At 74.4% G+C, this 56,848-nt stretch carries 50 protein-coding genes and 1 pseudogene; 25 read left to right on the top strand and 26 right to left on the bottom strand.

Annotated elements, in window-relative coordinates; translation table 11 throughout:
• Window positions 1-659 precede the first annotated feature (659 nt).
• The 4 genes from HNP84_RS15115 (at window position 660) to HNP84_RS15100 (ending at window position 4,786) form a co-directional block, all read left to right on the top strand.
• Window positions 660-1,448 carry an IclR family transcriptional regulator gene (locus HNP84_RS15115; protein WP_312924877.1) on the top strand — a complete coding sequence of 263 codons (789 nt, stop codon included), beginning with the start codon at window positions 660-662 and terminating at the stop codon, window positions 1,446-1,448.
• A 96-nt stretch (window positions 1,449-1,544) separates the two neighbouring features.
• Entirely contained in the window at window positions 1,545-2,105 is a 561-nt protein-coding gene (locus HNP84_RS15110; protein WP_185050346.1) for a quercetin 2,3-dioxygenase, read from the top strand.
• The gene (locus tag HNP84_RS15105; RefSeq protein WP_221336303.1) at window positions 2,102-3,022 is read left to right on the top strand and encodes an alpha/beta hydrolase; all 921 of its coding nucleotides are present in this window, start codon (window positions 2,102-2,104) and stop codon (window positions 3,020-3,022) included. Before HNP84_RS15110 ends, HNP84_RS15105 begins: the two co-directional genes overlap by 4 nt.
• A 114-nt stretch (window positions 3,023-3,136) precedes the next feature.
• The gene (locus tag HNP84_RS15100; RefSeq protein ID WP_185050345.1) at window positions 3,137-4,786 is read left to right on the top strand and encodes an FAD-dependent monooxygenase; all 1,650 of its coding nucleotides are present in this window, start codon (window positions 3,137-3,139) and stop codon (window positions 4,784-4,786) included.
• Here the strand turns inward: HNP84_RS15100 and HNP84_RS15095 are convergent.
• Window positions 4,783-6,630, bottom strand: a complete 1,848-nt coding sequence (locus tag HNP84_RS15095) for a glycoside hydrolase family 3 protein (RefSeq protein WP_221336302.1) — start codon at window positions 6,628-6,630, stop codon at window positions 4,783-4,785. The two genes, HNP84_RS15100 and HNP84_RS15095, sit on opposite strands and share 4 nt — an antisense overlap.
• 223 nt (window positions 6,631-6,853) lie before the next feature.
• On the opposite strand from HNP84_RS15095, the gene HNP84_RS15090 reads away from it, so the two are divergent.
• Complete coding sequence (locus tag HNP84_RS15090) at window positions 6,854-8,167, top strand: MFS transporter (protein ID WP_185050344.1); 1,314 nt, start codon at window positions 6,854-6,856, stop codon at window positions 8,165-8,167.
• Between the two features lie 44 nt (window positions 8,168-8,211).
• On the opposite strand, the gene HNP84_RS15085 is transcribed toward HNP84_RS15090, so the two are convergent.
• Complete coding sequence (locus tag HNP84_RS15085) at window positions 8,212-8,940, bottom strand: class I SAM-dependent methyltransferase (RefSeq protein WP_185050343.1); 729 nt, start codon at window positions 8,938-8,940, stop codon at window positions 8,212-8,214.
• Window positions 8,941-9,087: 147 nt separating this feature from the next.
• Between HNP84_RS15085 and HNP84_RS15080 the strand changes: the two genes are divergently transcribed.
• The gene (locus tag HNP84_RS15080) at window positions 9,088-9,609 is read left to right on the top strand and encodes an ATP-binding protein (protein WP_185050342.1); all 522 of its coding nucleotides are present in this window, start codon (window positions 9,088-9,090) and stop codon (window positions 9,607-9,609) included.
• Window positions 9,610-9,661: 52 nt separating this feature from the next.
• On the opposite strand, the gene HNP84_RS15075 is transcribed toward HNP84_RS15080, so the two are convergent.
• From HNP84_RS15075 to HNP84_RS15050, 6 genes are all read right to left on the bottom strand, one after another.
• Window positions 9,662-9,910: a hypothetical protein gene (locus tag HNP84_RS15075; RefSeq protein ID WP_221336301.1), complete on the bottom strand. Its 249-nt coding sequence runs from the start codon at window positions 9,908-9,910 to the stop codon at window positions 9,662-9,664.
• Window positions 9,911-10,254: 344 nt separating this feature from the next.
• Window positions 10,255-10,755, bottom strand: coding sequence for a hypothetical protein (locus HNP84_RS15070; protein ID WP_185050341.1), 501 nt, complete (start codon window positions 10,753-10,755; stop codon window positions 10,255-10,257).
• Between the two features lie 301 nt (window positions 10,756-11,056).
• Window positions 11,057-11,965, bottom strand: a complete 909-nt coding sequence (locus tag HNP84_RS54985; protein ID WP_185050340.1) for a LysR family transcriptional regulator — start codon at window positions 11,963-11,965, stop codon at window positions 11,057-11,059.
• Between the two features lie 88 nt (window positions 11,966-12,053).
• Window positions 12,054-12,638, bottom strand: coding sequence for a hypothetical protein (locus tag HNP84_RS15060; RefSeq protein WP_185050339.1), 585 nt, complete (start codon window positions 12,636-12,638; stop codon window positions 12,054-12,056).
• A 12-nt stretch (window positions 12,639-12,650) separates the two neighbouring features.
• On the bottom strand, window positions 12,651-14,699 hold the full coding sequence (locus HNP84_RS15055; RefSeq protein ID WP_185050338.1) for a sensor histidine kinase: 2,049 nt from the start codon (window positions 14,697-14,699) through the stop codon (window positions 12,651-12,653).
• Window positions 14,700-14,832: 133 nt separating this feature from the next.
• Window positions 14,833-15,792 carry an AraC family transcriptional regulator gene (locus tag HNP84_RS15050; RefSeq protein ID WP_185050337.1) on the bottom strand — a complete coding sequence of 320 codons (960 nt, stop codon included), beginning with the start codon at window positions 15,790-15,792 and terminating at the stop codon, window positions 14,833-14,835.
• Between the two features lie 133 nt (window positions 15,793-15,925).
• Here HNP84_RS15050 and HNP84_RS15045 point away from each other — a divergent pair, with 133 nt between their 5' ends.
• Window positions 15,926-16,486 carry an NADPH-dependent FMN reductase gene (locus HNP84_RS15045; RefSeq protein ID WP_185050336.1) on the top strand — a complete coding sequence of 187 codons (561 nt, stop codon included), beginning with the start codon at window positions 15,926-15,928 and terminating at the stop codon, window positions 16,484-16,486.
• Window positions 16,487-16,496: 10 nt separating this feature from the next.
• On the opposite strand, the gene HNP84_RS15040 is transcribed toward HNP84_RS15045, so the two are convergent.
• From HNP84_RS15040 to HNP84_RS15025, 4 genes are all read right to left on the bottom strand, one after another.
• Entirely contained in the window at window positions 16,497-17,756 is a 1,260-nt protein-coding gene (locus HNP84_RS15040) for an NAD(P)/FAD-dependent oxidoreductase (RefSeq protein ID WP_221336300.1), read from the bottom strand.
• 154 nt (window positions 17,757-17,910) lie between these two features.
• A complete protein-coding gene (locus tag HNP84_RS15035; RefSeq protein ID WP_312924867.1) occupies window positions 17,911-19,572 on the bottom strand; it encodes a PucR family transcriptional regulator in 1,662 nt (553 codons plus the stop codon).
• 63 nt (window positions 19,573-19,635) lie between these two features.
• Window positions 19,636-19,977 carry a TraR/DksA family transcriptional regulator gene (locus HNP84_RS15030; RefSeq protein ID WP_185050334.1) on the bottom strand — a complete coding sequence of 114 codons (342 nt, stop codon included), beginning with the start codon at window positions 19,975-19,977 and terminating at the stop codon, window positions 19,636-19,638.
• A gap of 457 nt (window positions 19,978-20,434) precedes the next feature.
• Window positions 20,435-20,812, bottom strand: a complete 378-nt coding sequence (locus HNP84_RS15025; protein WP_185050333.1) for a hypothetical protein — start codon at window positions 20,810-20,812, stop codon at window positions 20,435-20,437.
• Between the two features lie 130 nt (window positions 20,813-20,942).
• Between HNP84_RS15025 and HNP84_RS15020 the strand changes: the two genes are divergently transcribed.
• From HNP84_RS15020 to HNP84_RS15010, 3 genes are read left to right on the top strand one after another with little or no spacing between them, the layout of a single operon-like run.
• Window positions 20,943-21,275, top strand: a complete 333-nt coding sequence (locus tag HNP84_RS15020) for a hypothetical protein (protein ID WP_185050332.1) — start codon at window positions 20,943-20,945, stop codon at window positions 21,273-21,275.
• A 36-nt stretch (window positions 21,276-21,311) separates the two neighbouring features.
• Window positions 21,312-23,594: a protein translocase subunit SecD gene (gene secD / locus HNP84_RS15015; protein ID WP_185050331.1), complete on the top strand. Its 2,283-nt coding sequence runs from the start codon at window positions 21,312-21,314 to the stop codon at window positions 23,592-23,594.
• Between the two features lie 46 nt (window positions 23,595-23,640).
• Window positions 23,641-24,498, top strand: a complete 858-nt coding sequence (locus HNP84_RS15010) for an AraC family transcriptional regulator (protein WP_221336299.1) — start codon at window positions 23,641-23,643, stop codon at window positions 24,496-24,498.
• Here the strand turns inward: HNP84_RS15010 and HNP84_RS15005 are convergent.
• From HNP84_RS15005 to HNP84_RS14995, 3 genes are all read right to left on the bottom strand, one after another.
• A complete protein-coding gene (locus HNP84_RS15005; RefSeq protein WP_312925040.1) occupies window positions 24,482-25,210 on the bottom strand; it encodes an SDR family NAD(P)-dependent oxidoreductase in 729 nt (242 codons plus the stop codon). The two genes, HNP84_RS15010 and HNP84_RS15005, sit on opposite strands and share 17 nt — an antisense overlap.
• 35 nt (window positions 25,211-25,245) lie before the next feature.
• Window positions 25,246-26,148 (bottom strand): NAD(P)-dependent oxidoreductase, encoded by a 903-nt coding sequence (locus HNP84_RS56040; protein WP_185050330.1) that lies wholly within the window; start codon window positions 26,146-26,148, stop codon window positions 25,246-25,248.
• A 103-nt stretch (window positions 26,149-26,251) separates the two neighbouring features.
• The gene (locus tag HNP84_RS14995; RefSeq protein WP_185050329.1) at window positions 26,252-28,543 is read right to left on the bottom strand and encodes a beta-glucosidase; all 2,292 of its coding nucleotides are present in this window, start codon (window positions 28,541-28,543) and stop codon (window positions 26,252-26,254) included.
• A gap of 299 nt (window positions 28,544-28,842) precedes the next feature.
• Between HNP84_RS14995 and HNP84_RS14990 the strand changes: the two genes are divergently transcribed.
• Window positions 28,843-29,772 carry an AraC family transcriptional regulator gene (locus HNP84_RS14990; RefSeq protein WP_185050328.1) on the top strand — a complete coding sequence of 310 codons (930 nt, stop codon included), beginning with the start codon at window positions 28,843-28,845 and terminating at the stop codon, window positions 29,770-29,772.
• A gap of 13 nt (window positions 29,773-29,785) precedes the next feature.
• Here HNP84_RS14990 and HNP84_RS14985 read toward each other — a convergent pair whose 3' ends face one another.
• Window positions 29,786-30,829 carry a LacI family DNA-binding transcriptional regulator gene (locus tag HNP84_RS14985; protein ID WP_185050327.1) on the bottom strand — a complete coding sequence of 348 codons (1,044 nt, stop codon included), beginning with the start codon at window positions 30,827-30,829 and terminating at the stop codon, window positions 29,786-29,788.
• Between the two features lie 226 nt (window positions 30,830-31,055).
• Here HNP84_RS14985 and HNP84_RS14980 point away from each other — a divergent pair, with 226 nt between their 5' ends.
• The 5 genes from HNP84_RS14980 to HNP84_RS14960 are packed head-to-tail and all read left to right on the top strand — an operon-like array spanning window position 31,056 to window position 37,295.
• Window positions 31,056-32,360, top strand: coding sequence for an ABC transporter substrate-binding protein (locus HNP84_RS14980; RefSeq protein WP_185050326.1), 1,305 nt, complete (start codon window positions 31,056-31,058; stop codon window positions 32,358-32,360).
• The gene (locus tag HNP84_RS14975) at window positions 32,357-33,295 is read left to right on the top strand and encodes a carbohydrate ABC transporter permease (protein ID WP_221336298.1); all 939 of its coding nucleotides are present in this window, start codon (window positions 32,357-32,359) and stop codon (window positions 33,293-33,295) included. The genes HNP84_RS14980 and HNP84_RS14975 overlap by 4 nt, the downstream gene beginning before the upstream one ends.
• Window positions 33,292-34,119 (top strand): carbohydrate ABC transporter permease, encoded by an 828-nt coding sequence (locus HNP84_RS14970; RefSeq protein ID WP_185050325.1) that lies wholly within the window; start codon window positions 33,292-33,294, stop codon window positions 34,117-34,119. The genes HNP84_RS14975 and HNP84_RS14970 overlap by 4 nt, the downstream gene beginning before the upstream one ends.
• A 19-nt stretch (window positions 34,120-34,138) precedes the next feature.
• A complete protein-coding gene (locus tag HNP84_RS14965) occupies window positions 34,139-36,709 on the top strand; it encodes a family 78 glycoside hydrolase catalytic domain (protein ID WP_312924858.1) in 2,571 nt (856 codons plus the stop codon).
• A 43-nt stretch (window positions 36,710-36,752) separates the two neighbouring features.
• Entirely contained in the window at window positions 36,753-37,295 is a 543-nt protein-coding gene (locus tag HNP84_RS14960) for a DinB family protein (protein WP_185050324.1), read from the top strand.
• Between the two features lie 75 nt (window positions 37,296-37,370).
• Here HNP84_RS14960 and HNP84_RS14955 read toward each other — a convergent pair whose 3' ends face one another.
• Together HNP84_RS14955 and HNP84_RS14950 are read right to left on the bottom strand one after the other, a co-directional pair.
• Window positions 37,371-39,152 (bottom strand): acetyl/propionyl/methylcrotonyl-CoA carboxylase subunit alpha, encoded by a 1,782-nt coding sequence (locus HNP84_RS14955; RefSeq protein WP_185050323.1) that lies wholly within the window; start codon window positions 39,150-39,152, stop codon window positions 37,371-37,373.
• 17 nt (window positions 39,153-39,169) lie between these two features.
• A complete protein-coding gene (locus HNP84_RS14950; RefSeq protein ID WP_221336297.1) occupies window positions 39,170-40,720 on the bottom strand; it encodes an acyl-CoA carboxylase subunit beta in 1,551 nt (516 codons plus the stop codon).
• Between the two features lie 92 nt (window positions 40,721-40,812).
• On the opposite strand from HNP84_RS14950, the gene HNP84_RS14945 reads away from it, so the two are divergent.
• Window positions 40,813-41,493 (top strand): TetR family transcriptional regulator, encoded by a 681-nt coding sequence (locus HNP84_RS14945; protein ID WP_312924854.1) that lies wholly within the window; start codon window positions 40,813-40,815, stop codon window positions 41,491-41,493.
• A gap of 27 nt (window positions 41,494-41,520) precedes the next feature.
• Here the strand turns inward: HNP84_RS14945 and HNP84_RS14940 are convergent, their stop codons facing one another.
• Window positions 41,521-42,777 carry a CoA transferase gene (locus HNP84_RS14940; protein WP_185050320.1) on the bottom strand — a complete coding sequence of 419 codons (1,257 nt, stop codon included), beginning with the start codon at window positions 42,775-42,777 and terminating at the stop codon, window positions 41,521-41,523.
• A gap of 126 nt (window positions 42,778-42,903) precedes the next feature.
• Between HNP84_RS14940 and HNP84_RS14935 the strand changes: the two genes are divergently transcribed.
• Complete coding sequence (locus HNP84_RS14935) at window positions 42,904-43,944, top strand: MaoC family dehydratase (protein WP_185050319.1); 1,041 nt, start codon at window positions 42,904-42,906, stop codon at window positions 43,942-43,944.
• Between the two features lie 13 nt (window positions 43,945-43,957).
• On the top strand, window positions 43,958-44,710 hold the full coding sequence (locus HNP84_RS14930; protein ID WP_185050318.1) for a GntR family transcriptional regulator: 753 nt from the start codon (window positions 43,958-43,960) through the stop codon (window positions 44,708-44,710).
• A gap of 378 nt (window positions 44,711-45,088) precedes the next feature.
• Here HNP84_RS14930 and HNP84_RS14925 read toward each other — a convergent pair whose 3' ends face one another.
• Window positions 45,089-45,733, bottom strand: a complete 645-nt coding sequence (locus HNP84_RS14925; RefSeq protein ID WP_185050317.1) for a hypothetical protein — start codon at window positions 45,731-45,733, stop codon at window positions 45,089-45,091.
• 138 nt (window positions 45,734-45,871) lie between these two features.
• Between HNP84_RS14925 and HNP84_RS14920 the strand changes: the two genes are divergently transcribed.
• Entirely contained in the window at window positions 45,872-46,363 is a 492-nt protein-coding gene (locus tag HNP84_RS14920) for a hypothetical protein (protein ID WP_185050316.1), read from the top strand.
• Here the strand turns inward: HNP84_RS14920 and HNP84_RS56695 are convergent.
• A pseudogene (locus HNP84_RS56695) lies at window positions 46,348-47,498 on the bottom strand (iron chelate uptake ABC transporter family permease subunit). The gene HNP84_RS14920 and the pseudogene HNP84_RS56695 overlap by 16 nt on opposite strands.
• A 201-nt stretch (window positions 47,499-47,699) precedes the next feature.
• Between HNP84_RS56695 and HNP84_RS14910 the strand changes: the two are divergent.
• The gene (locus tag HNP84_RS14910) at window positions 47,700-48,215 is read left to right on the top strand and encodes a helix-turn-helix transcriptional regulator (protein WP_221336296.1); all 516 of its coding nucleotides are present in this window, start codon (window positions 47,700-47,702) and stop codon (window positions 48,213-48,215) included.
• A gap of 26 nt (window positions 48,216-48,241) precedes the next feature.
• Window positions 48,242-49,057, top strand: a complete 816-nt coding sequence (locus tag HNP84_RS14905) for a DUF1206 domain-containing protein (RefSeq protein ID WP_185050315.1) — start codon at window positions 48,242-48,244, stop codon at window positions 49,055-49,057.
• Here the strand turns inward: HNP84_RS14905 and HNP84_RS14900 are convergent.
• Complete coding sequence (locus tag HNP84_RS14900) at window positions 49,054-50,424, bottom strand: sensor histidine kinase (RefSeq protein WP_221336295.1); 1,371 nt, start codon at window positions 50,422-50,424, stop codon at window positions 49,054-49,056. The two genes, HNP84_RS14905 and HNP84_RS14900, sit on opposite strands and share 4 nt — an antisense overlap.
• Before the next feature lie 182 nt (window positions 50,425-50,606).
• Between HNP84_RS14900 and HNP84_RS14895 the strand changes: the two genes are divergently transcribed.
• Entirely contained in the window at window positions 50,607-51,482 is an 876-nt protein-coding gene (locus HNP84_RS14895) for a helix-turn-helix domain-containing protein (protein WP_185050314.1), read from the top strand.
• Window positions 51,483-51,537: 55 nt separating this feature from the next.
• Here HNP84_RS14895 and HNP84_RS14890 read toward each other — a convergent pair whose 3' ends face one another.
• The 4 genes from HNP84_RS14890 to HNP84_RS14875 form a co-directional block, all read right to left on the bottom strand.
• A complete protein-coding gene (locus tag HNP84_RS14890; protein WP_185050313.1) occupies window positions 51,538-52,710 on the bottom strand; it encodes an MFS transporter in 1,173 nt (390 codons plus the stop codon).
• Between the two features lie 181 nt (window positions 52,711-52,891).
• Entirely contained in the window at window positions 52,892-53,248 is a 357-nt protein-coding gene (locus HNP84_RS14885; protein WP_185050312.1) for a hypothetical protein, read from the bottom strand.
• An 84-nt stretch (window positions 53,249-53,332) separates the two neighbouring features.
• Entirely contained in the window at window positions 53,333-53,944 is a 612-nt protein-coding gene (locus HNP84_RS14880; protein ID WP_185050311.1) for a TetR/AcrR family transcriptional regulator, read from the bottom strand.
• Between the two features lie 141 nt (window positions 53,945-54,085).
• Window positions 54,086-54,433, bottom strand: a complete 348-nt coding sequence (locus HNP84_RS14875) for a Rieske (2Fe-2S) protein (RefSeq protein ID WP_185050310.1) — start codon at window positions 54,431-54,433, stop codon at window positions 54,086-54,088.
• A gap of 357 nt (window positions 54,434-54,790) precedes the next feature.
• On the opposite strand from HNP84_RS14875, the gene HNP84_RS14870 reads away from it, so the two are divergent.
• Together HNP84_RS14870 and HNP84_RS14865 are read left to right on the top strand one after the other, a co-directional pair.
• Window positions 54,791-56,179, top strand: coding sequence for a glycoside hydrolase family protein (locus HNP84_RS14870; protein ID WP_246518195.1), 1,389 nt, complete (start codon window positions 54,791-54,793; stop codon window positions 56,177-56,179).
• 229 nt (window positions 56,180-56,408) lie between these two features.
• Window positions 56,409-56,848, top strand: a 440-nt coding sequence (locus tag HNP84_RS14865; RefSeq protein WP_185050308.1) for a sigma-70 family RNA polymerase sigma factor, incomplete at its 3' end; no start/stop codon positions are given.

Genomic DNA, 56,848 nt, shown 5'->3' with positions numbered 1-56,848 from the left:
GCGCGGGGAGCCGGGTACGCGGGCGGATGCTCGCGGGGGGTGGCGGTCAAGGAGAGGCCGCCGGGAAGGGCGTCCACGGCGCGGCGGATGCGGATGGCGAGGTCCTGCCGAGTGCCTGTCAGGGCCTCGGGAGCGGGGGCGCGGGCAAGCGGTCGCGGGCGAGAGGTCACAGGCAACAGGTCACAGGCTCCAGCCACGAGCCCCCCGACCAGCTCGCCCCAGGCCACAGGCACGGGATCACAGGCAAGAGACCGCGGGCAAGAGACCGCGGGCAAGAGGCCGCGAGCAAGAGGCCGCGAGCAAGAGGCCGCGAGCAAGAGGCCGCGAGCAAGAGGCCGCGAGCAAGCGGTCGCGAGCAAGCGGTCGCGAGCAAGCGGTCGCGAGCAAGCGGTCGCGAGCAAGCGGTCGCGGGCGAGGGGGCGGCACGGCCGGGAACGGCGGGAAGCGGGCGCGCCACCATGGGCGGGGAACGGCGGCGCCACGAAGGGCGGGGAGCTCCGCGCCGTGATCTTGTGAGGCCGGCAGGGGGGCGGGGCGCCGGAAGCGAGGTCTGCCGTGTCGGACGCGTGTCAGGTACATTGCCGTTCGATGACGAAAGTGTTGTGCGGCCGGTCCCGGCCGGTGGGGGCGTTCCCCCGGGTGCCGAGGGCGGGCGGGTCGTGAGCGGGGCGAGCGCGCCGGCGCACCGGGTGCGGGGGCGGCGTCCGCCGCAGGGGGAGCCGGTGGTGGACCGGGCGCTGTCGTTGCTGGCGGCGTTCGACGCCGGGCACCGGTCGCTGACGCTGGGCGAGCTGAGCCGGCGCAGCGGCATCCCGCCGAGCTCGGCGCTTCGGCTGGCGAACAGGCTGACGGCCTGGGGCGCGCTGGAGCGGGGGGACGACGGCCGGTTCTCGGTCGGGCTGCGGCTGTGGGAGGTGGCCTCGCTGGCCCCGCGGGGGCAGGGGCTGCGGCAGGTCGCGATGCCGTTCATGGGGGACCTGGCCGAGGTCACCCGCCAGCACGTGCTGCTGGCCGTGCGTGAGGGCGACGAGGCGGTGCTGGTCGAGCGGCTGTCCTCCCATCACGCGATGCCGGTGCTGTACCGCGTGGGCGGGCGGCTGCCCCTGCACTCCACCGGTGTCGGGCTGGTGCTGCTCGCCTTCGCCGATCCCGCCTTCCAGGACGAGGTGCTCGCCCGGCCACTGGTGCACGAGCCGGAGAAGGTCCCGGTCGCTCCCGACGCGCTGCGCCGCACGCTGGCGGAGGTGCGCCGGCAGGGCATGGCGACGGTACGCCGTGCCTCCCCCGCACCGCTGGTGACCGTGGCCGCGCCCATCTTCGGCGCCGAGCACCGCGTGGTGGCGGCGCTGTCGGTCGTGGTGCCGCGCGGCGGCGCCGAGCCCCGGCAGCTCGGCCCGGCCGTGCGCACCGCCGCCCGCTCGATCTCCCGGATGCTCGGCGCCCACTGATCCGCCAAGACCGCGTGCCGTTCAATGGCAGGCCCCTGGCCCCGCGTGATGCTGGTCGCGAATCATGTCCGGGTCGGCGACGAAGCGGGAGGCGCGATGAGCCTGGAGTACCTGATCGACCCCGAAGGCGGCCCCCAGTGGCGGGGCATCCTGCCGGGCGCACCGGAGGCGTACTTCCTCAAGCGCGGTGAGGGCGAGCACGCGATGCTGTTCACCGACCTGTTCACCGTGCTGCTCAGCGGCGACGAGACCGAGGGTCAGTTCGGCGTGTTCACCAGTGAGGCGCCCGCGGGCAAGCTCATCCCGGCGCACGTCCACCGCGACACGCACGAGACCTTCTACGTCATGGAGGGCAAGGTGCGGGTGCACGTCCGCGACCGCGACGGGACGAAGCGGTCGCGGCTGCTGGAGCCGGGCGACTTCGGGTTCGTCCCGGCCGGGCTGGCGCACGCCTACCAGGTGGAGGAGCGGGCCCGGATGCTCGGCGTCGCCACCGGGGGCTTCGAGCGGTTCTTCCAGCACATGGGCCGGCCCACCGACCACGCGACCGCCGACCAGCCGCCGTTCGTCCCGGACCTCCCCCGCATGCAGGCCGCGGCGCGCGAGCACAACATGGAGTTCCTGCCGGACCTGGCCTGGCCGGACGCGGAGGCGTGACGGTGCCCGGCGCGCCGCTGCCCCTGCCGCCGCCCGCGCACGAGGCGCCGCCGCCGCCCGCCCGTCCCGGAGCGGGCGGCACCCGGGTCCTGGCCGGCGTCCCCTACGCCGCGATCCCCGGCGTCCGGCCCCTCGAACTCGACCTGGTGCTGCCGCCCGAGGGCGGCGGGCCGGCGCCCGTCGTCGTGTTCCTGCACGGCGGCGGGTGGCGCACGGGCAGCCGCCACTCCCCCGGCCCGGCGTACGCCGGCGCCGACCCCACGCCGTTCGAGCGGGTGGCGCAGGCCGGGATCGCCGTGGCCAGCGCGGACTACCGGCTCTCCGGCGAGGCGGTGTGGCCGGCGCAGGCGCACGACGTCAAGGCGGCCGTGCGCTGGCTGCGCGCCCGCGCCCCGGAGCTGGGCCTGGACCCGGAGCGGATCGCCGCGTGGGGGGAGTCGGCCGGCGGGCACCTCGCCGCCGTTCTGGGCCTCACGCCGGACGATCCCGCCCTGGAGGGCGCCGTCGGCGTGACGGGGCCCTCCAGCGCCGTACGCGCCGTCGCCGCCTGGTACGCCCCCTGCGACCTGCGTACCGTCGCGGCCGAGACCGGCGCCGGCCCGATGGACCCGGGCAGCCGCGAGGCCGGGCTGCTCGGCACCCCGGTGCCCGCCGCGCCCGAGGCGGCGGCCCAGGCCAGCCCGATCACCCACGTGTCCCCCGCCGCCCCGCCCTTCCTGCTGCTGCACGGCCGGGACGACCGCGCCATCGCCTGCGCGCAGAGCGAGCGGCTGCGCGACGCCCTGCGGGACGCCGGCGCCGACGTCCGGCTGCACGTCTACGACGGCGCGGACCACATGTGGCACGGCGCGCCGGACGCGGCGTACGACGCGCTGGAGCGCACGATCGCCTTCCTGCGGGAACGGCTCGGCGCCTGACCATCCGACCACGACTGGAGAACCGATGACCGCAGTGGACCCCGTCCACCACGAAGACGACCCTCTGGACGACCTGCCGGCCGGGAGCGACCTCGCCGGGCCCGGGGAGCGGCCGTGACCGAGGAGGTTCCGGTCCTGATCGCGGGGGGCGGGCCGAGCGGCCTGGCCGCCGCGATCGAGCTGGGCCGGCGCGGCGTGGACGTGCTGGTGGTGGAGCCGCGGGTCACGCTGGACCAGTTGCGCCCGCGGGCCAAGACGACCAGCGTCCGCACCATGGAGCACCTGCGCCGCTGGGGCCTGGCCGAGCGGCTGCGCGCCGCCGCGCCGCTGCCGGTGGCGCACGCCCAGGACGTGGTCTTCTGCACCGGCCTGTTCGGGCACGAGATCACCCGCTTCCGGGAGGCGTTCGGGCTGACGGTCACCCGCCGCGAGGAGTACGCCGAGGCGGGCCAGCAGGCGCCGCAGCCGCTGGTGGAGCGGGTCCTGCGCGAGGCCGCCGCCGAGCTGCCCGCGGTGCGGCTGCTGCTCGGCGGGCGGGTCACCGCCGTCGCCGACGGCGAGGACGGGGTGCGCGCGACGGTCGCGGAGCCCGGCGGGGGCACCCGCGAGGTGACGGCGCGCTACCTGCTGGGCTGCGACGGCGGCGGCGGGGTCAGCCGCCAGGCGATCGGCGCCCGCTACGAGGGCTCCTCGGGAGCGATGCCCAACCTGAGCGTCACCTTCCGCAGCCGGGCGCTGGAGGAGCGCCCGCTGTGCGCGGACGGCGTGCACTACTGGGTGATCGGCGCCGAGCGCGGCGGGCTGATGGGGCGGCTGGACCTGGGCGGGACCTGGTGGGCGATCATCCAGGGCGTCGGCCCGGACGCCGCGGGCGACGACCCGGCCGATCTGGTGCGGGCCCTGGCGGGCGCGGACATCGACGTGGAGGTGCTGGCCACCGACCCCTGGTCGGCCCGCATGCTGCTCGCCGACCGGTACCGGGGCAGGCGGGTGTTCCTGGTCGGCGACGCCGCCCACCTCAACCCGCCGTGGGGCGGGCACGGCTTCAACACCTGCGTCGGCGACGCGGTCAACATCGGCTGGAAGCTCGCCGCCGTCTTGCAGGGCTGGGCGCCGGAGTCGCTGCTGGACAGCTACGAGCCGGAACGCCGCCCGGTGGCCGCCCGCACCATCGCCGCCGCGGGCGCGCAGGAGGCGTTCCTGGCTCCGTCCTTCGCCGCGGGGGAGCTCGGCGACGAGACCGCGGGCAGGGCGCTGCGCGAGGAGCTCGCCCGCCGCCTGCTCGTCAAGGACACCGAGTTCCACAGCCTCGGGCTGGTGCTCGGCTACGACTACCGCGACTCCCCCGTGGTGGTCCCCGACGGCCTGCCCGCGCCCGAGCCGGAGCTGGCGACCTTCACCCCCTCGGCCCACCCGGGCGCCCGGCTGCCGCACGCCTGGCTGCCGGACGGCCGTTCGCTCTACGACGCCCTCGGCGAGGGGTTCACCCTGCTCCGCCTGGCCGCCGGGGCCGACCCGGCCCCGCTGCTGGACGCCGCCGCCCGGCTGTCGGTCCCAATGCGGCTGCTCGACCTGAGCGGGGTCGCGCACCTGCGCGGGCGCTACGGCGAGGACCTGGTGCTGGTCCGCCCCGACCAGCACATCGCCTGGCGCGGCGGGCATCCCGCCGCCCCGGACGCCCTGCTGGCCCGGGTCCTCGGCGGCGCGCCGCGGCCCGCCGCCGGGGTGCGGGCGACGGGCCGGGAGCTAGCGGGCGGGGGCTAGCGGGCGGGGCGCGGGCGCCAGTCCCGCGCCTCGGCGGCGTGGCCGAGCGGGAACACCGGGTCGGGGGTGCCGCCCGGCAGATCCTCCGGGTGGGCCTCGACGGCGGCCATGGAGCGCGGCAGCTCGACGGGCAGGCGGCCTTCCGGCCGGGCGTGCCCGAACACCACGTCCAGCACGGCCGCGTCGTCCGCGCCGAAGTCGGCCAACAGGGCCGCGCCGCTCTCGGCGAGCTCCGGGATCACGGGCGGGCGCTCCACGAAGACGTCGATCACGGTCGGCAGGGCGGCGGCCAGGGCGCACAGGTGCTCGCGCTCCGGCTCGGGCAGGTCCAGCCGCCCCTGGTGGAACAGCGCCTCCGGCAGCCGCTCCCTCGGCTCGTACGGCGCGGCGATGCGCACCAGCGCGGCATCGGCGTCCTGCGGGCGGGCGGCCACGGTCGCGTACCGGGCCGCCACCTGGGGATCGACGCCCTCGACGTAGAGGCGGATCCCGGAGGCGAGCGGCAGGATGCCGGCGTCGTCGCGCAGCAGCGTCATCGAGCGCCGCTGCGCCGCCGCCCCGGCCGCGGCGAAGTCCGCGCGGCCCACGGTCGCCACCGCGCGCTCCTCGTCCACGTACGGGTTCTCGAACAGGCCGAGCCGGAACAGCACGCTCAGCACGCGTCCCGCCGACTCGTCGATGCGGGCCTCGCTCACCCGGCCGGCGGCGACCAGCCCGGTGATCACCTCGGGGCACCACTCGCCGCCGAGCTGGTCCACCCCGGCGTCGAGGAGCAGCAGCGCCCGCTCGGCCCGGCCCAGGTGCTCCACCCCCCACGCCCGCGCCGGCCACACGCTCCCGTCGGCGAGCACGGCGTCGGTGAGCAGGCCGAAGTCGGTGCACACGATGCCGTCGTAGCCCTCGTCGCGGCGCAGCAGCCCGGCCACCACCTCGCGGTCGAAGGCGAAGCCCACCCCGGCGAGGCCGGGCACGCCCACCGGCCGCCCGTAGTACGGCATCACCGCGGCGGCCCCGGCGCGCAGCGACGGGCGGAACTGGTCGCGGTGCAGCTCGAACAGCCCGGCCGGGTAGACCTGGTCGCTGCCGTGGGCGAAGTGGGCGTCCTCGCCGCCGGCCTGCGGGCCCGCCCCCGGCCAGTGCTTGACCATGCTCGCCACCGAGCCGGGGCCGAGCCGCGGGCCCTGCAGCTCCTCGACGTACGCCCCGGCCAGGCGGCCCACCACCTCCGGGTCGGCGCCGAACGTGCCCGCGGTGCGGCACCAGCGCGGCTCGCTGGCCAGGTCGGCCATGGGGTGGATCGCCATGCGGATGCCCACCGCCGTGTACTCCGCGCGGATCGCGCGGGCGAACTCGCGCACCGCGTCCTCATCGCGGAGGGCGCCGAAGCCGAGCGGTTCCGGCCAGCGCGAGCAGCCGCCCGAGGGCACCGACGTCAGCGGGTTGTCGTTGGCCGAGTGCCGCGGGTCGGACGAGACCAGCACCGGGATGCCCAGCCGGCTGCGCGCGGCCAGGTCCTGCAGCCGGTTGTGCCAGCGGGCCAGCGGCCCGGCGGCGACCGGTGCCATCAGGGCCAGGCAGCGCAGGTGCAGGTCGCGCACGGCGCGGGTGGTCGGCGCGGCGGGCAGGAGCCCGGACGGCTCCTCCACCAGGCCGCCGTCGGGCGCCACCGCGACCGGGGCGTGGCACATCAGTCCGGCCTTCTCGGCCAGGGTCATCCGGGCGAGCAGGTCGCCGACCCGTTCCGGGACCGGGCGGCGGGGGTCCTCATACGGGGCCATCACGCCGTCGCCGTCCAGATCGCGGAAGGCGACGCCGTCGTGAGACAAGAGATCAGGGCGTGACATGGGCACGAGCATGGCCCCGGGCCGCCCCGGTCACCCAGCGCCGTGCCAACCAATGGCACGCCGATCCGGCCGGCCGCACCCCGCCCACCGGCGGATCGGCGTTCCATTGATTGGCATCGCCCCTTAACCTGCCGGCGGCCCGCTGTCATTCTCCCCGGCAAGTCCGCCGGCGCGGCGTCCAGCGCCCGCCGGTGACTGACCGCGAGGCGAAAGGTGCCCCCCGATGACCACGTCCTTCCACCACGGCGAGAGCCGGCCGGACCCCGCAGTGTCCACCCTGGACGACACCGCCCCTCCCGGCGGCGGGCCGGGCCCGCGCAGCGGGTTCCTGTTCGGCCTGGGCTTCGCCGCCATCGGCACCGCGATGGCGAACCTCGTCCCGCTCGTGCTGACGCTGTCGATCAAGGCGACGGAGATCGATCCGCGCGGCGCCACCACCGTGGTCTCCATCGTGGCCAGCGTCGGGGCCCTGTGCTCGCTGATCGCCTTCCCGGTGTTCGGCAGGCTCAGCGACCGCGCCACCGGGCGGCTCGGCCGGCGCCGCCCCTTCCTCCTGCTGGGCGCCGTGCTGTTCGCGGCCGGCGCGGCGGGCATGCTCACGGCCACCGGCACGGCGACGCTGACGGCCGCGGGCGTGGTCACCGCGATCGGGTTCAGCTCGGCCACGGTCGCGCTCACGGCGGTCATCCCGGACCAGCTCGCGCCCGACCGGCGCGGGCCCGCCTCGGCGATCGTCGGGCTGAGCCTCCCGCTCGGCGCGGTCGCCGGGCTGTTCGTCGCGCAACTGGTCTCGCCGAACCTGCCGGCGATGATCCTGCTCCCCGCGGGCATCGGCGTGGCGGGGTGCCTGCTGTTCTCGCTCACGCTGCGCGACCCGCGGCTGCCCGCGGACAGGCGTCCCCCCTTCGGCTGGACGGACCTCCTCGGCACCTTCTGGGTGAACCCGCGCCGCAGCCCGGCCTTCGCCTGGGCCTGGCTGAGCCGCCTGCTGCTGTTCTCCGGGGTGGCGGCGATCCAGGCGTACCAGGCGTTCTACCTGATGATCGTGCTGCGCTTCCCGCCCGAGCGGGTCGCCGAGGCCGTCTTCCTCTCGACGCTGGTGCTCACGGCCGCCGCGCTCGTCTTCGCGCCCATCGCGGGCCGGGTCTCCGACCGGGTCGGACGGCGCAAGCCCTTCGTCATCGCCGCCGCGCTGATCTTCGCGGTGGGGCTGCTGCTCGCCGCCTTCGCGACCTCCTTCCCGTTCTTCCTGTTCGCGATCGGCGTCGTCGGGCTCGGCCAGGGCGTCTACTTCGCGGTGGACATCGCGCTCGTGACCCAGATCCTGCCCGACCCGGCGAACCCGGCCAAGGACCTCGGCCTGATGAACATCGCCAGCACCCTGCCCAGCTCGATCGTGCCGGCCGTGGCCCCGGCGATCCTCGCGATCGGCGCCACGGCGGCGGCCCCGCAGAACTTCGCCGCCCTGTTCACCTTCGGCGCGATCACCGGCCTCCTCGGGGCCGTCCTGATCGCGCCGATCCGCGGGGTCAGGTAGCGGGGCCGGACGTCCGGGAAGCCCCGGCGGGCCGAGGGCGACGCTCAGAGGCGGGAGCGGGTGACGACGTACACGCCGAGCTCGGCCGGGCCGGCCGGGGACGCGGTGAGATCGCGCAGGGCCAGTTCCTCCTTCAGCCGCTCCTCGCCGAGCACCCACCAGTCGTAGTCCACCTGGACCTCCTGCACCAGCTCCTCGTCCTGGTAGACGCGGTAGGTCATGTGCCAGACCACCTTGCCGGCACCGGCCGGCTCTGCCCGGCCCCAGCCCCGGTACGCCCGCCGCCCGACGCGTACGTCGGCCATCTGCGCCTCCGGCACCGCCACGGCCTCGGCCGGGGGCTGCAGGTTCAGCACCGCGCGGCCGCCCGGGGCGAGCCGTTCGGCGAGGAGGTCCCACATGCCGCCCCGATCCGCGGGGTCGAAGTGGCCGATGACGCTCATCGCGACCAGCGCGCCCAACCGGCCGGGGAGCCGCGCCTGCGGGAAGCCCTCCGGCAGCACGGTCACCCGCTCGCGCAGCCCCGCGTCCTCGTTCACCCGGGCCAGCAGCACCGCGCGCAGCCCGGGGGTGGGCTCGACGGCCAGGATCTCGGCCTCGGGCAGGGCCTGGGCGATCACCCGGGTGCCGTGCCCGCCGCCCGCGCCGAGGTCCACCACGGGCCCGGCCGGGGCCCCGCGCAGCGCCTCGGTGAGCACCGGGCCGTACGCCTGCCAGTGCGGGGCGATCATGATGTCGATGAACTCGGCGGAGTGGCGGTACTCCTCGGTCATGGCACCGTCCTTACGAAAGCGATAATCATTTCAAAGGACACCATAACGACTGGATGCCGCACTCCAGGCTGACCGCCGTCAAACCGTGACAGGAAGGGCGGGCCTCCGGTTCCGCCATAGGCTGTCCGGTGTGGGGAGGCGGTCGGCATGAGGGCTCCGGAGGTGGCCGTCCTGGTCGGGTTGCAGGCGTCGGGCAAGTCCGCCTTCTACCACCGCTGCCTGGCGGCGACGCACATCCACGTGAGCAAGGACGCCTTCCCCAACGCCCGCCGCCCCCAGCGGCGCCAGCTCAGGATGATCGCCGAGGCCCTGGAGGCGGGGCGGGACGTGGCGGTGGACAACACCAACCCCTCCCCCGAGGAGTGGAGCCCGCTCATCGTGGCCGCCCGGGAGCACGGCGCCCGGGTGATCGCCTACTGGTTCCCGCCCGACCTGGCCGCCTCGCTGGCGCGCAACGCCCTGCGGACCGGCCGCGCCCGGGTGCCCGAGGTCGGCGTGCGCGCCACCTTCAAGCGCCTGCGCCGTCCCCGGCCCTCGGACGGCTTCGACGCGGTCCATACCGTGACCTTCGACGGCCGCGAGGGCTTCACGATCCGGCACGAGGCGGAACCGCCGCCCGGCGAGGGAGCCGTGCGGCCGGACGCGGGGCCGGTTCGGGCGGAGCGGTAGACCGGGCCGCCGCGCTCGCAGGCGGCCCCCGTACCGGACGGGCCGGGTGACGTCACACGGCCTCGGCGGCCTCCCCGAGTTCGCGCAGGATCTGGGAGCGGTGCTGCTCGGCCAGGAAGTGGCCCGCGCCCACGACCAGCGCGACGGGCCAGTCGATGATCTCCAGTGCGGCGAGCGCGCCCAGGGCCGCGTAGAAGACCAGGCGGTCCGGCGGCGGCACGGTGACGGAACCGATCAGCGGCAGCCGCACCTCCCTGCGCCCGCCCGCTGTGACTGCCGCGGCGGCCGATGTCGCGGCCATGGCGACCACCCCCACTTCCGGATGCGTGGTGTCCGTCTGCCCCGGGCCCGTCGCGGGTATCGGACGCGCGCCGATGCTTTGCCGAGTCCTTCCGGTCGGGTTCCCGCGCCATGGGGCCGCCGGCCCGGTCCCCGCACGCCCCGGACGGGTGTCAGCGGGTGGTTCCAGGAGGAGCCGGCCGCTGGTGTGGAAGCGGTGCGACAGCGGGCCCGGCTCCGCCGGCAGGCGGCGTCCGATCCCGTCGCGTGTCCCCCGTGCCTCTTCCCCCGCCCGCGCCCGGCCGACGGCACGGCGGCCCGCGCCCCGCGGGAGGGGGGACGGGCCGCCGCGGCTCGCCGCCGCCGTCAGAACGGCTGGTTGTCCAGGGTGTTGACCTTGATCGCGGTGAGCTTGATCTGGTTGAGGTTCACCGTGGCGGTGCCGGCCGGCTTGGTGCAGCCGAACGCGAGCATCCCGGTGCCGGTGAAGTCGTGCACGACGTGGACCACGATGCTCTCCTTCGCGCCGGGGCCGAGGGTCACCTCGGTGAAGTCGGTGTCGGCACCGCCTTCCGCGCTGAGAGTGCAGGTGTAGTTGATCGTGCTGTTCCCGGTGTTGTGGGCGTGCGTCTTGGCGGTGATCGTGTACTTGCCGGAGAACCCGGTGAAGTTGTTCAGGTTCAGTAGCGAGCCGGTGTGGACGCGGTGGTTGTTCCACCGGCTGATCACCTCTGGGGGCGCGGCCTGCGCCGGGGCGGCGTTGCCCGCCACCAGCAGCCCGGCCCCCAGCGCCACGGCGACGGCCGCCGCGACGCGCACCCAGGTACGGCGCGCCATCCCGAGCGCCGCGGATGTGAACATGTGCATGCGTGAGTCTCCTGTACGTGGTGATCGCGATTCCCCGCGCCGACGGCGCGGGCGCGCGTCCGGCTCGAAGTGCGGCCGGCCCGCGCACGCCGCGAAACGTAACCGGGGGCCGTGGCCCGGCACCGCGCATAAATCCACGGTCCGGCGGAGAAGCCGGACGGGGCTGTGCGACACGTCCGCACACCGGTCGCGGGCCTGGCCCGAGCGCCGCGAGCGGGCCCGGCCGCAGGGCGTGCGTCAGAGTGCCGAGGCCGGCCGCAGGGCGTGCGTCACAGTGCCTGGCCCGGCCGCAGGAGGTGCGTCAGGGGGCGAGGGCGCGGTCGCGGAGAACCGCGATGGCCTCGGCCAGCGGGCCGCCGTGCGCCTCCGCGCCCTCGGGCCAGACGACGCCGAGCCGGAAGCGCAGATCCGGGTCGTCCAGCGGCACCAGGACCAGGCCCGACTCGACGAGGACGCGCCCGCGCAGCGTGCCGGGGGTGGCCAGCGCCAGGGCGCGGGAGTGGGCGACGTGCGCGGCGATCTGGACCACGTCGTTGTGCGGCAGTTCGCGGAGGCGGGTGACGCCGCCCCTGCGCAGGTGCTCGCGCAGCCCGTTCATCACCAGCGGGTGCACCTTGGGCGAGGGCAGCAGCATCTCGCGGCCGGCGAGGTCGCCGACGGTCAGCTCCGCGCGGCCCGCGAGGGGGTCGCCGGGGCGCATGGCGACGGCGAAGCGGTACTCGGCGAGCGCGAGAGCGCGGAGACCGGGGTCGCGCACCGGCAGGTGCACGACGGCGATGTCCAGCTTGCGCGCGGCCATCAGGGCGAGCAGCCCGGCCGACGGCTCCAGGGTCAGCGGCAGCCCGGCCCCCGGGCTCACCTTCTCGAAGGTCTCCAGGACCAGGTCCAGGACGTCGGTGGGGGCCAGCGGCGTGGCCCCCACCCGCACGACCGGCGGCGCGGGCGGCGCCTGGGGCGCGGGGGCGGCGAGCCGCGGCAGGGCGTCGAAGCGGGCCAGGACGTCGCGGGCGGGTTCGAGGAAGGTGCGCCCGAAGGGGGTCAGCTCGACCCGGTGGTGGCGGCGGTCGAACAGCTCGCGGCCGAGCTCCCGCTCCAGCTCGCGGATGCGCCGGCTGAGCGGGGAGGACGTCACGTGCAGCCGCTCGGCGGCCCGGCCGAAGTGGAGTTCCTCGGCCACCGCCACGAAGTACCGGAGCTGCTGGACGTCCATCCGCCCAGCGTAGCCAGGGGCGGAGCGGATCGGTCGTCCCCTCCGGCGCCCCCGCCCCGATGACCGGGACGGGCGGCGGGCGGGTGCGTCAGCTCCCCTCCACGCCCTCCAGCGCGGTCCTGACCTCGCCGATGGACACGCCGGTCCCCGAGGTCGCGTTCAGGTAGCCCACGGTGTCGGTGTCCACCCAGTAGCAGTGGGTGCCGCCCTCGTAGTTCTGGCAGGCCGCCGCGGCGGGGGCCGGGCCGGAGCTCACGTAGACCCACTCCGTCGTCGCGTTCTCCACCGGCGGGGCCTGTGCCGTGAGCGAGTCCAGGGCGCCCTTGATGTCGCTCACCTGCGCCTGGCCCCCGGTGGCCGACAACGTCTGCAGGAGGGAGTCGTTCTTGTAGGTCACGGTGAGCTGGTCGCCGCTGAAGGTGTGGTGCGTTCCGTCCGGGATCTTCAGCGCCTCGACGGCCGGGGTGGCCGACTCCAAATCCATGGTGCGGATCTGGGGCGCGAACGGCTCGCCGAACGTGCCGGGGGTCTTCGTCCCCTGCGTCGCGGAGGGAGGTGCCGGGTTCGCGTCCTCCACGATGGCGGCCAGGTCGTCGTCGGTGGACGTGGAAAAGGTGCATCCCGTGAGGGCGCCCGCCATGAGCGCCACAAGGGACATTCTCGCGATCTTCATGATCGCAAGGATTCAGGGGCCCGCTTGCGTGCCGGTTGGAGCCGTCTGGTAATGCCGTGGCGGCGAGGTGGCGGCGGACGCGGGGACGGGGAGCATGACCTCCACGGTGGTGCCCGCCCCGGGCTCGCCGGTGATGAGGCAGATGCCGCCGAGCTCGGCGGTGCGCTCGCGCATGGAGGACAGGCCGACGCCCGCGCGGCGGTCCGGCGGCAGGCCCGCGCCGTCGTCGGCGACCAGCAGGCGCAGCGCGGCCGGCTCGCGGCGCAGCACGACCTCGGCCCGGCTCGCCCGCGCGTGCCGCCGGACGTTGGTCAGCGCCTCCTGCGCGATCCGGTACACGGCCACCTCGACCGCGGCCGGCAGGTCGTCCAGATCGCCCTCGACGGTCACCTCCGCGGCGGGCCCGCCGGCCCTCTCGGCCAGCGCCCGTACGGCGCCGGCCAGGCCGAGGTCGTCCAGCGCGGGCGGGCGCAGGCCGTACACGAGCTGCCGGATGTCTCCGGCGACGGAGTCCATGCCGGCGTGCAGGTCGCGCAGCAGCTCATCGGCCGCCTCGGGCGAGTCCTTGAGGTTGAGGCGGGCCATGTTGAGCGTCATGGCCATCGCGCTCAGGCTCTGGCCCAGGCCGTCGTGCAGGTCGCGGCGCAGCCGCCGGCGCTCCTCCTCGCGGGCGGCCAGGATGCGCTCCCTGGAGCGCTGCAGGTCGGCCGCCATCCGTACGGCATGCGCCACGTCGGCCGCGTACGGGATCAGCGTGGCGAGCACCCGCTCGTTGTGCGCGGCGGGGAAGCGGCGCGGGCTGGGCGGGCCGACCAGCAGGCGTCCCACCCGCTCGCCGTGCCAGACCAGCGGCACCTCCCGCGGGGACGCGCCGACGTGCCCGCTGTCCACGTAGGCGGGCTCGCCGTCGGCCACCTCCACCGCGACGCCCTCCACCGCCAGGCCCTCGCGCAGCACGCCGACCACCGCCGCAAGCGCCTCGGCGGGATCGCCGCGGCGTACCGCCTGGACCAGCCTGTCGGCGAGCATCCGGGGGTCGCCCACCCTGCCGTAGAGCAGGCGGTCCACGGCGCGTTGCAGCGCCCGGCGCAGCGGCTGGAAGAACGCGCCCGCGAGCAGGGCGGAGACGAGCCCGGCGACCTGGTCGTAGCCGGAGACCAGCAGGCTGGACAGCGCGCCCGCGCCGAAGTAGACCGCGCTGACCACGGCCAGCAGCCCGGCGGCGACGAAGGTCCGGCTGACCACCGTGTCGATGCCGTACAGCCGGTAGCGCATGGCCGAGATCGCCACCGTGACCGGCACGAGCGCCGCCCAGGCGATCGCGACCCAGTTCAGCTCCGGCACGAGCATGCCCCCGAGCAGGAACACGATGTACCCGGTGAACGCCAGCAGCGGCCAGCCGATCTGCCGCCTGCCGATCGGGTCGGCCCGGCGCATGCGCACCAGCAGCGACAGCGCCGCCAGCGCCAGCGTCACGAAGATGCCCGTCCAGGCCGCCGTCAGAATCGCCGAGTTGTACGGCGTCAGCGCCGGGATCTGCAGGGGGTTCGGGATGACGCTGGGGTAGGGGTAGTGCACGGGAGAGGGGTCGGGGCGGACGAACTGGCGCGCCGCCTCCGTCCCGATGGACAGGGCGCCCAGCAGCACGGCGAGCCGCCAGCGCGGCGAGGGCAGCCTGCCGTCGGGCGAGTACAGCGGCAGCAGCATGGCGAGCCCCAGCCCGCACACCGCCCAGCCGACCTGCGCCGCGAGCCTCAGGTATCCCGCCGTCGCGAGGTCCCCTTCGGCGGCGGCCGACAACATCGTGGCCTGGAAGAAGTCGCTCGCGGCCCCGCCGAGCCCGCCCACGCACATCAGCCAGGCCAGCTTGAGCCGGGGGCGGTGGACGATCAGGAACGCGCCGACCGCGGGGAAGGTCAGCCCCGCCGCCGTCTGCGGGGTCGCGGTCACCTCGGGACGCCACTCCGCGGGAAGCCCGGCGAAGATCAGCGTCGCGGCGACCGCGAGCGCCGGCGACACCACGGCCATGATCCCGGCGGCCGTCCGGGCTGCCCACGCCATCCCGCCTCCCCCGTATCCGCGTCGGCTCCAGCCTGCACGTCAAATGGGATTAAAACCCAATATCTCCATCATCGTGGCAGGGCCGTTACCTCGGCCGGGGTCCGGTGCCGCGCGCCCCACCCCGCGAGCACGCCTAGAACCCGCCCGCGGCCTGCCCGGGGGCCGGGGCGCAGACCTGGCGGCGGTACCGGCCCGGGGGCAGGCCGTACTCCCGCTTGAACGCGGCGCTGAAGGCGAACTCCGAGCCGTAGCCGACCCGCGCCGCCACCTCCGCCACCGAGGCGTCCGACTCGCGCAGCGCCCGGGCCGCCGTGGCCAGCCGCCACCAGGTCAGATAGGCCAGCGGCGGCAGGCCGACGAGGCCGGTGAAGCGGCGGGCGAACCCGGCGCGCGACAGGCCCGCGCGGGCGCCGAGCGACTCGACCGTCCAGCGGTGGGCGGGGTCGCGGTGGATGGCGTCCAGCGCCCTGCTGACGGCCGGGTCGGCGAGGGCGGCGGCCCAGCCCGTCTGCGCGCACGCCTCGCCCTGCGCGTCGAACCAGGCCCGCAGGATGTAGAGCTGGAGCATGTCGAGCAGGGACGTCACGACGGTGTCGGCGCCCAGCCGGGGGCGGCCGATCTCGCTCGCCAGCAGCTCCACGGCGGCGCGCAGCTCGGCGTCGCGGCCCAGCGTCGCCGGCAGGTGGATCACGCCGGGCAGCCCGGTCAGGAGCGGGTGGGCCCGGCCGCGGTCGAGCTGGTATCCGCCGCAGAGCATGACGGTCTCGGCCCCGTCGCCCTCGAACGCGGCCGACGCGAACAGCTCGCGGTCCTCCGCGGGGGCGCACGCCGGGGGCGGCACGGGGGTGGCGGGGTGGTCGGCCAGGGCGTACCCGTCGCCGTGGGGAAGGAACACGACGTCGCCCACGCTCAGCGGCACCGGTTCGCCGCCGCCGGGCGGGATGAGCCAGCACGATCCCCGCAGGACCACCTGGAAGGCCGCCGACCCGGGCGCGGGCGGGAACGCCTGCGCCCAGGGCGCCCGCCACGAGATCCGGGCCGATACGGGCCTGCCGGTGCGCATGAGAGCGACGACGTCGCTCAGGACATCCATTGGGCCAGTCTAGGCAGGGAGACGATCACGTATGAACTGGCGTGGATGACGCATTGGTCATCGCAGGGGCGGCCTCTAGCGTGGGATCGCGCGCGCATCACCCGTATGGCCTATCCCCGGAAGGACCTCTGGCATGACCATCAAGGCCGGCATCATCCTCGGCACGACCCGCCCGAACCGGAACGGCGAGGCGGTGGCCCGGTGGGTGCGCGATCTGGCGGCCAAGCGCGGCGACGCCGAGTACGAGCTGATCGACCTGCGGGACTACGCCCTGCCCCACCTGGACGAGCCGAACATCCCGGCGCTGGGCGGCTACCGGCACGAGCACACCAGGAGGTGGTCGGAGAAGATCTCCTCGCTCGACGCGTTCGTGTTCGTGACCCCCGAGTACAACCACTCCATCCCCGGCGTGCTCAAGGACGCCATCGACTTCCTGTACACCGAGTGGAACAACAAGGTGGCCGGTTTCGTCGGCTACGGAGGGGACGGCGCGGTGCGGGCGGTCGAGCACCTGCGGCACATCCTCGCCACCGCCGGCGTGGCCACCGTGACCGCCCAGGTGGCGCTGTCGATCCACACCGACTTCGAGAACATGTCCGCGTTCCGGCCGGCCGCCGCCCACGAGGAGCGGCTGGGCCTCGTCCTGGACCAGGTGCTCGCCTGGGCCGGCGCCCTGCGCACCCTGAGGGCGTGACCGGCGCCGTTCAGCGCAGCGGGTCGAACTCGCGCAGGGCGGCGGGCTGCTTGCCGGTGGTGATCTGCTCGGCCAGCAGGCGTCCGGTGGCCGGGCCGTGGGCCAGGCCCCACATGCCGTGCCCGCCGGCCACGTAGATCCCGGGGGCGGCCGTCGCGCCGACCAGCGGACGGCCGTCGGGGGTGACCGGGCGGGGACCGACCCAGACGTCGGTGCGCTCCTCCCAGCGCACCCCGCGCAGCAGGGGGCGGGCGGAGGCGATGATCGCCTCCAGCCGGGCCGGGACGCGCGGGGCGTCGGGGTCGCGGAACTCCATCGTGCCCGCCACGCGCAGCGCGCCCTGGTAGGGCGTGCACGCGACCCGTACGTCCGGCAGGTAGATCGGTCCGGGCACGGGATGGTCCACCGGCACGGTGAAGGAGTAACCGCGCCCGGCCCGCACCGGGACGCGGACGCCCCAGCGGGAGGCCAGCCGGGGCAGCCAGGCCCCGGTGGCCAGCACCACCGCGTCGGCGGACAGGACGTCGCCGTCGCCGGAGCGCACCACGACCTTCCCGCCTCCGGTGCGCACGCCGGCGACCTCGAAGGTGGACACGGTGGCGCCGCGCTCCACGACGGCCTCCCCCAGGGCGTGCACGAAGCGGCCGGGATCGACGTAGCGCTGCCCGTCGATCCGCACCCCCGCCCGCAGCTCACCCGAGGCGAGCGGGACCCGCTCGGCCAGAGCGCGGGCGTCCAGCGCGGTGTGCTCGACCCGCTGCCCGGCCTCGGCCAGCCTGCGCAGCTCCCGCAGCAGCGCCACGGCCTGGCGGGGCGTGCGGAACCCGGCGGTGATCGGGGCCTCGACGACCGGCGCTTCCACGCCGTTGCCGGCGAGCACCTCGTACGCCTCCACGCACTCCTCGTTGAGCGGCAGGTTGGCGCGCACCGCCCGGGTCCACGACGACCAGCGGCAGTTGGCCGCGAACCGGGTCAGGAACGCCCACAGCCCGGGGTCGAGGGTCGCGGGGATGTGCAGCGGCGCGGCCGGGTTCAGCAGCGAGCGCAGGCCGTACCGCAGCACCGAGGGCTCGTTGAGCGGGATGGCCAGGCCCGGCGCGATCCATCCGGCGTTGCCCCAGGACGCGCCGGCCGCCACGCCGCGGCGATCGACCACGGTGACCGTCACCCCGCGTTCTTGCAGGAACCACGCGGTCGAAAGGCCCACGATGCCCGCGCCCACCACGATCGCCGATCGCGGCCAGTTGCCGATGCCCTCGGCGCCGACCATGCCGACCTCCATACCAGGACGAATGCCATTACCGGTGCTGTCACCGGTGCTGTGGACCGGTGCTGTCACCGGGGCCAGCATCGCCCGCGCGGAGCCGCCGGGCGCTGTACGCGGCGCACAATCAGGACGCTGATCTTGTAGATCCGCTACAACGCTACTCGTCGCCCGTGGCGGCCAGGCCGATGATCAGGGCGAGCCGCTTGCGCGCGTCGTCCAGGTCCAGCGGCGTGATCCCGCTCATCTTGCGCAGCCGGTTCCGTACGGTGTTGGGGTGCACGCCCAGCCGCTCGGCGGCGGCGGCCAGGTCGCCCTGGGCCTCCAGCCACGCCCGCAGCGTCGCCACGAACCGGGTGCCGTGGAGGGCGTCGTGCCGCCGTAGGGCGCCGACCGGTCCCCGTGCCGGGGTCCGGCCGGCGCGGGCGGCGGCGCGCAACCGCTGCAGCAGAATGTCGTCCCAGGACTCGTCGTAGGCGGGCGGCTCGGCGTCCGGGGCGCCGGCCTCGTGGAGCGCCAGGCACTCCTCGGCCTCCTGCCGGCCGGCCGGCAGCTCCTCCGGGCGGGCCGCCGCGCCGATCCCGGCCGCGATCCGTACGTGCGGCGGCAGCGCGGCGCGCAGCCCCGCCACCCACTGCCGCGCCGGCGCGGTCTGCTCGCCGGGCAGGATCGTGTAGAGCGTGTCGCCGAGCAGGGTGCTGCGCCCCGGCCGCGACCAGCCGAAACCGGTGGTGGCCCACTCGAAGGCCAGCAGGAGCGCGGCGTTCCGCTCCTCGTGGGTGTGCGCGCGCACCGCGATGACCCGCATCGGCTGCGGGGCCAGGCCGAGCCGGCTGACCACCGTCGCGGCGTCGGCGGCGCCCTCCAGCAGCCGGATGACCAGGTCGGACTCCACCTGGCGTTCCAGGTCCGCGCTCGCCCGGGAGCGCAGCAGATGCAGCGCCACCGTGCGCGCGCCGTCGGCCAGCGCGTCGCGCCGCGCCCCGGTCAGCGGGCTGTCGCAGGTCACCCACACCGACCCGAGCAGTTCCCGGCCGGCGCGCACCGCCACCGCCATCCGCCCGGTGAGACCGTGACGGTGGTCCGGCCCGACGAACACCGGCTCGTCCGTCGCGGCCAGGCGGGCGAACACGCCCTGCTCCTGGAAGACCTCGCGCAGCCGGTCGGGAACCCGCCGCACCAGGATCGTCTCCAGCCTGGCCGGATCGCCCGCCTGCTGCGAGCGGGAGTACGCCAGCACCCGCGAGTGCCGGTCCTCGATGGTCACCGCGCCGCCGACCACATCGGCCAGGTTGTCGGCCAGGGAGAACAGGTCGGTGGGGCCGCGCCCCGATTCGGTCTCCCGTCCCTCCAGCACCAGCCCGTAGACCACGCCCGCGAGCTGGCTCCAGGAGACCTCGGGATCGGCCAGCATCACGGCCACGCCATGGTCATCGCCGTCGTCGCCATCGCCGCTGCCACCGCCATCGCCGCTGCCACGGCCAGGGGCGGCCTCGCGCCCGGTCACGGCGGCGGCCTGGGCGGCGGCGGGCTCGGAGTCGGCGGCGGGCTCGGCCTGGGCGGCGGCCTCAGCGTCGGGTTCGGGCTCGGCGTCGGGCTCGGCGCGTACCAGGACCACCGAGGCCCGCGCCGAGACCGCCCACCGCACCGCCTCGGTCACCGACGCGGCCCCCACGGCCAGGAGCACGTCACCCGCGACCCGGGCGTCGGTGGGGTCCGCCACCGCCACGCTGCGCAGCAGCGCCGAGCGCGTCGCGGGCCGCCCGCGCAGCCGCACGCCGTATCCGCCCAGCACGTTGACCAGGCGATCCAATGTGATCACGAGTCCTCCCTCTCGCCGCCGGTGGCCCGGCCCCCGGGACGTCCCCGGGGGCCGGGCGATCCGCTAGGCGGCTTCGTTTCGGCGCTGGCAGGTGATGCAGTAGCGGGCCAGCGGCCTGATCTTGAGCCGTTCGAAGGGGATGCCCGCGTCGCAGTTGGCGCAGCGGCCGTAGGTGCCGGCGGTGAGCCGGTCCAGGGCCTGGGTGAGCTCGGCGATGGCGCGGTCGGCGGCGGTGAGGGAGACCAGCAGCTCCTGCCAGGTGTCGTCGGCCCCGCTGCTGCCCTGCGCCTCGGCCTGCAGGCCGAGCAGGTGGCGGGTGCGCCGGTCAAGCTGCTCTTGCAGGTCCTGACGCAGGGTCTGGAGCTGCACGGTGCTGAGGTGCGGCGTGCCACGGGTGTCGGTCATGGTGCGGATTCCTTTCGAAACGAAGTGGAGGCCGGCGGCGGGCGGCCCGCGTGCGCGGCGAGGCGGGCGCGGCGGCCGGCCGCAGGGCAGGCGGCCCAGGCCATGGACGGCGGCGTGCCGCGGCTCGGACGCCACACCGGCCCGGCAGACGCGGTTCGGGCGCTCCGCCGGCCGGCAGGCGTGGTACAGGCACTCCGCCGGCCGGCAGGCTCTGTACGGCGTGCGGCCGGTGCGACGGTCGCTCATGCCGGGCGCCGCCGGTGACCGTCAGGCCGCCCGCGCGAAGACGGCCGGGCGGCCGGGCCCGTCACGCCGATGACGCCGTCCGGCATGGCGCGAGACGGCCCGTCCCGGCCGGCGGGATGGCCACGGCGACGTCTCCGGCAAGACGCGACGCGGGCACGGAGCCCCGCGGCGCGGACACGGCCGGAGACGGCGGATGGATGAGCGGCGTCGGCTAGATCAGTGGCGGGCTGCGCGATCCCGCGGTGCGGTGCGCGAGCTGCTGGGGGTCGCGGATGGCGCCGGCCGGGTCGGGCGGCGGCAGCAGGGTCAGATGGGCGGCCCGGCCGTGCCGGTCGCCGCGCAGCGGCGGCCACAGCGACAGCACGTGGTGCTCGCGGGCGGCACCGGCGGCCTGTGGCGGCAGGCTGGACAGCTCGGCGTCGGAGGCGCCCAGGGTCCACGCCAGGCCGGACGACAACCCGGACAGGCGGGCCGGACCGGCGCCGTTCCAGGCGCCAGAGGTGCCGGCCAGCAGCAGGGACAGCAGGACGAGGCCCATCACGCCGACGAGCGCGATGGACCCTCGTGGTGCTCTCCACGGTCCCGCCATACGGCCGACCATAGCCCAGACCGCGGGAAAAGACATGTCCGGCCCGTTTCCGCGCGCGCCCCGGTGCGCCGGGAGCGGCACCGGGGTACGGTGGCGGCCAACACCCCATGACACCCGGCCAGGAGGAGACGTGCGCAGCAGACTGCCCGCCGTCGTGCTCCTCCTGCTGTCGGCGTTCGTGCTCAGCGGGGCCCCCGCCCACCTCGCCCAGCCCGCCACGGCGGCGGCGGTGGCGTGGTGGAGCGCGCCCGCGCCCCCGCACAGCGAGGCGGACGGCGCGGCACGCGTGCTGCCCGCCTGCGGCGCGCCGGTCTTCCCGATGTGGCCGGCCGTCCTGCCTCCCGCCTGGGAGCCGGGCCAGACCACCCGGCCGGTCACCGCCGCGACCGGCCGCCCTCCGGCATCGCCGCAACGCGGCCGGTGCGGCGACCCGGCTCGGGCGCCACCCTCCACGACGCGCTGACGTCCCCTTTCTTCCGACAGCCCGTGGAGGCTTCCCATGTCACGTGCGCCCCTGTGGCGCGCGGTGGCGGCGTGTGCCGTCGTCGTCACCGCATTGCTACTCACCGTCACCATGTCGCCACGCCTGGGCCTGGACCTGCGCGGCGGCACCCAACTGGTCTTCGAGACCCGCGACTCCCCCACGGCCGAGGCCGACGCCGAGGCCACGGACCGCGCCCTGGACGTGCTGCGCCGCCGCGCCGACGCGCTCGGCGTGGTGGACCCGACCCTGGTCCGCTCCGGAGAGCGGCGCATCATCGTCGAACTCCCCGGCGTGCTCGACCCGCGCCAGGCGGCGCAGGTCATCGGCAAGACCGCACAACTCACCTTCCACCCGGTGCTCGGCCTGGACGGGGCCGCCGGTCAGCCCGGGCCTGATGGGCAGGCCGGTCCTGTGCTGCCGGACGAGTCCGGGCAGCGGCTGCGGCTCGGGACCGCCGCGATCACCGGCGACGGGGTCACCGACGCCGGCGCCCGCAACGACCCGCAGCAGGGGCCGGCCTGGTTCGTCACCGTCGACTTCCGCGACGCCGACGCCTGGCGACGGCTGACCGGGGCGGCGGCGTGCCACGAGCCGGGCGATCCCCGGCGCCGGGTCGCGATCGTGCTGGACAACGAGATCATCTCCTCGCCCCAGGTCGATCCGGCCGTGGCCTGCCGCGCCGGGATGCCGGGCGGGTCCACCCGGATCACCGGCTCCTTCACCCCGCAGCAGGCGCAGGACCTGGCCGTGCTCATCAAGGGCGGGGCGCTGCCCGTCCCGCTCGCCCTGATCGAGCAGCGCACGGTCGGCCCCACCCTGGGCGCGCAGGCCATCGAGGCCAGCGCCAAGGCGGGCGTCGCCGGCGTCCTGCTCACGGGGCTGTTCATCGTCGTGATGTACCGGCTGACGGGGCTGCTCGCCACCATCGCGCTCGCGGCGTACGGGCTCATCTCCTACGCCGCGCTGCTGGCGCTCGGCGCGACGCTCACGCTGCCCGGCCTGGCCGGTTTCGTGCTGGCCATCGGCATGGCGGTGGACGCCAACGTGCTGGTGTTCGAACGGGCCCGCGAGGAGTACGCCCGCGCCCCGGGGCGGCCCCTGCGCTCGGCTCTGGACCGGGGGTTCGCGCAGGCGTGGAGCGCCATCGCCGACTCCAACATCACCACCCTGCTGGCGGCCGGGCTGCTGTTCTGGCTGGCCTCGGGGCCGGTGCGCGGCTTCGGCGTCACCCTGGCCATCGGCGTGCTCGCCTCGCTGGTCTCGGCGATGCTCATCACCCGCGTCCTGACCCACCTGGTCATCGGCAGGGCGGGTCCCGGGCCGTCCCGGCTGACCCGGCTGTCCGGGCTGGCCGCGCAGGGCCGGGTCCGGACCTGGCTGGCCCGGCGCGAGCCGCGCCTGATGGCGCGCGGCAGGCGCTGGCTCGCCGTGGCCGTCGCCGTCGTGGCGGCGGCGGTCGCCGGGCTGGTGCTCCACGGCCTGAACTTCGGCGTCGAGTTCACCGGCGGCCGGATCGTCGAGTTCGCCGCCGCCGAGCCGGTGAGCGCCGAGGCGGCGCGGCGGGCCGTGGCCGAGGCCGGGCACCCCGGGGCGGTCGTGCACACCTCGGGCAGCACCGTGTCCATACGCGCGGGCCAGATCAGCGCCGACGACGTGGCCGGCATCGAGCAGGCGCTGGACGGCCGCGTCGGCGAGGTGAGCAAGCAGCGCGACGAGCTGATCGGCCCCAGCCTGGGCGAGGAGCTGCGCCGCAACGCGCTCATCGCGCTCGCCGTGGCGCTGGCGGCCCAGTTGCTCTACCTGGCGATCAGGTTCCGGTGGACGTTCGGCGCCGCCGCGGTCCTCGCCCTCGTCGTGGACGTGGCCGCCGTCGTGGGCGTCTTCGCCTGGCTGGGCAAACCGGTGGACGGCGTCTTCCTGGCCGCCATGCTCACCGTCATCGGCTACTCGATCAACGACAAGGTGGTGGTCTTCGACCGGGTACGCGAACTGTGGCAGACGCGGCGGCAGGCCCGCTTCGCCGACGTCGTCAACGCCGCCATCCTGCAGACCGTCCCGCGCACGGTGAACACCGGGCTCGGCGCCCTGTTCATCCTGGCCGCGCTGGCCGTCTTCGGCGGCGACAGCCTGCGCGACTTCGCCATCGCGCTCATCATCGGCATCGTGGCCGGCACGGCGTCCTCGTCGTTCGTGGCCGGGCCGCTGGCGATCGAGTTCGAACGGTTCAGCAGGCAGCCGCCGCCCGAGCCCGCGGCGCCGCGCCGCCGCACCCGCGAGGGCACGGGAGCGGTGCTGTAGGCGCGGCCCCCGGCCGGCACCGGTAGTAGGCTCCGGGCCTGAGCGTATGGAGGAGACGATCGAGGTGGTGCGGCGTTCCCGCACCCACGGGCACAGGATGCGCTTCGGCGGGGGCGCGGCCGGGATCGAACGGCTGGAGGCCGCGCTGGTCGGCGTGGCGTTCGCGCCGCACCGGCACGACACCTACGCCGTCGGCGTGACGCTGGCCGGGGTGCAGACCTTCCGGTACCGGGGGGAGCCGCGCCACTGCCTGCCGGGCGAGTGGCATGTGCTGCACCCGGACGAGGTGCACGACGGCGCGGCGGGCACCGACGACGGGTTCGGCTACCGGATCGTCTACCTCGACCCGGCTCTGGTGCGGGATTCGCTGGGCGGCGGGCCGCTGCCGTTCGTGGCCGACCCGGTGATCCGCGCCGGGCGGGTGGACCCGGCCCTGGCCGCCTGCCTGCGCGACATCGACGACCCGCTCGACGACGCCGAGGCCGCGGAGGTCACGGTGGCCGTCGCCGACACCCTGCGCGCGCACGCCGGGGGCCGCGCCGCCGGCCCTGCCCGGCTGGACCTGCCCGCCCTCGGCCGCGTGCGCGAGCTGCTGGTCGCCGACCCGCTGACCAGGCACCGGGCCGAGGACTTCGAGCGGGTCTCCGGGCTGGACCGCTGGACGCTGGCGCGGCAGTTCCGGGCCGCGTTCGGCACCAGCCCGACGCGCTTTCGCACCATGCGGCGGCTCGACCGGGCCCGCGCGCTGATCCGGGCCGGGCACGCCCTCGGCGAGGTGGCGGCCGCGGCGGGGTTCGCCGACCAGAGCCATCTGACGCGCATGTTCAAGCGCGCGTACGGGCTCACCCCGGCGGCCTGGGCCGCGGCGCTCGCCGCCGCGGACCGGGTCACAGCCCGCCGCTGACGTCCAGCACGGTCCCGGTGACGTAGGACGACTCCGGCGACAGCAGCCAGGCGACGGCGGCGGCGATCTCGTCCGGTTCGCCGGGCCTGCCCAGGGGGATGCGCGCCGCCACGCGCTGCGCGCGTCCGGGCTCCCCGGCGCGGGCGTGGATGGTGGTGTCGGTCGTCCCGGGCGAGACGGTGTTGACCCGTACGCCGTGGGCCCCCAGCTCCTTGGCCAGGCCGGCGGTCAGCGTCTCCAGGCCGGCCTTGGCGGCGGCGTAGGCGATGTACTCGTGCGGCGCCCCGGTGCGCGCGGCGACCGAGGAGATGTTGACGATCGCGCGCCCGGTGGCGGGCCGCCGCTCCGACCAGCGGCGGGCGGCCTCCCGGCACAGCCGGATCGGCGCGACCAGGTTCACCTCGACGACCCGGCGCAGGTCCTCGTCCGTCAGGTCGGCGAAGGGCCCGATCCTGCCGGTGATCCCGGCGTTGTTCACCAGGCCGGTCACCTCGCCGAGCGACTCGGCCCCGTCGAACAGGCGTCCGGGCGCGTCGCCGTCGGTCACGTCGAGGCGCAGGGCGCGTACGGCGTGGCCGTGCTCGCGGGCCTCGCGCTCCACCTCGGCCGCCTCGCCGGGCGAGCTGGAGTGGGTGAACAGGACGGCGTACCCGTCGGCGCACAGCCGCCGGACCGTGCTGCGGCCGATGCCGCGCGAGCCTCCGGTGACGATCGCGACCGGCCGTCCGGTCTGCTGGGCGTGCGTGCTTATGGTGACCTCCGCTCGGATGTGGTGGGACCGCGGCGCCCGCGGGCCCGGAGCGCCGCGACGACCGCGGCCATGTCGGCTCCGCCGTGCCCGAGCGCGACGCTCTCACCGTACAGGGCGCGGCAGACGTCGATCAGCGGCGACGCCGCGCCGGCGTCGCGGGCCGCCTCGGCGATGAGGCGGGTGTTCTTCAGCACGTCGGCGATGGCCGCCGCGACGGTGAAGTCACCGGTCACGAGCTTGGCGGCCTTGGCCCGGGAGACGGCCGAGGCCATCGGCCCGGCGTCCAGCACCTCGGCCAGGAGCCGGGGATCCAGGCCGTGGTGCGCGGCGAAGGCGAACGCCTCGGCCAGCCCGGTGACCATCGTGATGAGGAAGACGTTGACCGCGAGCTTCATCAGCAGCGCGCCGGGCACCGGCCCGCACACGAAGCTCTCACGGCACATCGGGGCGAGCAGCGGGCGTACGCGGGCCACGGCGGGGTCGCGGCCGGGGAGCATCGCCACCAGTTCGCCCGCCTCCGCGGGCTCCCGCGAACCGGACACCGGCGCCTCGACGTAGGCGCCTCCGGCGGCCTCGATGTCGGCCTCCAGGGCGCGGGAGTAGGCGGCCGAGACGGTGCCCAGGTGCACCAGCGTGCGCCCCCGGACGCGCGGGCCGAACGCGGCGGTGCCGCGGGCCAGCACGGCATCGAGCGCGGCCTCGTCGGCCATCATGGCCAGCACGACCTCCGCCCGCCGGAACACCTCGGCGGGGCCGGGGGCCACGTGCGCCCCGGCCGCCGCCAGCGGCTCGCAACGGGCGGGGGTGCGGTTCCACACCACCAGGGGCGTGCCGGCGCGCACCAGGTTGAGGGCCATGGGCCGGCCCATCACGCCCAGTCCGAGAAATCCCACGTCCACGCCGTCACCTCCGGGCACCTGTTGTAGCGCCGGGGCGGGGCAGCGGTCTTGAAGCTTTGTGCGCGGGGGCGGGGGGCGGCCGTGGTGGCCGCCCCCCTTCCGGTCAGCGGATGGTGAATCGGTCCTTCAGCGCGGTGTCGAAGGAGGTTCCGACGCTGATCTCGTAGCTTCCCCTGGCCGTGGTCCACTTGCCGGTGGCCGGGTTCCAGTACTCCAGGAGGTGCAGGTCGGCGAGGTCGGCCGCGCTGATGGTGATCTGCACGTTCCGCGACTCGCCGGGGGCCAGCGTGACCCGCTTCCAGCCGAGCAGCCGCTTGGACGGCTCGTTCGCCGAGGCCGGCAGTTCCACGTACGCCTGCGCGGTCTCGGTGCCGGTGCGCCGACCGGTGTTGGTGAGGCGGAAGCCGATGCGGATCTCCCTGGCCCCGTTCGTCACGCCCGGCGTGACGCGCAGTTTGTCGTAGCGGAAGGTGGTGTAGGTCAGGCCGTGGCCGAACGGGAACAGCGGCTCGATGCCCTGGGCCTCGTACCAGCGGTAGCCGACCTTGAGGCCCTCGGTGTAGTCCACCTGCCGCGGCTCGGTGTTGCCGGGCGCGCGGACGACGGAGCCGTCGGAGAACGTGCCGGGGTAGCGCCGGGGGTCGCCGGCGGTCGGCAGATCGGCCTCCGACCTGGGGAAGGAGTGCGTGAGCTTGCCGCTCGGCGCCGTGTCGCCCCACAGCAGCGAGGCGATGGCCGGGCCCATCTGCTCGCCGGCGTACCAGACCTCCAGGACGCCCTTGACCGAGTCGAGCCACGGCATGAGCACCGGGCCGCCGGTCTGCAGCACGACGACGGTGTTGGGGTTGGCCGAGGCCACCGTGCCGATGAGGGCGTCGCCGCCGCCGTCCAGGGATATGTTCGGCCGGTCGGCGAACTCGCCCTCGCGGTAGTAGCCGAACACCACGGCCACGTCGGCCGCGGCGGCGGTGGCCTTGGCGGTCTCCAGGTCGGCGCCGTCCGCGTACGTCACCGTGGCGCCGCCGGCCTGGGCGCGGGCGGTGATGGCGTCCAGCGGCGCGCTGGCGGTGCACGGGATGTTCGGGGCGGTGTGCAGGCAGACGCTGGAGGCGTCGATGTCGCCGGCCGCCGGGGTGTTGGCCGCCGTCGGCCCGATGACCGCGATCTTCTTGGCCGACCCGGTCAGCGGCAGGACGCCGTCGTTCTTCAGCAGCACCGCGCCGCGTTCGGCCAGCTTGCGGGCCAGCGCCTCGCTCTGCGGGGTGGAGACGTCGGCGTCGGGGGCGCTCAGGCGCGGGACGTCGAACAGGCCGGAGGCGATGTGCGCGCGCACGATCCGGAACGCCGCCCGGTCCACGTCCGCCTCGCTCAGCCGTCCCCGCGCGATCTGCTCCTTGATGGCCATGGGCGTCCAGTACCGCCAGGCGTTCAGCTCCTGGTCCAGGCCCGCCTTGAGCGACGGCGGGTCCTCGGTCAGGTAGTGCCGCGCGCCGAAGTCGGTGACCACCCAGCCGCGGAACCCGATCTCCTCGCGCAGGATCCGGTTCAGCAGCTCGTCGCTGCCGCAGGCCCAGTCGTGGTTGACCTGGTTGAAGGAGCACATGACCGAGCCGACGTCGCCGCGGTCGATCGCGATCTCGAACGGGAGGGTGTAGATCTCGCGCAGCGTGCGCCCGTCCACGTTGGAGGAGCTGTTGTTGCGGTCGATCTCCTGCTCGTTGGCGACGAAGTGCTTGAGCTGCGCCTGCACCGGCTCGGCGTCGTCGGCTCCGACGCCCTTGCTGTACGCGCCCGCCAGCAGGCCCGCCAGCACCGGGTCCTCGCCCAGGTACTCCGAGGTGCGGCCGCTGCGCGGGTCGCGCCCGCCGGCCAGGCCGGGGCCCAGCAGGACGTTGCGCTGCTTGCGCCACGCCTCGTGGCCGATCGCGGCGCCCTTCTCGAACGCCAATGACCGGTCCCAGGAGGACGACAGGGAGACGTTGGCCGGGTAGGCCGTCACGCCGGCGCCCGCGCCCGCGATGGCGGACGGCGCGTCGGTGTACTGGATGGTCGGCGTGCACGGCACCTGCGGCGGCATCGTGAACGTGACGGGCTCGAACTCGCCGGGGGGCAGCTCCCGGGGGGCGGAGGTCGTGAACGTCGTGCGCGTGGGGTCGTTGGCCGACTGCTCGTCGAGCCAGCGCAGCTTCTGGTCCAGCGACGACGCCGCGAGCAGGGCCCGCGCGCGCTGGTCGGGCGACTTGGACGTGTCCATCCACGGCACGCCCGCGCAGTCGGCCGCGCCGGCCGCCGCGCTCGCGCCGGCCGGTTGCAGGCCGGGCGCCAGCATCGCCAGCGCGACGGCGAGCAACGCGACGCGGCGCCGGGGAAGGCGAGCGCCATGACGTAGATCCACAGGATGCCTCCCGTGTCAGAGGAACACATTGCGGCGGACGGCGTGCGTCACGCCCGTCAGGCCGTGCCGCGGACGGCTGCCGTCACCGGGCGCGGCGGTCGGGGGCGAGGGTGACGCGCCGGGCGACCGGCGGGTTTCCCGCCGGCGGCGACGGTGCTTCCCGCCGGTGGCGACGGTGTTTCCGCCATGCCTGAATCCTGTGTCGCCGCGGTTAACGCAGCTAGGCCGAAGTGCGCCAGAGGTAGCACGAAATTCACCTGCTGCCGATGCGCCCGGCGGCGCGGCAGTACAGTCCCGCCATGGCCGATCCCCCCGTCGACCGATCCGGCTTGCTGCTGCACTTCACACCGGGCACGATCGCGTACGCAGGCCACTACCTGCACGAACACAGCCATCCGGTGCACACCCACGACTTCCTGGAGATCGCCGTGGTGACCGGCGGGGAGGGCGTGCACGTCTCGCCGGCCGGGCGGCAGCGGCTGGCCGTCGGCGACGTCGTGCTGCTTCGGCCCGGCGTGTGGCACGGCTACGAGGAGTGCCGCCGGCTCGACCTGTACAACTGCTGTTTCTCCGCCGAGCTGCTGCACCGGGAGCTGGCCTGGGTGCGCGAGGACCCGCTGCTCGGCCACCTGCTGTGGACGGGGCCGTACCCGCTGCAGCGGCATGGCATGCTGACCACGCGGCTGCCGCCGGCGGCCCTGATCGAGTGCGCCGAGCACCTCGACGCGCTGGACCGCCTGCGCGACCGGCCGCGGCACCGCGGCGACATCATCGGCCGGCTGCTGCTGGTGCTCGGCTGCCTGGCGCGGGCGGCGGCCCGCGACGCCGACGACGTTCCGGAGCAGGCCGCGGGGCCGGGCCACCTGGCGGTGGCGCGGGCGATCCGGCTGATGGAGGAGGCGCCCGACCGGCAGTGGACGCTCGCCGAGCTGGCCGCGGAGCTGCACCTGACGCGCGGCCACCTGGTGCGGCGGTTCAAGGCCGCCACCGGGCTGCCGCCGATGGCGTACCTGTCGCGCTTCCGGGTGGAGCTGGCCGCGGCCCTGCTGCGGCACACCGACCAGTCGATCACCCAGATCGGCGAGGCGGTCGGCTGGGCCGACGCCAACAACTTCGCCCGCCGGTTCAAGGCCCACTACGGCCTGACCGCCTCGACGTACCGGGCGCGGTTCGGGGCGCTGCAGCGGGCCCGGCGCGCGCCGAGGGCGGACGGCGATGGGCGGGGCTGAGGGCGCCCCGCCGTCAGGACGCGCCGGCGGGCGGGGCGGTGGAGCGGCGGGTCACCAGGGTGGGGGTGACGGAGAAGCGCACCGCCGACGTGCGGCCCTCGATGCGTTCGAGCAGCAGCCGCCCGGCGGTCCGGCCCATGATGGCGCCGTCCTGGTCGACGCTGGTCAGCGAGATGTGCGCCAGGCGGCTGATGCGCGCGTTGTCGTAGCCGGCCACGGAGATGTCGCCGGGCACGGTGAGCCCGGCCTCGTGGACGGCGGCGAGGGTGCCGTAGGCGGCCTGGTCGGCGCCGGCGAAGATGGCGGTCGGGCGGGGCGTGCGGGCCAGGAGCCGCTTGGCGCCCTCGTAGCCGCCCTCCTCGGTGTAGGAGGTGACGGCGAGGGCGATGTGGTCGGCCAGCCCGTGCTCGGTCATCACCCGCTCGTAGGTCCTGGCCCGGATGGTCTGCAGCAGGGCCGTGGCCCGGCCCCGGCCGTCGTCGGCCTGGGTGATGTGCGCGATGCGGCGGTGGCCGAGCGCGATGAGGTGTTCGACGACCAGCTCGGCCCCCACCTCGTCGTCGTCGAGCACCGAGTCGTAGACCGCCGAGCGGTCGTGCCGGCCGAGCACCACGGTGGGGGTGCCGCCGCCGATCTCCTCGAGCTCCGCCTTGGCCAGGGCCGGGGCGATGGTGAGGATGCCGTCCACCTGCCGGTCCACCAGGGCGTCCACGGCGCGGCGCTCCTCCTTGGGGTCGGTGCCGCCCGCCTGCACCATGATGGCCTGGTAGCCGGCCGGGCCGATCTGCTCGGTGAGCCCGTCGAGGATGTCGGCGAAGAACGGGTTCCTGATGTGCGGCAGCAGCACGCCGATGGTGAAGGTGCGCCCGCGCATCGCGCGCGCGGCGGCGTGCGGCCGGTAGCCGAGCTCGTCGATGGCCGCCTGTACCTTGGCGCGCATCGCCTCGCTCACCCCGTAGGCGTTGCGCAGCACCTTCGACACGGCGGTGGTGGAGACCTGGGCGTGGTTCGCCACGTCGGTGATCGTCACCCGCCGTCGCCGATTCTCCGTGACCATGTGCCCCTTTCCCCAGCGCGACGCCACTCGATTGTACGAGGACCGGCGTGGCGGCCATGGGTAACGATACCCACACCTTGACAGATAGCCCGATCGGCAAGCTCGCCGACGTGGGTCACGATTGGGGACCGTTCCCCAAAAAGCCCCTTGACGGTCCCTCACGTAACGCTTACGTTAACTCGCATCGGGGGCCCTTAAAACGATTCAATGGACCCGGAGGGGCGTTGTGAAGACCTCTCACCGCACGCTGGGCGCGGCACTGGCCGCCCTCGCGCTGGCGGCTTCGACCTCCTGCGGCTCGGGCTCTGAGCCCGCGGCCGGCGACGGCACGGTCACCCTGTCCTTCCTGGTGGACAACAGCCAGGCGACCCTGGACACGGCCAAGGCGATGGCCGACGCCTTCATGAAGGCCAACCCCACCATCAAGATCGAGACCGAGTCGCGGCCGGGCGGCACCGAGGGCGACAACATCGTCAAGACCCGGCTCTCGACCGGCGACATGTCCGATGTGTTCTGGTACAACTCCGGCTCGCTGCTCCAGGCGCTCAACCCGGCGCAGACCATGGTGGACCTGACGAACGATCCGGTCCTGGCGAAGGTGCAGAAGGACTTCCTGCCCGTGGTCACCCAGGCCGGCAAGGTCTACGGCGTCCCCACCGGCACCGCGGGCGGCGGCGGCATCCTGTACAACCGCAAGGTCTACGAAAAGCTCGGCCTGGAGGTGCCCAAGACCTGGGACGAGTTCATGGCCAACAACGAGAAGATCAAGGCGGACGGGATCACCCCGGTGATCTCCACCTTCAAGGACACCTGGACCTCGCAGTTGTTCGTCCTGGGCGACTTCTACAACGTCCAGGCCGCCAACCCGACCTTCGCCCAGGACTACACCGCGGGCAAGGCCAAGTTCGCCACCACCCCGGCCGCGGTGGCCGGCTTCCAGCACCTGGCCGACGTGCACGCCAAGGGCTACCTGAACGAGGGCTTCGGCTCGGCCACCAACGACCAGGGCATGAAGATGCTGGTCGAGGGCAAGGGCGCGCACTACCCGATGCTCAGCTTCCAGCTCCCGCCGCTGCTGGCGGAGTACCCGCAGGCGGCCACCGACATCGGCTTCTTCGGCATCCCCGGCACCGACCCGGCCAAGAACGGGGCCACCATCTGGGAGCCGGCGGGCATCTACATCGCCAAGACCACCGAGCACCTGGACGCGGCCAAGAAGTTCCTGGCCTTCGTCGCCTCGCCCGAGGCGGCCGACGCGGTGAACAAGGTGGTCGCGCCGGCCGGGCCGTACCGGATCGAGGGCGCCGAGCTGCCCGACGACGCCATCCAGGTGGCCAAGGACCTGCAGGCGTACATCGACAAGGGCGCCACCGCGCCCGCGCTGGAGTTCCTGTCGCCGGTCAAGGGCCCGTCGCTGGAGCAGATCACCGTCGCGGTCGGCTCGGGGCTCACGCCGCCCGCCGAGGGCGCCGCCCAGTACGACAAGGACGTGGAGAAGCAGGCCAAGCAACTGGGGCTCGCGGGGTGGTGACCAAGCAGCACGCTGGGCCCCGCACCGGGCCCGGCGTCGTCCCCGGCAAGCGGCACGCGCGCGCCCGCGCCGACGGCAGGCCGCGTTCCGCCTACCCGTACGCGCTGTACCTGCCGGCCGCGGTCGTCTACCTGGTGATCTTCCTGGTGCCGACGGTGATGGCGTTCTACTTCGCCCTGACCCGCTGGACCCTGTTCGACAGCACCTTCGTCGGGCTGCAGAACTTCCGCGACTTCCTGGCCGAGCAGAACCTGCGCATCGGCTTCCAGAACACACTGGTCTACGCGGTCGTCACCAGCGGCCTGAAGGTCGTGCTCGGGCTGCTGCTCGGCGTGCTGCTGACCTCGAAGCTGCGGCTGCGCGGCTTCCTGCGCTCGGTGGTGTTCTTCCCGGTGCTGGTCTCCACGGTCGCGGTCGGCATCACCTTCAGCGTGCTGCTCAAGCCGGACACCGGCCTGGTCAACCAGGCGCTGGGCCTGGTCGGCATCGACGGGCGCGACTGGCTCGGCGACGCCACCACCGCGCTGCTGTCGGTGGCGCTGGTGGACGTGTGGAAGGGCGTGGGCATCGCCACCGTGATCTACATCGCCGGCATCCTGTCGATCCCGCAGGACTACTACCAGGCGGTCGCGGTGGACGGCGGCAACGCCTGGCACCGCTTCCGCCACGTCACGCTGCCGCTGAGCTGGCCGGCCACCTACTCGGTGATCATCCTGTCGTTCATCGGCGGCCTGCGCACCTTCGACCTGATCTGGACGATGACCCGCGGCGGCCCCGGCTTCACCAGCGACACCATCGCCTCGATCATCTACAAGCAGTACCAGGCCGGCTTCTACGGCCTGTCCACCGCGGGCAACGTGCTGCTGTTCCTCGTCGTCACCGCGATCGTGGTGCCGCTCAACTACTTCCTCGGCAAAAGGCAGGCCGCGCTATGAGGGCAGTGAGAAGGTTCGGCGCGGAGGCGGTCGCACTGGCCGCGGCCACGGTGATCTTCCTGGTCCCGTTCGCGTTCATGCTGCTCACCGCGGTGAAGAACGAGAAGCAGGCCACCGACCTGGACTTCTCCTGGCCCACCGAGTGGCGGATCGTGCAGAACTTCACCGAGGTGATCGAGGCGCGCGACTTCGTGCTGCTGCGCGCCTACCTCAACAGCACGATCCTCACCGTCGTGTCGGTCGCGCTGATCGTCGTCTTCGCGGCGATGGCCGCGTTCGTGCTGCAGCGCCGCGCCGGGAGGATCGGCTCGGTGGCCAACTTCCTGGTGCTGTCCGGGCTGATCATCCCGCCCGCGATCGTGCCCACCATCTGGCTGCTCCAGGCGCTCGGCCTGTTCAAGACGATGCCCGGCCTGATCCTGGTCGAGGTCGCCTTCGGCCTGTCGTACGCCGTGCTGCTGTTCCGCGCGTTCATCGCGGCGATCCCGCGCGAGCTGGACGAGGCGGCGATGATCGACGGCTGCGGCGGCATGCGCCTGTTCTTCCGGGTGATCTTCCCGCTGCTGCGCCCGGTGACGATCACCGTGATCCTGACCAGCGCGGTGGCCATCTTCAACGACTTCGTCAACCCGCTGTACTTCCTGCCCGGCGACGACAACGCCACGGTGCAGGTCACCCTGTACAACTTCCAGAGCCAGTACAACACGCAGTGGAACCTGCTGTTCATGGACATCGTGCTGATCACGATCCCGCCGCTGCTGCTGTTCGTCTTCTTCAACCGCAAGATCGTCGCCGGCATGACCGCCGGCGCCATCAAGGGCTGACCCGAGGAGCATCGCGCCCGTGACCAACCTGCGCGTCGAAACCCCCGTCTTCGAGCACCACCGCGATCCGATCGGCATCGGCGAGCGCGCGCCCCGCCTGTCCTGGACGGTCGTCACCGACATACCCGGCTGGACGCAGCGGGCGTACGAGATCGAGCTGAGTGACGGGACCGCGACCGGTCCCGTCGAGTCGGACCGCTCGGTGCTCGTGCCCTGGCCCGGGGCGGAGCTGCGCTCGCGCGAGCGGCGCGGCGCGCGGGTGCGGGTCCACGGCCACGACGGCTCGGCCAGCGACTGGAGCCCCTGGTCCTGGGCCGAGGCGGGCCTGCTGGACCCGGCCGACTGGCGGGCGGGCGCGGCGGCGCCGCCGCTGGAGCTGCTGGGCGTGCCCGACGGTCCCGCGCCGCTGCTGCGCCGGGAGTTCACCGTACGCGGCCCGGTGGCGAGCGCCCGCCTGTACGTCACCGCCCACGGCCTGCACGAGACCGAGATCAACGGCCAGGTCGTCGGCGACGACGTGCTCGCCCCCGGCTGGACCAGCTACCACCACCGGCTGCGCTACCGCACCCACGACGTCACCGCCCTGCTGCGCGAGGGCGGCAACGCCATCGGCGCCACGCTGGCCGACGGCTGGTACCGGGGCCGCATCGGCTTCCTGTCCGGCAAGACGAACCTCTACGGCGACCGCACCGCGCTGATCGCGCAACTGGAGATCACCTACGCCGACGGCACGACCGACCTGGTCGTCACCGACGGGAGCTGGCGCTGCGCCCCCGGCCCGGTCACGGCGGCGAGCCTGTACGACGGCGAGAAGCACGACGCCCGCCTGCTGCCGGCCGGGTGGTCGCGGCCCGGCTTCGACGACGCGTCCTGGCTGCCCGCCGACGACCTGCCGCACGACCCGGCCGTGCTCGTCGCGCCGACCGGCCCGCCGGTGCGCCGCGTCGAGACGATCGCCCCCGCCGAGGTGCTGACCGGCCCGTCCGGGGAGACGATCCTCGACTTCGGCCAGAACATCGCCGGCCGCCTGCGCATCCGGGTGCAGGGCCCCGCCGGGCACACCGTCACCCTGCGCCACGCCGAGGTCCTGGAGGACGGCGCCCTGGCCCTGCGCCCGCTGCGCCAGGCCGCCGCGCTGGACCGGTACACCCTGCGCGGCGACGGCGAACCGGAGGAGTGGGAGCCGCGCTTCACCACGCACGGCTTCCGCTACGCCCAGATCGACGGCTGGCCCGGCGAGCTGGACCCGGCCGACGTCCGGGCCGTGGTCTGCCACACCGACATGCGCCGCACCGGCGAGTTCACCTGCTCCGACCCGCTGCTGACCAAGCTGCACGACAACGTGGTGTGGAGCATGCGCGGCAACTTCGTGGACCTGCCCACCGACTGCCCGCAGCGTGACGAGCGCCTGGGCTGGACCGGCGACATCCAGGTCTTCGCCCCGGCCGCGGCCTTCCTGTACGACTGCGCGGGCCCGCTGGCGTCCTGGCTCGCCGACCTCGCCGCCGAGCAGGCCGAACACGGCACCGTGCCGCACTACGTGCCCTGGGTGCCGCTGGTGTTCGGGGTCTCCCCCACCGCCGCCTGGGGCGACGCCGCGGTGCTGGTGCCCTGGACGCTCTACCAGCGCTTCGGCGACCTCGGCCTGCTGCGCGCGCAGTACCCGAGCATGAAGGCGTGGGTGGACCAGGTCGCCTCCATCGCGGGCGAGGACCACCTGTGGGACGAGGGCTTCCAGTTCGGCGACTGGCTCGACCCGGCCGCTCCCCCGGACGAGCCCGGCAAGGCGCGCACCGACCACGTGCTGGTCGCCACCGCCTACCACGCCTGGAGCGCCCGGGTCCTGGCCGAGACCGCGGCCCTGCTCGGCCACGACGCCGACGCCGAGCGGTACGCGGCGCTGGCCGGCGAGGTGCGCGCGGCGTTCCGGCGCGAGTTCGTCACGCCGTCGGGGCGGCTGGCCTGCGACACCCAGACCGCCTACGCCCTGGCCCTGACCCTGGACCTGCTGGAGACGCCGGCCCAGCGCGAGCGGGCGGGCCGCCGCCTGGTCGAGCTGGTCGCGGCCGACGACCACCGCATCGCCACCGGCTTCGTCGGGACGCCGCTGATCTGCGACGCGCTGGCCTCGGTGGGCGCGTACGAGACGGCGTACAAGCTGCTCACCCAGCGCAACCTCCCGTCCTGGCTGTATCCCGTGACCATGGGCGCCACCACGATCTGGGAGCGCTGGGACAGCATGCTGCCCGACGGCTCGATCAACCCCGGCGAGATGACCTCCTTCAACCACTACGCCCTGGGCGCGGTGGCCGACTTCCTGCACCGGACGGTGGCCGGGCTCGCGCCCGCGGCCCGCGGCTACCGCCGCCTGCGGATCGCGCCCCGGCCGGGCGGGGACCTGACGCACGCCTCGGCCCGCCTGGACACGCCGTACGGGCCCGCGTCGGTCTCCTGGGCCAGGGACGGCGACACGCTCACCGTCACCGCCACCGTGCCGCCGGGCGCCACCGCCGAGGTGGACCTGCCCGGGGCGGCCGTCCAGGAGGTGGGCGCGGGCACGCACACCTTCACCGCCACGGCCACGGGGTGAAAACCGCTGGCGGCGGCCTCGCGCCGCCTGCCAGACTCCCGCGGTGACCGTAGGACGAGTGGATCTGCTGCTCCGGCAGCTCGACATCGCGTGGGCCCTGTTCGAGTACCACGCGGGGGACCTGGACGACGCCGCCTGCCTGTGGGAGCCCGCGGCGTACTGCTGGAGCGTACGGCCCGGCGCCGCGGGCCGCTGGGTGGCCGACTGGGAGGTGCCCGAGCCCGACCCGGTGCCCGCGGTGTCCATCGGCTGGGTGACCTGGCACATGGGGTACTGGTGGACGACCACCCTCGGCCACTGCTTCGGCACCGGCGCCCCGCCGCGCGAGGAGATCACCTGGCCGGGCGGCGCGGCGGGCGCGGTCGCCTGGCTGCGCGGGCTGCACGACGACTGGCGTGCGGCCCTGGCCGGGCTGGGTGACCGCGACCTGGACTCCACCGAGCGGACCGCGGGGCTCCCGTGGGGCGAGGGGCAGACCCTGGGCGCGGTGGCCGGGTGGCTGAACGTCGAGCTCACCAAGAACGTCGCCGAGATCGGCCTGCTGCGGGTGCTGCGCGGAGCACGGCAGCACGCCGGTACCGGCTGACCCGCGTACGTGACGTTCGGGGCCGGGCCGTGCCGTTCCCCCGGGGGCGCCGGGGGAACGGCACGGGAGCTCAGGTCAGGTGCGGTCCTTGATCTCGCAGATGGCGGCGCCGGCGGCCACGGTCGCGCCCACCTGGGCGGACATGCCGACCACGGTGCCCGCCTTGTGCGCGGTGAGCGGCTGTTCCATCTTCATGGCCTCCAGGACCACGATGGTGTCGCCGGCGGCCACCTCGTCACCGTCGGACACCAGCACCTTGACGATGGTGCCCTGCATCGGGCTGACCAGGGAGTCACCGCCGGCCGCCGCCTTGGCGGCGCCCCCGCCGCCGCGCCTGCGGGGGCTCGCGGACGGGGTGCGGCTCGCGCCGCCGCCGCGCGGGGCGCCGAAGCCGGCGGGGAGCACGACCTCCAGCCGCTTGCCGCCGACCTCCACCGTGATCCGCTCGCGCTCGCCGGCGGCTTCGGCGGCCTCGGCGGCGGGCTGGGCCTCGTAGGGGGCGATGGTGTTGTCGAACTCGGTCTCGATCCAGCGGGTGTGGACGGCGAAGGGCTCGGCCGTGAAGGCGGGCTCGGCCACCACGGCGCGGTGGAACGGGAGCACGGTCGGCATGCCGTCGATCTCGAACTCGGCCAGGGCCCGGCGGGCGCGGTCGAGCGCCTGGGCGCGGCTGGCCCCGGTGACGACGAGCTTGGCGATCAGCGAGTCGAACGCGCCCGGCACGGTCTCGCCCTGTTCGTAGCCGGCGTCCAGGCGGATGCCGGGGCCGGAGGGGGCCCGCCAGCGGGTGATGGTGCCGGGGGCGGGCAGGAAGCCGCGTCCGGCGTCCTCGGCGTTGATCCGGAACTCGATGGAGTGGCCGCGGGGCTCGGGGTCGTCGTAGCCCAGCTCCTCGCCGGCGGCGATGCGGAACATCTCGCGGACCAGGTCGATGCCGGTGACCTCCTCGGTGACCGGATGCTCGACCTGGAGGCGGGTGTTGACCTCCAGGAAGGAGATCGTGCCGTCCTGGCCGACCAGGAACTCGCAGGTTCCGGCGCCGACGTAGCCGGCCTCGCGCAGGATCGCCTTGGAGCTCTCGCGCAGCAGCGCCTCCTGCTCGGCGGTCAGGAACGGCGCCGGGGCCTCCTCCACCAGCTTCTGGTGCCGGCGCTGGAGCGAGCAGTCGCGGGTGGAGACCACGACCACGTTGCCGTGCGTGTCGGCCAGGCACTGGGTCTCCACGTGCCGGGGCCGGTCCAGGTAGCGCTCCACGAAGCACTCGCCGCGGCCGAAGGCGGTCACCGCCTCGCGTACGGCGCTGTCGTACAGGTCGGGGATCTCCTCCAGGGTCCTGGCCACCTTCAGGCCGCGCCCGCCGCCGCCGAAGGCCGCCTTGATCGCGATGGGCAGGCCGTGCCGCTCGGCGAAGGCGAGCACCTCGTCCACGCCGGCGACGGGATCGGCGGTGCCCGCGACCAGGGGCGCGCCGACGCGCTGCGCGATGTGCCGGGCCTGGACCTTGTCACCGAGCGCGGTGATCGCCGCGGGCGGCGGGCCGATCCAGGTCAGCCCGGCGTCGATGACGGCCTGTGCGAACGCGGCGTTCTCGGCCAGGAAGCCGTAGCCGGGGTGGACCGAATCCGCGCCCGACCGCGCCGCCACCTCGATGATCTTGCCGATGTCGAGGTAGGTCTCGCCGGGGGTGGCGCCGCCCAGCGCGTACGCCTCGTCCGCCATGCGGGCGAACAGGGCGTCGCGGTCCTGGTCGGCGTACACCGCCACGGCGGCGATGCCGGCGTCCCGGCAGGCGCGGATGACGCGGACGGCGATCTCGCCGCGGTTGGCGACCAGCACTTTCCGCGGGGACGTGCTCACAGGACTCCTCCAGGTGTTCACAGCGGGATGTTCCCGTGCTTCTTGGGCGGCAGGGCGTCGCGTTTGCCCCGCAGCAACCGCAGCGCGCGGACGACCTCGCGCCTGGTCTCGCTCGGGGCGATCACGGCGTCCACGTAGCCGCGCTCGGCCGCCAGGTATGGCGTGGCGAGGGTGTCCTCGTACTCACGCACCAGCTCGGCCCGCAGCTCGTCGGGGCGCTCGGCCGCGGCCAGCCGCCTGCGGTGCAGGATGTTGACCGCGCCCTGGGCGCCCATCACCGCGATCTGGGCGGTGGACCAGGCCAGGTTGACGTCCGCGCCCAGGTGCTTGGAGCCCATCACGTCGTAGGCCCCGCCGTACGCCTTGCGGGTGATCACCGTGACCAGCGGCACGGTGGCCTCGCCGTAGGCGTACAGCAGCTTGGCGCCGCGGCGGATGATGCCGTTCCACTCCTGCTCGGTGCCCGGGAGGAAACCGGGCACGTCCACGAGCGTGAGCACGGGGATGTTGAAGGCATCGCAGGTGCGGACGAACCGGGCGGCCTTCTCGGAGGCGTCGATGTCCAGCGTGCCGGCCAGCCGCATCGGCTGGTTGGCGACCACGCCGACCGGGCGGCCCTCGATCCGGCCGAAGCCGACCAGGATGTTGGGCGCGAACAGCGCCTGCACCTCCAGGAACTCGCCGTCGTCGAGCAGGGCGGCGATGACGGTGTGCATGTCGTAGGGCTGGTTCGGGGAGTCGGGCACCAGCGCGTCCAGCGCCAGGTCCTCCGCCGAGAGCTCCAGGTCGGCCTCGAACTCGGCGTGCGGCGGCTCGTCGAGGTTGTTCTGCGGCAGGTACGACAGCAGCGCCCGCGCGTAGTCGAGCGCGTCGTTCTCGTCGCCGGCGAGGTAGTGGGCGGTGCCGCTGCGGCCGTTGTGCACCCGCGCGCCGCCCAGCTCCTCGAAGGTGACGTCCTCGCCGGTGACGGTCTTGATCACGTCCGGGCCGGTCACGAACATGTGCGAGGACTCGTCCACCATGATGGTGAAGTCGGTCAGGGCCGGGGAGTAGACGTGGCCGCCCGCGCACGCGCCCATGATCAGCGAGATCTGCGGGATCACGCCCGAGGCCCGGATGTTGCGGCGGAAGATCTCGCCGTACAGGCCGAGGGAGACCACGCCCTCCTGGATGCGCGCGCCCGCCCCCTCGTTGATGCCGATGATCGGCACCCCGTTGCGCACCGCGAGGTCCATGACCTTGCAGATCTTCTCGCCGTACACCTCGCCGAGGCTGCCGCCGAACACGCTGAAGTCCTGGGAGAAGACGCAGACCGGACGGCCGCCGATCGTCCCGTGGCCGGTGACCACGCCGTCGCCGTAGACGCGCTCGCCCTCGGTGCGGCGCCGGGCCAGGGCGTCCAGTTCGGTGAACGAGCCGGGGTCGAGCAGGCGGCCGATCCGCTCGCGGGCGGTGAGCCTGCCCTTGGGGTGCTGCCTGGCCGCCGCGCGGGCCTCCCCCGCGTGGACCGCCTCGTCCACCCGTTCCTTCAGGCGGGCGAGGGTGCCCGCGGTGCCGTGCGATGCCATCGACCACCACATCCGCTGTAGGACTCAGTTTCATGATTACGGTACTGAGTGCCGTAGGCTGGAACAAGTCCTGGTCCGGGGAGAATGTCCACGTGTCCACACCGCCCATCAGCCGCCGCCTCGCCGAAGCCGCCGTCGCGCTCTTCGACGAGAACGGCTACGACGAGACCACGGTCGACGACATCGCGGCGCGGGCGGGGGTGAGCCGCAGCACGTTCTTCCGCTACTACCGCTCCAAGGAAGACGCGATCTTCCCCGACCACGACACCCTGCTCGCCAGGGTGGACGCCCGGCTGCGCGCCTCGACCGCCGGCACCGCGATCGTCGCGGTGACCGACGCGGTCCGCATCGTGCTGGCGCACTACGTCGAGGACGCCGAGGTGTCGCTGCGCCGCTACCGCCTGGTCGGCCGGGTGCCCGCGCTGCGCGCCCGCGAGATCGCCAGCGTGGCCCGCTACCAGCGGCTGTTCCGCGAGTTCATCGGCGAGTGGCTGGGCGACTCCCCCGACGCCGGCCTGCGGGCCGAGCTCATGGCCGCCTCGGTCGTGGCGGCCCACAACCAGGTCCTGCGCGGGTGGCTGCGCGCGGGCGGCACCTACGACCCCTTCGGCCCGCTCGACCACGCCCTCCAGTACGTGATCGCGACCTTCCGCCACCTGGAGCAGCCGCACCGCGAGGGCGAGGAGCAGGTGGTGGTCGCCGCCTTCACCCGCTCGGCCTCCCCGCGGGCGGTCATGGAGGCCATCCAGCTCCACCTGGAGTCCCGCCCCTGACCCGGCCTCCCGGACGAGGGCTCGGTTCTAGGCGTCGCCCACGGGTCCGGCGCCGGCGGGGCCCGCGACGACTCCGCGTGCGCGCAGGTCCTCGATCTCGGCGGCGGTCAGGCCGAGGCCGCGCAGGATCTCGGCGGTGTGCTCGCCCAGCTCCGGGGCCCGGACCACCTCGGGCCGCGCCGCGTCGCCGGGGTCGATCGGACAGCCCGGGGCCAGGTGCTCGCCGATGCCGGGCTGGTCCAGCAGGGCCATCATCGGGTTGGCGCGCAGCTCGCCGGCCCGCTCGCCCACCAGCTCGGCGAACGTGCGGTAGACCGACCACAGCGCCGAGGTCCGCCGCAGGCGGTCCTCCACCTGGGCCAGGTCGTGCCCGGCGAACCATCCGGCCAGCAGCCCGGCCAGGACCTCCCGGTGCCGGTAGCGGTCGCCCTCGGTGGAGAAGTCGGCGCCGAGGGCGCCTTCGAGCGCGGTCACGGCCGCCTTCAGGCCGGTCACCTCCACCAGGTCACGCCAGTGGCGGGCCGTCAGCGCCACCACCATCACCCGCCGCCCGTCGCGGGTGGCGAAGTCGCGGCCGAAGCCGCCGTACAGGTGGTTGCCGACGCGCGGCCGGGGGACCCCGCCGATCTGGGCCTCGGCCAGGAAGCCGAGGTTGCCCGCCATGGCCAGCGCCACGTCGTGCAGGGCGACGCGCAGTGCCTGGCCCTGCCCCGTTGCGCGCCTGCGGCGCTCGGCGGCCAGGATGGCGATGGCCGCGTACAGGCCGCAGGCGATGTCCCAGGCGGGCAGCACGTGGTTGACCGGGCCGGCGTGCCCCTCGGGCCCGGTGACCATGGGGAAGCCGACGGCGGCGTTGACGGTGTAGTCGACCGCGGGCGTGCCGTCGTGGTGGCCCTCGATCGCCACGTGGATCAGGTCGGGGCGATGCCGGGTCAGGGCGTGGTGGCCCAGCCAGGGCCGGCCGACCGCGTTGGTCAGCACGATGCCGCCGTCGGGCCCCGATTCGGCGACCAGGCGGGTGACCAGCTCCTGCCCCTCCGGCGAGCGCAGGTCCACGCACAGCGAGCGCTTGGCCTTGTTCAGCCCCGCCCAGTACATGCTCGCCCCCGATGGGGCCAGCGGCCATCGGGAGCGGTCGGCGGCCCCGCCGATCGGATCGACCCGCACCACCTCGGCGCCGAGCTGCGCCAGCGTCATGCCGCCGAGCGGGGCGGCGACGAACGCCGACACCTCCACGATCCGCATGCCGGCCAGCGGCCGGCCCGGGGGCGGTGCGAGCGTCATGATGCCCTCTCCTCGATTTGTACGGCCATATTCTCCACCACCTGCCCCGCTGTCAACGGTGTCCTTTGACAGCCGGGAGCGAACCGGGGAGACTTTGGCCGTATATTTCGAGGAGGTGCCCTCCGGATGCCCGAGAACCCGGCGCGGTCGCAGGTGGACGGCCCCTACTTCGAGGATCTGCGCACCGGGGCACGCTTCGACGCCGCCCCCGCCGTCACGCTCACCGAGGGCCTGGCGGCCGCCCACCAGGCCATCACCGGCTGCCGGCTGCCGCTGTGCCTGGACCACGAGCTGGCGCGGCGGGTGCTCGGCGGGCCGGGCCCGCTCGCCGCGCCCGCCCTGGTGTGGGACATCGCGATCGGCCAGTCCACCCTGGCCACCCACACGGTGGTGGCCAACCTCTTCTACCGGGGCGTGGTGTTCCGCCGCGCGCCCCGGCTCGGCGACACGCTGCGCACCGTCACCGAGGTGGCGGGGCTGCGGCAGAACACCCGCCGCCCCGGCCGGGCCCCCACCGGCCTGGCCGCGCTGCGCGTCAGCACCGTGGACCAGCACGGCCGCCCGGTGCTGGACTTCTGGCGCTGCGCCATGCTGCCGCTGCGAGACGGCGACCTGGACACCGGGCACTCCGACGACATGTCGGCCATCGGATCGCCGGCCACAGAATCGCCGGCCGTAGGCGCCGGTCCCGGGCACGACGACCTGGCCGCGGTGACGGCCGGGTGGGACCTGGCGGCGTACCGGTCGGCCCTCCCCGGCCCCCACTTCGCCGCCCTGTCCCCCGGGACCGTCCTGGACGTCGCGGGCGGCGACGTCGTCTCCTCCGCGCCCGAGCTGGCCCGGCTGACGCTGAACATCGCCAAGGTGCACCACGACGCCGCGGCGGGCGGGGAACGCCTGGTCTACGGCGGGCACACCATCGGCATCGCGCTGCACCAGGCCGTACGCGCGCTGCCGGGCATCGTCACCGTCGCGGGCTGGCACGGCTGCGACCACCTCGGCCCGGTCCGCGAGAACGACACCCTGCGCAGCAGCGTCGAGATCGAACGGCTCGACCCGCTGCCCCAGGGCGGGCTGGCCCACCTGCGGTCCCGGGTCCGGGCGATCCGGCCCGGCGCCGAGCCCGCCGACGTGCTGGACTGGCGCTTCGTCGCCGTGCTGGCCTGAGCGGGAGGTGACCATGGCCCCCGGCACCGGCCGCCGCGAGAGCGGGTACGCCGCGCTCGCCCGCACCATCCGCAACGAGATCCTGCAAGGCCGCTACGCCGACGGCCGCCGCCTGCCGACCGAGGCCGAGCTGGCCCGCCGCCACGGCGTCAGCCGGCAGACGGTCCGCCGCGCCTTCCAGGACCTCGTCGCCGAGGGCCTGGTGCACCGGGTCCCCGGGCGGGGCACGTTCGCCCGGCCCAAGGACGGCGCCTACATCCGCCAGTTCGGCTCCATCGACGACCTGATGGGCCTGTCGATGGACACCCGGATGGACATCACCGTGCCACTGCACCGCCGCGTGGACGTCACCGCCGCCGGCAGACTCCGCCTGTCCAGCGACGTGGTCTACCACCTGGCGTTCCGCCGCCTCCACGACGCCACGCCCTTCTGCCTGACCACGGTCTTCCTGCCGCCCCACGCCGGCGCCGCCCTCGCCTCGGTGCCGGAACTCGCCACCGAGGGCGCCACCAGCGAGGTGACCATCATCGGCCTGCTGGACATCCGGCTCGACGCCCCGATCGCCGAGGCCGACCAGAGCATCACGGTCGCGCTCGCCGACCCGCCCACCGCTCAGGGCCTCGGCTGCGCCGCCGGTCACCCGCTGCTGCGCATCGACCGCCTCTACCTCGACACCGCGGGCCGTCCGGTCGAACTGGCGATCAGCCACTTCCTGCCCGAGCACTACTCCTACCGCACCAACCTGCGACGCAGCATCACCTACTAGCGTCACCGCACGACACGCGATCGGGAGGGCTCCCCGTCGCCGCTAACCGAGGGGCGGCACAGAAGCCGCCGCCAGCCGAGAACGGCCGGACGGCCGATCCGCCGCCGCTCGTGGATCCGGACGCGACGGAGACACCGGAGACGCCGGAGACGCCGGACGCGACGGAGACGCCGAAGACTTCGGGCACGGCCGTGGCCGCGACCCGCAACGCCGACCGGCTGCCGGTGGAGGCCGCGACGGGCGCTCGACGAGACGCCGGCAGCGGGCCGCGGCGCCCCACCTGGCACTGGTGCCCCTGGACGCCGCAGTGGACGCGCCCCCGGCCGCCGCCCTCGATCCCGCCGGCCTGGTGGACGGCGCTCGACTGCTCGGCGGGGTCTAGGAGGGCCCGTACCAGCGGCACTTGACGCACAGCGGGCCGTTGGCGTTGTTGCCTCCGCCGTAGGTGTTGTTGCTGTCGATCGACCCGTTGGCGTTGCCGAAGTTGCCGCTGCTGATCTGGCGGCCCTTGGCGCGGTAGTTGCCGCTGTTCCAGGAGTTGCCCTTGCCCCGGCACCTGCGGTGGCCGGGGTGGCAGGGACGCGCGGCGATGGGGAGGGCCATGCGCGGCGTGGGCACGGAGATCGACTGCGGGCCGTTGGAGGCGTTGCCGCTGTCGACGGAGTTGGCGGTGGCGGTGGACCCGTTGGCGTTGGAGAAGTTCCCGCTGTTCACCGGGTCGCCGACGTTGTGATAGTTGCCGCTGTCAACGGAGTTGCCGCTGTTCTCGGCCCCGTTGACGCACTTGACGGGGGAGTTGGGCGAGGGCGACCGGTAGCTGATCAGGCGGTTGCCGCACAGGACGTGCGGGAGCGTGTGGACCAGCGTGCCCAGGTCGGCGCCGACCAGACGGTGAAGGTAGGAGGGCGGGCCGGGCCGGTTGGGCGGCTCGGCCCTCGCCGCGCCGGCCGGACTGAGCGGCAGGCCGAGCGACAGGCCGAGGCCGGTCGCCGCGATCATCGCGATCCGCGCGAACGCCGTCATTCCACCCCCTGGTCGTGACACAACGTGGCGTACATGTTACCGATCGCGAGTAAGCGCGATGAAAGCGGCGGGTCAAGTGCCGTGAAAGCGGAACCGCACACACTCGCAGTGCTCACGACGACGAAAAGGACCCCCCTCATGAAGACCTCTCGAATCCTCACCGGGCTCGCCCTGGCCGCCGCCTTCGTCACGCTCGCCCCCGCCGCCGCCATGGCCGCCACCGCCTCCGGGCCGGGCGGCTTCGCGGACCTCTCCTGGGGGCCGTACTACTCGGCCGGGAAGTACGCCAAGGCGGGCGGCACGCTCAGCGTGCACGGCGAGGACGACGCCGACATCCCCAGCGCCGACAAGGTCAAGGTGTCCGGCAAGCTGTACGACCTCACCAGCCGGCGCGTCAACACCTGCGGGTGGGCGGTGTTCCGGGTCTCCTACCTCAAGGACCCGGCCACGGTGAAGCTGCGCCAGCACGCCTTCCGCAACTGCGACCCCAAGAACTGGGCCGGCTTCTCCTTCACCGGCAAGGACGTCTACCAGGTCGAGTTCAAGATCTGCGCCGAGCCCAAGGCGTCCAAGCCCTCGTTCGCCTGCCTCTACCAGGGCACCTGGAAGACCCTCTACCTGGCCAAGTGAGGCACCACCATCGGCGTGCCGGTGACGGGGTCGGGCACGACCACGCACGGCAGGCCGAAGACCTCCTCGACCAGCGCCGCGTCCACGACGGCGGCCGGGGCCCCTGGGCCGCGATCCGGCCGTCGCGCATGGCCACGATGTGGTCGGCGTAGCGGCACGCCTGGTTGATGTCGTGCAGGACCGCCACGATCGTACGGCCCTGCTCGCGCAGGCGGGCGAGCAGGGCCGGCAACTGGTACTGGTGGGCGATGTCCAGGAACGTCGTCGGCTCGTCCAGCAGCAGGTGGCGGGTCTCCTGGGCGAGCACCATCGCCATCCAGACCCGCTGCCGCTGCCCGCCCGACAGCTCGGCCACCGGCCGGTCGGCCAGGTCCGCGACCCCGGCCGCCGCCATGGCCTCCTCCACGGCCCGCTCGTCCTGGGGCGACCACGTGGACAGCGGCGACTGGTGCGGATAGCGGCCCCGGGCCACCAGCCGCCTGGTCACGATGTTCTCCGGCGCCACCAGGCCCTGCGGGAGGAAGCCGACCTCCCGGGCCACCGCCTTGGGCCGGTAGCCGCCGACGCCGGTGGTGACCGCGACGTCGTCGCCCAGCGCCGCCTGCTGCATCGCGTGGGCCAGCGCGAGCAGGGCGATCATCAGCAGGCCGATGACCGCGAACGGCAGCCGGACGTCCTGCCAGCCGACGCCGTTCAGCGAGCCCGCGCTCCAGCCCGTGGCCGCGATGGCGACGTCCAGCTCGGCGCGCAGCACGATCCAGGAGTTCACCGCGGTGAGGATCGCGTTCACCGCGATCCCGATCACCACCAGCCGCAGCCCGGCGAGCCCGGCGCCGCGCGACAGGGTGTAGATCGCGGCGGCGGCCAGCAGCCCGCCCGCCACCGAGCACGCCGCGAGCTGCGCCGCGGTCCCGCCCAGCAGGGTGATCGCGACCAGGGTGCCCGTGTACGCCCCCGCGTCCAGGCCGATCACGTCCGGGCTGCCCAGCGGGTTGCGGGTGAGGTTCTGGAAGACGGCCCCGGCCAGCCCCAGCGACGCGCCGAACACCAGCGCCGCCGCCACCCGGGGCAGCCGCCACTCGGTGATCACCACCACGGCGTCGCCCTGCCCCGCCAGCGCCCGGACGACCTCCACCGGTGTCGCCCACACGGCCCCCTGGCACAGCCCGGTCACGCCCAGGGCCGGCGCCGCCGCGACGAGCGCGGCCGAGGCGGTGAGCGTGCGCCGCTCGACGCGGGCCGAGTACGCGGCGGCGCGCAGGGTGAGCGCCTTCACAGCGCCCCGCCAGACGGTGTACCGCGTCTGCCTGCGCGAGGTCCCCCGTCGCCGGCCGGGGTGCGCGCCGCCGCGGTGCCGATCGACGGCGAGGCGGCCCGCCTCGTACGCGCCATCGCCCGCCCCGGCCAGGACGAGGAGCGGGCCCTGGCCGCCCGCGCCCGCATCATGGCCGGCCTCGGCGCCCCCGAGAGCGACGGCCCGGCGCCCCGCGCGGCCGGCACCGGCTTCGCCCTGACGATCGCCAGGAGCCTGTGCCGCGACCCGGCCGACCCCGGCCGCCTGGAGGAGTGGGCCGAGCGCCTGCACGTCAGCGTCAAGACGCTGCAGCGCGACTTCGTCCGCGAGTTCGGCATGCCGTACTCGCGCTGGCGCTCCCGGTTGCGGCTGAACGCGTCCCGGGTGCTGCTGGAGACCCGCCCCGTGGCCGAGGTCGCGCGGCGCGTCGGCTACGCCGCCCCCTCCGCGTTCATCACCGCCTTCACCCGCGAGTACGGCTGCACGCCGGGCCGCTACGCGGCGGCCGCGGGCGTGAGGGCGTCCGATCCGGGTAAAGGAGCCGCCTCCGGCGAGTAACGGCGAACGACGGCAGGGAGGGGTCCATGGGGACGGTGGAGTCGGCGGGACGGCAGGCACGCGCCGCCGCGCGCAGGGCGGCGGACAGCACGGCCATGGATCGCCTGGCCCGGGTCGGGCTGGCGTGCCGCGGCGTGTTGTACACCCTCATCGGCGTGCTGGCCCTGCAGATCGCCTTCGGCGACGGCGGCAAGGAAGCCGACAAGGGCGGCGCCATCGCGACCGTCGCGGCGCTGCCGTTCGGCGCGGTGGTGCTGTGGGTGATGGTGGCCGGGTTCGCCGCGCTGACGGTGTGGCAGGCGTCCGAGGCACTGTCCCAGGGCCCCGCGCACGAGCGGATCGAGTCGGTGCTGCGCGTCGCGGTGTACGTCATGATCGTCGGGTCGTTGCTCGGCATGCTGCTGACCCACCACACCTCCTCGGAGGACCAGAAGTCCCGGGACGCCACCCGCGCGCTGCTCGGACTGCCGTTCGGGCAGGTGCTCGTCGCCGCGATCGGTCTGGGCCTCGCGGCGCTGGGGGCGTACTGGGTGTACCAGGGCGTGACCAGGAGGTTCCACCGGGAGCTGGACACCTCGGGCATGCCCCCGCGGGCCAGGACCGTGATGGACCGCCTCGGCCTGGCCGGGTACGCCGCGCGCGGGGCCGTGGCCGTCGGGGCAGGCGTCTTCGTGGTGCAGGCGGCGCTCGCCTACGATCCCGGCCGGGCGGGCGGCATCGACGCGACGCTGCGCGCCTTCGCCCGCACCCCGGCCGGGCCGTGGCTGCTCACGCTGGTCGCCGCCGGGCTGGTCCTGTACGCCGGCTACTGCTTCGGCGAGTCGCGCTGGCGGCGCGTCTAGCCGCACGCCGGGCGCAGGGCGCGCCGCTCGTCCGCGGCGGGCGCGGCGTCCGGGGCGGGGTCCAGGCGCGGGAGCCGCAGGACGAACCTGGCGCCGCGCGGCGAGTCCTCGACGGTCAGGGTCCCCTGGTGGCCGTGCGCGATGTCGCGGGAGATGGCCAGGCCGAGCCCGCTGCCGCCGGGATCGAGGCGGCGGCCGTCCTCCAGGCGGGTGAAGCGCTCGAAGACCCGCTCGCGGTCGCGCGGGGCGATGCCGGGCCCGTCGTCGGTCACCGCCAGCACGGCCCGGCCGTCCTCGGAGGTGACGCGGATCTCCACCGCCGACTCGGCGTGGCGGCGGGCGTTGCCCACCAGGTTGGCCAGGATCCGGATGAGCTGGATGCGCGAGCCGGAGACCCAGACGCCGGGCTCGGCCCGCACGGTGACCGGGACGGCGCCGGGCCCGCCCGCCTCGTGCCGCGCCAGCTCGCCCAGATCGATCAGCTCGTGCGGCGCGGGGTCGTCGGCCCGCAGCCGGGCCAGCACCAGCAGGTCCTCGACGATGGCCTCCAGGCGCTCGGTCGCCACCAGTGCCCCGCGCAGCGCCTGCCGCGGGTCCGCGCCGGGGTCGTCCAGGGCGTCCTCGAGCTGGACGCGCAGGGCGGCGATCGGGGTCCGCAGCTCGTGCGAGGTGGTGGAGGCGAAGCGGCGCTGCTGGGCGACCGCCTCGTCCAGCCGCTCCAGGGTCTGGTTGGCGGTGCGGACGAGCTGGGCGATCTCGTCGCCGCCCGGCGGCACCGGCACGCGCAGGCTCAGGTCGGTCACGGTGATCTCCTCCATGCGGGCGCGGATCGCCTCGACCGGCCGCAGCGTCTGGCCCACCGCGGTCCAGGCCGTCCAGCCGACCACGGCGACCAGGCCGATGGCCACCTCGCCGAGCAGGTACTCCAGGCGGTGCCCGCGGAGCAGGAAGGGCACCTCGCGCCCCGCGTAGATGACGGGGGCGTCGGGGGCGGGGGTGATGCGGATCGCCGCGACCAGGTACCGGCCGTCGGTCAGCCTCTTGATCCGGTCGTCGGCGGCCGGGCGCACGGCGCTCAGCGGGGGCCGCCCCCACGCCGCGCGGCTGGCGGCCAGGACCACGCCGCGGGCGTCCACCTCCTGGACCAGGTCGATCTCACCCGACGCGGGGAGCACCCGGGGCAGCGCGAACCCGCGCGCCGCCGCGCTCCACTGGCCCGCCACCTGCTGCGCCCGGTCCAGCCCGCGGTCCTGGACGCCGTAGTGGATCGCCGCGGAGGCCGTCGCGCACAGGACGAGCAGCACCATCAGGGCCAGCAGCGACGCGGCCATGGCGGACCGCCCTCGGATCGATCGGGGGTAGGGCATGATCGTCACGATTCCCCTTCCGGCAGGGTCATGTCGTGCCGCGCCTCCCGGAGGGAGATCACGAGAGGCGATATGTGGACTTTTGTCACCCTATGTCCGGATTTTGCGGTGAAGGTAGTCCTGTCACTCCCAGGACGCACACTCCCCTTCAAACCCCCCGAAACCGGATATATCGTGACAAAATGGGCGAAGATGGTAAGCAACTGGGGGCGTTCCTCCGCGCGCGGCGCGAGGCCATGACCCCGGAGCAGGCCGGCCTCCTGGACGCGGGGCACCGCCGGACTCCCGGCCTGCGGCGCGAAGAGGTCGCCATGCTGGCGGGCGTCAGCACCGACTACTACATCCGCCTGGAGCAGGGCAGGGAACGCAACCCGTCCGAACGCGTGCTGAACGCCCTCGCCCGCGTCCTGGACCTCGGCCCCGAGGCGACCAGGCACCTGTACGAGCTGGCCCACCCCATGCTCCGCCCCCACCGGCGCGCGCCCCGGCCCCGGGTCACCCGGCAACTGCGCCGGCTCATCGACGCCTGGCCCGACACCCCCGCCCTGCTGTGCGACCGGCTGACCACCATCCTGGCCGCCAACCCCCTGGCCACCGCCCTGTACGACGGCTTCCGGCACCGCGACAACCTGCTGCGCATGATCTTCCTGGAGCCGGTCGCGCGCGAGTTCTACCCCGAATGGGAGAAGTCCGCCCGCGCCAAGGTGGCCCACCTGCGCGCCGTGGCCGGAGCCGACCTCGACGACCCGGCGGTGACCGCGCTGGTGGGGGAGCTGTCGGTCAAGAGCGCCGACTTCCGCCGCCTGTGGGCCCGCCACGACGTCTCCAGCAACGCCGGCGACACCAAGCGCATGCGCCACCCGGAGGTCGGCGACCTCACCCTGACCTGCGAGATGTTCACCGTCGCCAGCTCCCCCGGCCTCCAGCTCATCACCCTGCTGGCCGAACCGGGCAGCCTCTCCGAGCAGGCCCTGCGCCTCCTCGGCACCCTGGCCGCCACCCGCACCCCGGCCTCGCAGGCCGGCCGGACCGGCCGGGCCGGCCACCCGGCCGCCTGACCGCAGCCCGGAAAAGGCGCCCGCCCCGGCGCCCCGGGCCCCGGGGCGGCCGGGGTCAGGTCGCGGGCTGGAGGCGCAGCCCGCGGCGGGCCGCGAGCAGGACGAGCGCGCAGCCGGTGGCGCCCGCGGCGCCGGCCGCCGCCGCGGCGGTCTGGCCGCTGTGCTGCAGCAGGACGCCGCCGATGGCGGTGCCCAGGGCCATGCCGACGGCGAACAGGGTGACCAGCCAGGCGAACGCCTCGGTGGTGGTGCCGGGCGGGGCGAGGCCGTCCACCAGCAGGAAGGCGACCGCGAGGAGCGGGGCCAGGAACAGGCCGGTGACGGCCATCAGCGCGGCCATCGCAACGGGCGGGACGGGCAGGCACAGCAGCCAGTACGCCGTGGCCAGCCCGGCCGCGAGCAGCACCGCCCGCCGCCGGGGCGGGGCCTGCCAGCGTACGCCGCCGTAGACCAGCGCTCCCACCAGCGCACCGCCCGCGTTCAGGGCCAGCAGCGCGCCCGCGCCGCCGGGCACCGGGTTCCGCTCCGCGTACGACACCACCATGATGGTGAGCCCGCCCACGGCGGCGCCCGCGCCGACGAGACTGATCAGCAGCATGACGAGCGGGCCGCTGCGCAGGGGGCCGAGCCACCCGGCGGATCCGACCGGCGGCGTCCAGGCGCGCGAGGGCGGCGCGGCGGCCACGACCAGGGTGCCGGCCAGGCCGAGGAATGCGGCCAGCCACAACGCCGCCGACGGTGACTGCGCGCCGGCGCAGGCCGCCACCAGCAGCGGGCCGGTCACGAAGATCAGCTCCTGGGCGCCGGAGTCCAGGGCGAAGGCCGACTCCAGCCGTTCCGGCGGCACGATCCGCGGCCACAGCGCGCGCAGGCACGGCTCCAGCGGCGGCGTGGCGGCCCCGGCCGCGACCGCCCCGGCGATCACCACGGCGGGCCGGCCGGGCGCGGCGGCGATGGCGGCGAACCCCGCCCCCGCCAGCACGGCGGACGGCAGCAGCACCCGCGTCTGGCCGAGCCGGTCCACCAGCCGGCCGAGCACGGGGCCTCCGGCCGCGGAGGCGACGGCGTACGTGCCGGCGGCGAACCCGACGAACCCGTACGCCGCCCCGGCCTCGCGCAGCACCAGCGAGATCGCCAGCGCGGCCATCCCGGTGGGCAGGCGGCCGACGAGCGTGCCGAGCAGCAGACGCAGGACGTAGGGGAACCGCAGGAGGGTCCAGGTGCCCATGCCACCTCGAATCGCCGGGGGTACGCCGATCATAACCGCGCGCCCCCTAGGCGATCTTGCCTCTCGGGCGTGCGCTCATCCCGGCCCCCCGCGCCGCCGTGCGTGGCGGTGGCGCGCGTGACGGCCTTCCGGCCCAGTGCGGGACCGCGGGAATGGGGTGCGTGGCGCCGGAGGGCTGGAACTAGAAGCCGATGACGGTGGCCTGTTCCAGGGTGAAGCGGAGGAACTCGTCCCGGGCCACCCGCAGGTTGAGCCCGCGCCGGGCCAGTTCGGCCTCGGTTCCGTCGGCGCGGGCCGCGTTGACGCACGCTCCGACGACGACGCCGGCGGCGATCAGTTCGTCGATCTGGCGGTTGTAGGCGGCGCTCGCCGGTGAGGAGCCGCCGTCGGTGAGGCGGCGCTGGGCCGGGCCGAAGCAGAAGACCTCCACCTCCGCGCCGCGCTCGGCCGCGACCTCGTGCACGCGCTGGGCTACCCGGGTCCCGGTGACGATCGAGTCGTCGTCGCCGTGGAACACGTGGACGACCGTCTTCGGCATGTGCCGCCCCCTCCGATCTCCTGTCTCGGCCGGCGGGTGACGACCCTAGCAGTGGTCTCGGATATCAGGACATTTCCGTCCGCATCATGAGACACGCGGAGGGTGGTCGTAGATCAGCCGGATAGCCTCATCGACCCGGGCGTACACGTCGCCGATGGCCAGGCGGCCCATGATCCAGCTTCGCAGGCCCTGGTCGAGCACCGCCTGGAGCACGTGGAAGACGGCCTTGCGGTCCTCGTCGAAGGGGCCCTCGAACGCCGGGGACACGATCTCGGCGAAGATCTTGTCCAGGGACTGGAAGATCTCGGCGGCGTAGGGGTCGCCGGTCGTCTGCAGCACGACCAGCACCCGGTAGAACTGCGGCTGGAGCTGGAAGGCGCGCAGTGTGCGGTGCAGCACGTCGCGCACCCGCTCGCGCTCGGAGTCGCCGGCGGGGGCCGGCTTGGCGAGCTTGCGCTTCAGGCCCTCCTGCCATTCCAGGAACACCGCGGCGAACAGGTGCTCCTTGGAGGTGAAGTACCGGTAGAGCGTGCCGAGGGCCACACCGGCGTCGCGGGCGACGTCGGAGACCTTGACGCGCTCGTAGTCGCTGTTCGCCAGGCTGCGCAGCGCCGCGCGCACGATGCGGCTCCGCCGCTCCCTCTGGTCGCGGCGGAGAAGCGCCGGATCGACCGGCCCCGAGACGCCGGTGGTCAACGGGCGCCCTCCCCCGCCTGCTCACTGGTGGTGAATTCAGAATACAGCTCCAGCAGGCGGTTCCGATCTTCACCGTCACGGGCAGGTATGCGGGTTCCGGGACTGTGAACGGGAGTTCTGTTCCCCGCTCGGAAGCGACGATCAGTCCTTCTCGGACGCCGACACGTAGATGACGCCGTCGAGGACGCGGACCTCGCACGCCCGCAGGGGGCGCCTCCCGCGGGGCCGTACGCACATCCCGTCGGAGACGCGGAACCGGTAGGCGTGCACCGGGCAGGTCAGGTGCCATCGGCCCACGCGCGCGGCGTCGAGCCTCGCGCCGAGGTGCGGGCAGGCGATGTCGTAGGCGAGCACCCGCCCCCTCCTGGTCCGGATGAGCAGGACGCCGCCCTCGTCCAGGTCTACCGCGAGGGCGCCGCCGGCCGGCACGTCGGCCACGGGCACCGTGCGCACCCAGCCGCCGCCGGGCGCCTGGGCGGCAAGACTCATGGCCGACTCCCTGCCGTTCCCCTGCCGTTCCCCTGCCGTTCCCCTGCCGTTCCCCTGCCGTGCACGAGCGCGGGCCCGGACGATCTGCGCGACAGCTCCGCACGGACATGCTGAAATCGAAGTTCACTGCTGTCAATACTCAGCCGCCCTGAGCAGCGAATTCAGCATGACCCGCAGCGCTAGAAGCGAGTTCTCGTTACCGGGGCGGCCCCGCGCCCGCGCCGAGCCCGGCCGCCCCGGCGCGGCCTCCTCCAGGCATAACGATTGGCTGTGAACGCCCCTGCCGAGGTCACGGCCCTATCGTCCCCGTGGAACGCTACAAGCCAGGCATACGGCATAGATCGGATGGAACATCAGGTGTTAACAGCAGGGCAGCGGCGTGCCGGATGGGGGCTCGCCCGAGCCGTGGCGGCCGTCGCGACGGCGCTGGCCGCGGCGGGTTGTTCCTCGGGCGGCGCCGCGGGCCCGGCGGATTCCGTCGCGCAGCCTCCCGCGTCCACCGCGACGCCCGCCTCCTCCCCGGCGGCCGACACCGCGGACGCCGGGACGCCACCGCGGGTGGACCCCGCGTGGCCGCGCTGGGGTTTCACCCACACCGGGGTCAGCGCCAACAACGTCTCGCCGGAGCTGGAGCAGAAGGTGGCCGGCACGCTCGCCACCACCCCGATGGTGCAGAACCAGCACATCATGGGCTTCGGCGCGCTCAACCCCGAGCCCTACCCGGGCCAGTACTACTGGGAAGACCTCGACAGCCGGCTGAACCTGATGAAGCAGTCGGGCGCCACCCCGGTCATCACGCTGTGCTGCGCGCCCGACTGGATGAAGGGCGGCCCCGAGGGCCCCACCGAGGAGTCGGCCTGGGCCGAGCACCTGGAGGACGCCCCCTACCCCGAGTACTTCGACGACTTCGCCAAGCTGTCGGCGGCCGTGGCGAGCCGGTACACCGATGTCCGGTACTTCATGGTCTGGAATGAGTTCAAGGGCTTCTGGAAGGACCACTCCAAGCCCGCGGACTACAAGGGCTACACCGACATGTACAACAAGGTCTACGACGCGGTCAAGGCCGCCCGTCCCGACGCCAAGATCGGCGGACCGTACCTCGGTTTCGACAGCGACAACACCGGCTCCTCCGAGCTGCGCGGCCCGTGGGGCGTGGTCAACCAGAACGCGCTGGACGCCTTCGAGTACTGGTACAAGAACAAGAAGGGCGCCGACTTCATCGTGGTGGACGGCGCCTCGCCCACCGAGACCCACGACCTGCTGCCCGACGAGTTCGGCGCGCTGGGCAAGTTCAGCGCGGTCACCTCCTGGCTCCGCGAGCGGACGGGCGACATGCCGGTCTGGTGGTCGGAGTGGTACTTCGTGCCGGAGGACGGCTCCACCACCTGGCCCGAGCCGAAGCGCCTGGCGGTGCAGGCCGTGTCGATGATGGAGTTCGCCCGCAGCGGCGCCGCCACCGCCCTGTACTGGAACCCGCAGGCCAAGGAGGGCGCCTGCCCCGGCTGCCTGTGGGCCCCCACCACCGGCGCGCTGCTGCCCACCGGAGACCTGGTGACCAACTTCACCCGCTGGTTCCCCGCCGGGGCCGAGCTGGACGAAATCACCTCCTCCGACCAGCGGGTGCGCGTGCTGGCGCAGCCGCGCCGGCTCGTGATGGTCAACACCGCCGCCACGGCGGTCACCGCCACCGTGGACGGCGAGAAGGTGACGCTCCAGCCGTACGAGATCAGGTGGGCCGACCGCTAGTCCTCGCCGGGCCGGCCGTCACGACAGTCCGCCGTCGTGACCCGTCGGCCGCACTGAATGTCAGGCCGGCCCGAAATCGAGGAATAGCTTCGTTCTGAGAGGGCATAACCCGGGCCAAGGTCAAGCAACGGCCTGCGTCTGGTTGAGTACGCCGAACGCGCCATCCCCCGCGCTGTTCCGTCTGTTCCCGCGCGGCGCGTTCGCCTTGAACCTCTCAGGGAGCCATTCGATGACCGTCCTTGACGACCTCCGCACCCTTGAGCAGATGACGGCCGAGGAGCTGCTGATCGCGGCTGCCGCCCCCGGTTGCAACCGCCTGTACGCCGAACGCTGCTGGGAGCGGGTGGTGGAGATGCACCAGCCCCTGGTACGCGAGATCGCCCGCCGCTACCGCTACCGGGGCGAGCCGTACGAGGACCTGCTGCAGGCGGCGTACGTGGGGCTGATGAAGGCCATCAACGGCTTCGACCCCGACCTCGGCCACGACTTCCGCGGCTACGCCATGATCACGATCAGCGGCGAGATCAAGCGGCACTTCCGCGACCGCACCTGGGCGATCCGGGTCCCCCGGGTGCACCAGGAGCGCCGCTCCCAGCTCAACCAGCTCACCGGCGAGCTGCACCAGAAGCTCCACCGCGCCCCCACGGTCGCCGAGCTGGCCGAGAGGAT

Source organism: Thermocatellispora tengchongensis, from assembly GCF_014202315.1.
Classification (GTDB): domain Bacteria; phylum Actinomycetota; class Actinomycetes; order Streptosporangiales; family Streptosporangiaceae; genus Thermocatellispora; species Thermocatellispora tengchongensis.
Note: the sequence above shows the minus strand (reverse complement) of the source record. Positions and strands in the feature narration are given on the sequence as shown.

Coding starts and splice junctions, on each gene's coding strand:
- HNP84_RS15110 (WP_185050346.1), top strand. CDS start 1,545: ATGAGCCTGGAGTACCTGATCGACCCCGAAGGCGGCCCCCAGTGGCGG.
- HNP84_RS15095 (WP_221336302.1), bottom strand. CDS start 6,630: ATGTCACGCCCTGATCTCTTGTCTCACGACGGCGTCGCCTTCCGCGAT.
- HNP84_RS15090 (WP_185050344.1), top strand. CDS start 6,854: ATGACCACGTCCTTCCACCACGGCGAGAGCCGGCCGGACCCCGCAGTG.
- HNP84_RS15085 (WP_185050343.1), bottom strand. CDS start 8,940: ATGACCGAGGAGTACCGCCACTCCGCCGAGTTCATCGACATCATGATC.
- HNP84_RS15080 (WP_185050342.1), top strand. CDS start 9,088: ATGAGGGCTCCGGAGGTGGCCGTCCTGGTCGGGTTGCAGGCGTCGGGC.
- HNP84_RS15075 (WP_221336301.1), bottom strand. CDS start 9,910: ATGGCCGCGACATCGGCCGCCGCGGCAGTCACAGCGGGCGGGCGCAGG.
- HNP84_RS15070 (WP_185050341.1), bottom strand. CDS start 10,755: ATGCACATGTTCACATCCGCGGCGCTCGGGATGGCGCGCCGTACCTGG.
- HNP84_RS54985 (WP_185050340.1), bottom strand. CDS start 11,965: ATGGACGTCCAGCAGCTCCGGTACTTCGTGGCGGTGGCCGAGGAACTC.
- HNP84_RS15060 (WP_185050339.1), bottom strand. CDS start 12,638: ATGAAGATCGCGAGAATGTCCCTTGTGGCGCTCATGGCGGGCGCCCTC.
- HNP84_RS15055 (WP_185050338.1), bottom strand. CDS start 14,699: ATGGCGTGGGCAGCCCGGACGGCCGCCGGGATCATGGCCGTGGTGTCG.
- HNP84_RS15050 (WP_185050337.1), bottom strand. CDS start 15,792: ATGGATGTCCTGAGCGACGTCGTCGCTCTCATGCGCACCGGCAGGCCC.
- HNP84_RS15045 (WP_185050336.1), top strand. CDS start 15,926: ATGACCATCAAGGCCGGCATCATCCTCGGCACGACCCGCCCGAACCGG.
- HNP84_RS15040 (WP_221336300.1), bottom strand. CDS start 17,756: ATGGTCGGCGCCGAGGGCATCGGCAACTGGCCGCGATCGGCGATCGTG.
- HNP84_RS15030 (WP_185050334.1), bottom strand. CDS start 19,977: ATGACCGACACCCGTGGCACGCCGCACCTCAGCACCGTGCAGCTCCAG.
- HNP84_RS15025 (WP_185050333.1), bottom strand. CDS start 20,812: ATGGCGGGACCGTGGAGAGCACCACGAGGGTCCATCGCGCTCGTCGGC.
- secD (WP_185050331.1), top strand. CDS start 21,312: ATGTCACGTGCGCCCCTGTGGCGCGCGGTGGCGGCGTGTGCCGTCGTC.
- HNP84_RS15010 (WP_221336299.1), top strand. CDS start 23,641: ATGGAGGAGACGATCGAGGTGGTGCGGCGTTCCCGCACCCACGGGCAC.
- HNP84_RS14990 (WP_185050328.1), top strand. CDS start 28,843: ATGGCCGATCCCCCCGTCGACCGATCCGGCTTGCTGCTGCACTTCACA.
- HNP84_RS14985 (WP_185050327.1), bottom strand. CDS start 30,829: ATGGTCACGGAGAATCGGCGACGGCGGGTGACGATCACCGACGTGGCG.
- HNP84_RS14970 (WP_185050325.1), top strand. CDS start 33,292: ATGAGGGCAGTGAGAAGGTTCGGCGCGGAGGCGGTCGCACTGGCCGCG.
- HNP84_RS14950 (WP_221336297.1), bottom strand. CDS start 40,720: ATGGCATCGCACGGCACCGCGGGCACCCTCGCCCGCCTGAAGGAACGG.
- HNP84_RS14940 (WP_185050320.1), bottom strand. CDS start 42,777: ATGACGCTCGCACCGCCCCCGGGCCGGCCGCTGGCCGGCATGCGGATC.
- HNP84_RS14935 (WP_185050319.1), top strand. CDS start 42,904: ATGCCCGAGAACCCGGCGCGGTCGCAGGTGGACGGCCCCTACTTCGAG.
- HNP84_RS14930 (WP_185050318.1), top strand. CDS start 43,958: ATGGCCCCCGGCACCGGCCGCCGCGAGAGCGGGTACGCCGCGCTCGCC.
- HNP84_RS14925 (WP_185050317.1), bottom strand. CDS start 45,733: ATGACGGCGTTCGCGCGGATCGCGATGATCGCGGCGACCGGCCTCGGC.
- HNP84_RS14920 (WP_185050316.1), top strand. CDS start 45,872: ATGAAGACCTCTCGAATCCTCACCGGGCTCGCCCTGGCCGCCGCCTTC.
- HNP84_RS14905 (WP_185050315.1), top strand. CDS start 48,242: ATGGGGACGGTGGAGTCGGCGGGACGGCAGGCACGCGCCGCCGCGCGC.
- HNP84_RS14900 (WP_221336295.1), bottom strand. CDS start 50,424: ATGCCCTACCCCCGATCGATCCGAGGGCGGTCCGCCATGGCCGCGTCG.
- HNP84_RS14895 (WP_185050314.1), top strand. CDS start 50,607: ATGGGCGAAGATGGTAAGCAACTGGGGGCGTTCCTCCGCGCGCGGCGC.
- HNP84_RS14890 (WP_185050313.1), bottom strand. CDS start 52,710: ATGGGCACCTGGACCCTCCTGCGGTTCCCCTACGTCCTGCGTCTGCTG.
- HNP84_RS14885 (WP_185050312.1), bottom strand. CDS start 53,248: ATGCCGAAGACGGTCGTCCACGTGTTCCACGGCGACGACGACTCGATC.
- HNP84_RS14875 (WP_185050310.1), bottom strand. CDS start 54,433: ATGAGTCTTGCCGCCCAGGCGCCCGGCGGCGGCTGGGTGCGCACGGTG.